This is a genomic window from Streptomyces sp. NPDC006208 (assembly GCF_040613775.1).
Lineage (GTDB): Bacteria > Actinomycetota > Actinomycetes > Streptomycetales > Streptomycetaceae > Streptomyces.
On the sequence record NZ_JBEXSW010000001.1, the window covers coordinates 1 to 57,671 of the forward strand.

Here is a 57,671-nt window from a genome sequence, read left to right on the forward strand (position 1 = left end):
TGAGCGCTGTACAACCGTTCTGACAAACTCTGTAGGGTCGAAACAGCAGGTCAACGCAATGATTGGGGAAACGCCGTGCGGCCGGTAGGCAGCAAGTACCTGCTCGAGGAGCCGCTCGGGCGCGGCGCCACGGGCACCGTCTGGCGTGCCCGCCAGAACCAGACCGCGGGCGCCGAGGCGGCCGTGGCGGGCCAGCCCGGCGAGACCGTCGCGATCAAGGTCCTCAAGGAGGAGCTCGCGAACGACGCGGATGTGGTCATGCGCTTCCTGCGGGAGCGCTCCGTCCTGCTCCGCCTCACCCACCCGAACATCGTGCGCACGCGCGACCTCGTGGTCGAGGGCGATCTCCTCGCCCTCGTCATGGACCTGGTCGACGGCCCCGATCTTCACCACTATCTGCGGGACAACGGTCCGCTCACCCCGGTCGCCGCCTCGCTGATGACCGCGCAGATCGCGGACGCGCTCGCGGCCAGCCACGCCGACGGCGTGGTCCACCGCGATCTGAAGCCCGCGAACGTCCTGCTCAAGACGGACGCCGACGGTCAGATGCACCCGATGCTGACCGACTTCGGCATCGCCCGCCTCGCGGACTCCCCGGGCCTGACCCGGACGCACGAGTTCGTCGGAACCCCGGCATATGTTGCGCCCGAGTCCGCCGAGGGCCGCCCGCAGACCTCCGCGGTGGACATCTACGGCGCGGGCATCCTGCTGTACGAGCTGGTCACCGGGCGGCCCCCGTTCGCGGGCGGCACGGCGCTCGAAGTGCTGCACCGGCACCTGAGCGAGGAGCCCCGCAGGCCCACCACCGTCCCCGAGCCGCTGTGGACGGTCATAGAGCGCTGTCTGCGCAAGGAGCCCTCCGAGCGGCCCAGCGCCGAGAACCTCGCCCGTGGCCTGCGCACGGTCGCGGCGGGCATCGGCGTGCACTCCTCCAGCGCGCAGGTCGAGGCGGCTCTCGGGGTCGCCGCCCTGCTCGCCCCCGACCCCTCGCCGGCCGCGGTCCCCCAGGCCCCCGGCGCTGCGGATGCCACTCAGGTCCTGCCCAGCAACGCGGGCGCGTACGACCCGGCCGCCGCGACCAGCGTGCTGCCGCAGACCGGCCGGCCAGGTGGCGGTGCCGACCCGACCGCGATGATGCCGCCCGTACCGCCCGGTCAGCCGCGCCCCGAGGACCCGCACCCCTGGCAGTCGCAGCTGCAGGCGGCGCGCGACCGCAACGAGCAGACGCAGGTGCAGTACCTGGACCCGAACCAGGACCCGCTGCGCCGTCGCCCGCAGCGCCAGGCGCAGCGCCCGCCGCAGTCGCCGCAGCAGCGGCCTCCGCAGCGTCCGCAGCCGCAGCCGTACGCGCCCGCTCCGGCGCCGCAGCCCCGGTACCAGCAGCCGCAGCGCCCGCAGCCTCAGGCGTACGCGCCGCCGCAGCAACAGCAGTACGCGCCCCCGCAGCCGCCGCCCCAGCAGCCGGCGCCGCGCCAGCCCCGTCAGCGCAGCGCCAACCCGGTGCGCATCCCCGGGCTGGGCTGCCTCAAGGGCTGTCTGGTCATGGTGGTGCTGTTCTTCGTCGCGGGCTGGCTCATCTGGGAGCTCACCCCGCTCCAGGGCTGGATCGCCGAGGGCAAGAGCTACTGGGAGGCGATCGGTGACGGCATCGAGAAGGTCTCCGATTGGATCTCCAAGCTCGGTGAGGCCGAGAAGACCGCTGATGAAATCGGCAACGGCAAGCCGTAACCCGGAGTAACTCTGTTGATTTGTCGACTTCTGCAGGGTGAATCACCCTGCGGAAGTGAAGGTTGGCGCCATCCGGGGCACACAGCTCCCCGATGCCCGCGTACGTTATGGGGGGCAACGCCAGCCTGAGGGAGCAGTCTTGGCACGGAACATCGGCAGCCGTTACACGGCTCATCAGATCCTGGGGCGGGGCAGCGCCGGCACGGTGTGGCTCGGTGAGGGGCCCGAAGGGCCTGTCGCCATCAAGCTGTTGCGCGAGGACCTGGCGTCCGACCAGGAGCTCGTCGGGCGCTTCGTCCAGGAGCGCACCGCCCTGCTCGGGCTCGACCACCCCCGTGTCGTCGGCGTCCGCGACCTCGTCGTCGACGGCAACGACCTGGCCCTGGTCATGGATCTCGTACGCGGCACCGACCTGCGCACCCGCCTCGACCGCGAGCGCCGGCTCGCCCCCGAGGCGGCCGTCGCGATCATCGCGGATGTCGCCGACGGTCTCGCGGCCGCCCACGCGGCCGGGGTCGTCCACCGGGACGTCAAGCCGGAGAACATCCTGTTGGACATGGAGGGCCCGCTCGGTCCCGCCGGGTCCCACCCCGCGCTGCTCACCGACTTCGGCGTCGCCAAGCTGATCGACACCCCGCGCCGCACCAAGGCGCTGCGCCCCGCTTCGGGCGCGGCGCCCGGCCCTTCGGGGATCATCGGCACGCCCGACTACATCGCGCCCGAGATCGTCGAAGGCCTGCCGCCGCGTGCGGCCGTCGACATCTATGCGCTGGCCACGGTCCTGTACGAACTCCTGGCCGGCTTCACGCCCTTCGGCGGCGGCCACCCCGGCGCGGTGCTGCGCCGCCATGTGACCGAGACCGTCGTCCCGCTGCCGGGCATCCCCGACGAGCTGTGGCAGCTGATCGTCCAGTGCCTGGCGAAGGCCCCCGCGTCCCGGCTGCGCGCCTCGGAGCTGGCGGCCCGGCTGCACGACGTGCTGCCGCTGCTTGCGGGCATGCCGCCGCTGGACGTCGACGAGCCCGACGCCGAGGCGCCGGCCGAGCCGTACGAGGACATCGCCCCGGCCGCTCCCGGTGGCGGGCCGCGCCGCCGCGGTGTGGTCCCGCTGGTCCCCGGCTCGGCCCCGGCGGACTCCAACAGGGACACCCACACCTCCATGCGCGTCCCGGCGCCGGACGAGCTCGCGGGCGGCGCCCACGGCACGGCCCGCGCGCCTCGCACCCCCGGCCAGCGCCGCCCCGGCTCGGCCCGCCACCGCGCGGATGCTCTGCGCAAGCGGCGCATCACGCTGGGTGTCGCGGCGGTCGCGGTGGCGGCGGTGGTCGGCGTGGGCGGCTGGCTGGCCACGGGCGGTGACGACACCGAGACGCCTCCCCGTGACTCCAAGCAGTCGGCTCCTTCCGAGCCGTAGCCGTACGGTCGCCGGAACAGGACCAGCACGGTCTTCCCCACTCAGCCGTTACGCTGGACCCGTGGCAGTCGTCGATGTATCCGAAGAGCTGAAGTCCCTCTCCTCGACCATGGGGTCGATCGAGGCCGTCCTGGACCTCGAGAGGCTGAGGGCAGACATTGCCGTGCTCGAGGAGCAGGCCGCGGCACCGTCCCTGTGGGACGACCCGGAGGCGGCGCAGAAGATCACCAGCAAGCTTTCGCACCTGCAGGCCGAGGTCCGCAAGGCGGAGGCGCTGCGCGGCCGTATCGACGACCTCGAAGTGCTCTTCGAGCTCGCCGAGGCCGAGGACGACCTGGACACCCGTGCCGAGGCCGAGGCCGAGCTCGTGTCGGTGAAGAAGGCGCTGGACGAGATGGAAGTCCGCACGCTTCTTTCCGGCGAGTACGACGAGCGCGAGGCGCTGGTCAACATCCGTGCCGAGGCCGGCGGCGTCGACGCGGCCGACTTCGCCGAGCAGTTGCAGCGCATGTATCTGCGCTGGGCCGAGCGGCACAACTACGGCACCGAGATCTACGAGACCTCGTACGCGGAAGAGGCCGGCATCAAGTCGACCACCTTCGTCGTCAAGGCTCCTTACGCCTACGGCACCCTCTCCGTCGAGCAGGGTACGCACCGTCTGGTGCGTATCTCGCCCTTCGACAACCAGGGCCGCCGCCAGACCTCCTTCGCCGGCGTCGAGGTGCTCCCGGTCGTCGAGCAGTCCGACCACGTCGAGATCGACGAGACCGAGCTGCGCGTCGACGTGTACCGCGCCTCCGGCCCCGGCGGCCAGGGCGTCAACACCACCGACTCCGCGGTGCGCATCACGCACATCCCGACCGGCATCGTCGTCTCCTGCCAGAACGAGCGCTCCCAGATCCAGAACAAGGCGAGCGCGATGAACGTCCTGCAGGCGAAGCTGCTCGAGCGCCGCCGTCAGGAGGAGCAGGCCAAGATGGACGCCCTCAAGGGCGACGGCGGCAACTCCTGGGGCAACCAGATGCGTTCGTACGTTCTGCACCCGTACCAGATGGTCAAGGACCTGCGTACGGAGTTCGAAGTGGGTAACCCCCAGGCGGTACTTGACGGCGAGATCGACGGCTTCCTGGAGGCCGGGATTCGCTGGCGCAAGCAGCAGGAGAAGTAACGGGTCGCCTTGTCGACAAGGGAACTGCCGCCTGTAGGGCGGCAGTTCCCTTTTCTGTCACAGTTGCATCCCCGCAGGTCAGGCAACTGGCGCCATATCGGACATCGCAGACGCAACGAGCTTGACGCTTATCCGTCAACCCGGAAAGCTGGCGCCCGGCATGCGTATTGCTGGGGCGCGTGTGTACAGAGGCGCGGTGAATGGACCTCTGGGACCGCTGCTCCGGACGCTGCTCCAATGACGAGATCAGCTACTGGGGGTAGCAGCCAGATGACAAAGAAGACGCGGGTCCGTGTCGCGCGAATAGCCGCCGGCGCAGTGATCGCCGCAGGCGCGTCGCTGACCGCCGCGGGTGCCGCGAGTGCCGTGGGCATCGGGGTCAACGTGGGCCCGCTCGAGGCCAAGGCGAACGCCAACAACAAGGGCATCGACGTCGGCCTCGGTATCAACGAGGACCCGACCGTGGAGCCGACCGTGGACCCCACGGTGATTCCGGACCCGACTCCGACCGTGGACCCGACCCCGACGGTCGACCCGGACCCGACTCCGACCGTGGACCCGACTCCGACCCAGGACCCGGACCCGACCGAGGACCCGGACCCGACCGAGGACCCGGACCCCACCGATGAGCCGGGCAACGGCAACGGCGGCGGTAACGGTAACGGCGGCGGCAACGGCAACGGCAACGGCGGCGGTAACGACAACGACGCCGATGGCGGCGCCGGCTGCACCGTCGACGCCGACGGCGCCGAGTGCGCCGACAACACCGACACCGACAACGCCGGCTCCCAGCCGGTCGAGCAGGGCGAGGCCAAGGAGGAGCTGGCTGAGACCGGCGCCGCCGAGACCACGTTCCTGCTCATCGGCGCCGCGACGATGATCGCCGGTGGCATCGGCTTCCGTATGCTGCCGCGTCTCGTCGGCGGTGGGCGCACCGTCGCCTGATCGTCACAGCGCGTGACAAAAGGCCCGGAGTGCCAGGCACTCCGGGCCTTTGCCGCACTCTCGTGCGGTGTACGTGCTACGCGGTCTGGTGCGCCGCCACCAGGGCCAGCGCCGCTATCAGCAGCACCAGCAGGGTCAGCAGCGCCACGGGGCTCAGCCCGCCGAACGGACCCTCCTGCTGCAGCCGCTCACGATTCGCCCGGCAGACCGGGCAGCGACCTTCGGCGACGGGTGCCGCGCAGTTGGCGCATACCAATCGGTCATAGGTCATGCGCTCTCCTCTCCCGCGCGCCGGAGCCGCAGGCGCGGACCGTAGGCGCATTTCTCCCCGGGCAACGCCCGGGGAAACGCGACTGTTCCCCTACCACTGTGCCAGCTCGCGCGCTTTTCGGCGCGCCCCGTCGGATTACCCCCGTTTCCGAAACGGACAAATGACGCAACACAGGACGCCGCCTGCACGCGCGAGCCGGGTTCGCGTAAGGTCACGCACACCTACTCCCGGCCGACCGTGGTGCACCCGTGATCCGATTCGACAACGTCTCCAAGACCTATCCCAGGCAGAACCGACCTGCCCTGCGTGACGTCTCCCTCGACATCGAGAAGGGCGAGTTCGTCTTCCTCGTGGGCTCGTCCGGTTCCGGCAAGTCGACCTTCCTGCGTCTGGTGCTGCGCGAGGAGCGCGCCAGCCAGGGCATGGTCCATGTCCTCGGCAAGGACCTGGCCAGGCTGTCCAACTGGAAGGTGCCGCACATGCGCCGCCAGTTGGGCACGGTCTTCCAGGACTTCCGCCTGCTGCCCAACAAGACCGTCGCCGAGAATGTGGCCTTCGCCCAGGAGGTCATCGGCAAGCCGCGCGGCGAGATCCGCAAGGCCGTGCCCCAGGTCCTCGACCTCGTCGGTCTCGGCGGCAAGGAGGACCGGATGCCCGGTGAGCTCTCCGGTGGTGAGCAGCAGCGCGTCGCGATCGCACGGGCCTTCGTCAACCGCCCCATGCTGCTGATCGCCGACGAGCCGACCGGAAACCTCGACCCCCAGACGTCCGTCGGCATCATGAAGCTGCTCGACCGGATCAACCGCACCGGTACGACCGTGATCATGGCGACCCACGACCAGAACATCGTCGACCAGATGCGCAAGCGCGTCATCGAGCTCGAGAAGGGCCGTCTCGTCCGCGACCAGGCCCGCGGCGTCTACGGCTACCAGCACTGAGCCCGGACAGACTGAAAGGCTGACAGCACGCCATGCGCGCCCAGTTCGTGATGTCGGAGATCGGTGTCGGTCTCCGTCGCAATCTCACGATGACCTTCGCGGTGATCGTCTCCGTAGCCCTCTCGCTCGCCCTGTTCGGCGGTGCGCTGCTCATGCGTGAGCAGGTCAGCACGATGAAGGACTTCTGGTACGACAAGGTCAACGTCTCGATCTTCCTGTGCAACAAGAACGACGCGGCGACCTCCCCCCAGTGCGCCAAGGGGGCCGTCACCACGGAGCAGAAGGAACAGATCGAAGCCGATCTCGAGAAGATGGACATCGTCGACACGGTCCATCACGAGTCGGCCGAACAGGCCTACAAGCACTACCGGGAGCAGTACGGCGACACTCCGATCGCCTCCACCATCACCCCGGACCAGATGCAGGAGTCGTACCGGGTCAAGCTCGACGACCCGGAGAAGTACAAGGTGGTGGCGACCGCCTTCGCCGGGCGGGACGGCGTCCAGTCGGTCCAGGATCAGCGCAACATCCTGGAGAACCTCTTCGAGCTCATGAACGGCATGAACGTCGCCGCGATCTTCGTGATGGCCCTGATGCTGATCATTGCGCTGATGCTGATCGTCAACACCGTGCGTGTCTCGGCGTTCAGCCGTCGGCGTGAGACCGGCATCATGCGGCTGGTCGGCGCGTCCAGCTTCTACATCCAGATGCCGTTCATCATGGAGGCCGCCTTCGCGGGGCTGCTGGGCGGCGCGGTCGCCTGCGTGATGCTGTTGCTCGGCCGGTACTTCCTGATCGACGGCGGTCTGGCGCTTTCCGAGAAGATGCAGTTGGTCAACTTCATCGGCTGGGACGCCGTGATCACCAAGTTGCCTCTGGTGCTGGCGATCGGGCTTCTGATGCCCGCTGTGGCCGCATTCATCGCATTGCGCAAGTATCTCAAGGTGTGACAAGCGCCCTGGGGGCCGTACGGCCAACGACCGTACGGCGCCCTTTGCTTGTCCTAGACTCGGCGCCATGCCGGACCCCGAGTTCAGTACCGGGTCCCGCGGCATTCGCCGCGGGGCGGTCCTGACGTTGGTCTTCGCGACCGTGCTCGCCACAGCGGCGGCGACCGACTGTCTGCCGCGCGACGACGGTGAATCGCACCGCCGCATCGACGCCCGCGCCGCAGGCGCGACCGTCGCCCGCGAGGATGTGGAGCGCGCGGCCGCCGAGGCGATGGCCGACGGCAAGTCGCCGTCGGAAGCCGCCGAGGAGGTCGTCAGCCGCAGCGGTGACCGCTGGAGCGCGGTGTACGACAAGGGCGAGTACGAAGAGTTCGAGAAGGCCCTCGACGGTCAGTACACGGGCGTCGGCCTGGGGGCCAGACGCGCCGGCGGCGGCCTGGTGGAGGTGGCCAAGGTCCAGCCCGGCGGCCCGGCCGACCGGGCCGGGATCCGCGTCGGGGACCGGCTCCGTACGATCGACGGCCGTGAGGTGGCCAGACGCCCGGTGACCGAGGTCGTGGCACTGCTGCGCGGGGGCGAGCGCACCACCGTGGAGCTGGGTCTGGAACGCGACGGGCGCGAGTGGACCGAGCGGCTGACCCGCACCCGGCTGAGCACCGAGACCGTCACGGTCCGGCGGCTCAGGGACGGGGCGGTCATGATCAAGGTCGCCTCGTTCACCAAGGGCTCGGGCGCCCGGGTACGCGACGCGGTGCGCGGGGCCCCGTCCGGCGCCGGCGTCCTGCTCGACCTGCGGGGCAACGCCGGAGGGCTGGTCTCGGAGGCCGTCATCGCCGCCTCCGCGTTCCTGGACGGCGGACTGGTCGCCACCTATGACGTACGCGGCGAGCAGCAGGCGCTGTACGCGGACCCCGGCGGTGACACCGACAGACCCGTCGTCGCCCTCGTCGACGCGGGGACCATGAGCGCGGCCGAGCTGGTCACCGGGGCCCTCAAGGACCGGGGCAGGGCCGTCACCGTCGGCTCGCGCACCTTCGGCAAGGGCTCGGTCCAGATGCCCAGCCCGCTGCCCGACGGTTCGGTCGCGGAACTGACCGTGGGTCACTACCGCACTCCGGCGGGTCACAGCGTCGACGGCCGGGGCATCACACCTGACCTGGTCGCGAGCGAAGGCGCCGAACAGAGGGCACAGACGGTATTGAGCGGCCTCGGGGGCACGTCTTAAAGAAGTTGCGCCACAGTGCGAAAATGACGGCACTATGGCAAAGGAAACAGGGCGCAAGCTGATCGCGCAGAACAAGAAGGCGCGGCACGACTACCACATCATCGACACCTACGAGTGCGGTCTCGTGCTGATGGGTACCGAGGTGAAGTCCCTGCGCCAGGGGCGGGCCTCACTGGCGGACGGGTTCGTCCAGATCGACGGCCACGAGGCGTGGCTGCACAACGTGCACGTGCCGGAGTACAGCCAGGGCACGTGGACCAACCACAGCGCGCGGCGCAAGCGGAAGCTGCTGCTGCACCGCGAGGAGATCGACAAGCTCGAGTCGAAGTCCCAGGAGACGGGTCACACGATCGTGCCCCTGGCCCTGTACTTCAAGGACGGCCGGGCAAAGGTCGAGATCGCCCTGGCGAAGGGCAAGAAGGAGTACGACAAGCGCCAGACGCTGCGCGAGAAGCAGGACCGGCGCGAGGCGGACCGGGCGATGTCGGCGGTCCGGCGGAAGCAGCGGGCCTGACGCCCGGGAATACGGTGGCATCCGCGTGCCTTGGTCACGTACGATGGCACCCGCCCCTCCCGGGGGGCACGGCTTGAAAACTCAACATGGGGATGATCGGTTTCGACAGCGGATGTCGAAGCAGGGGAAGCGTGTCGAGGAAGCGGCAATGATCTCGTTAACCATATGTCGCAACCAATAATCGCCAATTCCAAGCGCGATAACTCCGAAGCCTTCGCCCTCGCTGCCTGATAAGCAGTAGAGACGAACCTTCACTCATGGAGCGTCAGCCCGGGGCTGTTCCCGACCCGGTTCCTGGCGTCAACTAGGGAACTAAACCTCTAGACCCGGTCACGGGGTCCGGAGGGAAATCAAACAGTGACTGAGCCCGTCGGAGACTTGTCCGCGTGATCTCCGGGGCTGAGAAAAGCGCAGCGGACTGCACACGGAGAAGCCCTGTTTCTGCACCGTTGGACGCGGGTTCGATTCCCGCCATCTCCACTCATCCCATGTGGACCTGGGCCCGGCTGTCACGACAGCCGGGCCTTTGTCGTCCCTGCCAGTACCAGCGCGAGGGCGGCGGCGCAGACCGGAACCGCGTAGCCGGCGGCGGGGCTCACATGCTCGACAGTCCAGCCGCCTGCCGCCGAGCCCGCCGCGATCCCGCCGAGCAGTGCGGTGACGGCCAGGGTCATGCCCTCGTTCAGCTGACTCGGCGGGGTCCGGCGCTGGACCAGGGTCATCCCGGTCACCATCGTCGGAGCCGTCGCCATGCCGGCGAGCAGCAGGCCCACCGCGACGGCGGCGAGCGAGCCGGTGCCGGCGGCGGCCAGCAGGGGCAGCGACATCAGGGCGGTCATCGCGGCGAGGCAGGTGACAAGACCGGCCGCGCGGCGGGTCCGGCCGTACACCAGTCCGGCGGCGCACGAACCGGCCGCCTGGAGGGCGAGCACCGCGCCCGCCGCCGGTCCGTCGGCGAAGGCGATCGTCACGACCTCCATCGATCCGAAGACCGCGCCGGTGGCCAGGAAGACGATGAGCAGGGCCGGCATGCCCGGTGCACGCAGTGGCGAGCCGGCGACGGTACGGGGTGCGACGGGCGGCTCGGTCGAGCGCTGGGCGGCGAAGATCAGCACGCCCGTGAACAGAAGGATCGCGCCGGTCAGGGTGCCGGCCTCCGGGAAGAGCGCCGAGCACAGGAACGCGGCGAGCACCGGGCCGAGCATGAAGCACAGCTCGTCGGCGGCCTGCTCGAAGGAGTTCGCGGTGTGCAGGGCGGCCGGGTCGCCCTGGTGGAGATGAGCCCAGCGGGCCCGGGACATACCGCCGCTGTTGGGGGTGGTGGCGGTCGCGGCGTAGGCGGCGAACAGGGTCCAGTCGGGTGCGCCGACACGTATGCACAGCAGCAGTGCGAGGGAGCCGAGGACGGCGAGAGCGGTGGCGGGCACGGCGACACGCGCCTGCCCGTACCGGTCGACGAGCCGCGCGGTCCACGGCGCGACCAGCGCGGTGGCGCCGAGCCCGGTCGCGGTGACCGCTCCGGCGAGGGCGTACGACCCACGGGACCCGGCGATCATGATCACGGCGCTGACGCTGAACATCCCCATGGGAAGCCGGGCGATGAGATTGCCGAGGGTGAAGGCCCGTGCCCCCGGCGCGGCGAACAGCCGCCGGTAGGGGCCGAGCGCCGTGTCGCTGCGGACCCGAGTGGCGGGCCTGCGACCCGAGTTGCCGCTGGGTGTCCCGGCGCTCGGCCGCTCGGGCCCTGGCGCGGGCGGTACGGCGCCGGGTGCACCGGCTGCTCCCGTTTCCGGCGCAGTCCCTTCCTTCCCGCCGTGGTCGGTGCTTTCGAGGCGTGAACCGGGTCGGGGTGCCGCAGGGGCGTCGGTGGGCAGGGCTGTCTGGCAGGTCCCCTCGGACCCGGGCGAATGCGGCATGGACCAAGCCTCACCGCCCGGCCGGGCGCTCGTCCAACACCCGATCAGTGGCCATTCACGCACCTGTGTTGTTAAATGCCCCGTGCCCCACGACCTCGACCCCAGGCTGCTCCGATCCTTCACCGCTGTCGCCGACGATCTGCACTTCACCCGGGCCGCCGCCCGTCTCTACGTCGCCCAGCAGGCCCTCAGCCGTGACATCCGGCGCCTCGAGCGGGAGCTCGGCGTCGACTTGTTCGTACGGACGACCCGGCAGGTGATCCTCACCGCCGACGGCGAGCGGCTGCTGCCGTACGCGCGGCGGGTGCTCACGGCCCAGGACGAGCTGTTCGCCGCCGCTTCCGGGGCCGCGCGGCCGCTGCTGGTCGACCTCAACACCGCGGGAATGACGTCGGGTCGGGTGCTGGCACGGGCCCGTGAACTCGCTCCCGAGTGCGAGCTGATGGCCCGGTACGAGAGCGGACTGACCTTCGCCGCGGCCGAGATCGTGGCCGGCCGGCTCGACGTGTCCTTCGGACGGTTCGCCGGTCTCGAGCCCTCGGTGCAGGCGCTCCTGTCCCAGCAGCCCGTACGGCTCGAGCCGATGGCCGTCCTGCTGCCCGCCGGCCATCCGCTCGCCGGACTGGAGCGCGTCCCGTTGAACGCGCTCGCGGGCGGGACCGTATATGCAGGGGCAGGCAATCCGCGGACGGTGGAGTGGACCGAGCTGGCACGGCTGCTCTTCGCCGGGCGCGGGATCACGATCGCACCACCCGCCCCCCTGGCCATCGGAATCGAGGAGTTCCAGCGTGTGATGGCCAAGGACCGCACCCCCGTCCTCGCGGTGGTGGACTTTCCGGAAATACCCGGCATCGAGCTCCGGCCGCTCGTCGACCCGGTGCCGCTGTCGCCGGTCTCCCTGGTCTGGCGCAAGGGGCTGCGGCACCCCGGCCTGGACGCCCTGCGCCGTGCCGCCGCCGAACTCGCAGCACATGAACGCTGGCTGAAAAGGGATCCGGCCGGATGGTTGCCGGAACGTGATATGTCCCTGATGTGTGACAAGGAGTGAGACAGCGGCTCACCGCCCACTGGGGTGCGCTACATTCATCACCCGGGTGAGTGAATGAGGTAGAGGTTCTGTGGAGGCTGGGTGGGGGCCCGGTGTGCAGAACCGGTCCGTCGTGGGGCGTACCCAGACCGGGCCTATGGGGGGATGTGCGAGCAGTCCGTGGAGAAATGGCAAGAAGACGCCGGTACCGGTGTCACACATGAGCGGCACGAGGTCACTGTTCAGCTGAGCGGACTCGGCCTGCGGCCCAACAGCCGGCAGCCCGGGGCCGTGCAGGACGGCTCGGACGGTCCGGTCTTCGTCGACGAGAGCGGCCGCCGCAGCAAGAAGTTCCGGCGTATCGGCTGGCTGCTGGTCGCCGCCTGCGCCTGCTACGCGATCACGCTCGTCGCCGCCCTGATGAGCGGCAACTCCGCTGCCCCCTTCCTGCCCGGCCTCGGCCGGGCGGAGGACAAGCAGGCCGAACAGGTCGAGATCCAGCCCGCCCCCACCGACCGTGCGTCCGGTGCGGCCACGCCCGGCAGCACCCCCGGCGCTCCCACTCCCAGCGACTCCAGCGGTGCCGCCCTGCCGCAGCCCTCCGGCAGCGCGTCCGGCTCCAGTTCGCTGCCCGCGGTGCCTGTTCCCGGCGCCTCGGGCTCCGCGCCGGCCAAGCCCACCGGCGGACCCAAGCCGCCACGCCCGGCCGCCAGTTCGCCCGCCCCCGGCAGCAGTGACCCCGGCCCGGAGTCCAGCGCGCCCGACCCGTCCCCGTCCGATGCCCCGAGCGGCGACCCGACCGATCCACCCGTGCAAGAAGGCGCACCGTAGATGACCCCTCCCGCTTCCAGGGCTCCGCACCGGCGGAAGCCCAGGCGCGTCGTGCGCCGCAGACTGCCCATGCGCTACCTGCTGCCGTGCTTCACCCTCGTCGCGCTGCTCGCCATGCTGATGCTGCGCGGCTACGTGCACAGCGAGATCCTCGCCGACCACCGGGTACGGCCGCCCGCCGCCTCCGACCGGGTTCCCCAGGAGGTCCTGGAGGGCGGGCCGGTCATCGACGCCCGGGACCCCCATGCGCCCAAGGCGCTGAGCGTCCCCGACCGCCGCCTCGTGCTCACCTTCGACGACGGGCCGGACCCGAAGTGGACGCCGAAGGTCCTCGACAAGCTGAAGGAGTACGACGCACACGCCGTCTTCTTCGTCACCGGCACCATGACCTCGCGCCACCCCGAGCTGGTGGAACGGATGGTCCGGGAGGGCCACGAGGTCGGGCTGCACACGTTCAACCACCCCGATCTCTCCTACCAGTCCACCGACCGCATCGACTGGGAGCTGTCGCAGAACCAGCTGGCGATCGCCGGCGCGGCGGGGATCCGCACGTCCCTGTTCCGCCCGCCGTACTCCTCGTTCTCCGACGCCGTGGACAACGAGTCCTGGCCGGTCACCCAGTACATCGGCAGCCGCGGCTACATCACCGCCTTCAACAACACCGACTCCGAGGACTGGAAGCGCCCCGGCGCCGACGCGATCATCAAACGCGCGACCCCCAAGGGCACCAAGGGCTCGATCGTGCTGATGCACGACTCCGGCGGCGACCGCTCGCAGACCGTCGCGGCCCTCGACCGACTCCTGCCCCAGATGAAGGAGCGCGGGTACACCTTCACCAATCTGACCGAGGCGCTCGGCGCACCCACCGCCCACACCCAGGTCGAAGGATTCGAGCTGTGGAAGGGCAAGGCGTTCGTCGCCGCCGTCGCCGTCTCCGAGAGCACCACGGAGATCCTGGTCGTCGGCCTCGCCCTGATCGGTGTGCTCGTCTTCGTCCGCTTCGGCCTGATGCTGGTGCTCTCCTTCGCGCACGCCCGCAAGGTGCGCAGGAGGGAATTCAGCTGGGGCCCCCGGGTGACCCGCCCGGTGACCGTGCTGGTCCCCGCGTACAACGAGCGCGAATGCATCGCCAACACGGTGAACTCGCTGATGGCGAGCGAGCATCCCATCGAGGTCATCGTCATCGACGACGGCTCGTCCGACGGGACCGCCGACATCGTCGAGGAGATGTGGCTGCCCAATGTCCGCGTCGTGCGGCAGCCCAACGGCGGCAAGCCCGCGGCGCTCAACAACGGCATCCGCCACGCCCGTCACGACATCGTCGTGATGATGGACGGCGACACCGTCTTCGAGCCGGCGACCGTCGGCGAACTCGTCCAGCCCTTCGCCGACCCGCGTGTGGGCGCGGTCGCGGGCAACGCCAAGGTCGGCAACCGCGACAGCCTGATCGGCGCATGGCAGCACATCGAGTACGTCATGGGATTCAATCTCGACCGGCGCATGTACGACGTACTGAACTGCATGCCGACCATCCCCGGTGCGGTCGGCGCCTTCCGCCGCCAGGCGCTGGAGCGCGTCGGCGGCATGAGCGAGGACACCCTCGCCGAGGACACCGACATCACCATGGCCATCCACCGCGACGGCTGGCGGGTGGTGTACGCGGAGCGGGCCCGAGCCTGGACCGAGGCCCCCGAGTCCGTCCAGCAGCTGTGGTCGCAGCGCTATCGCTGGAGCTACGGCACCATGCAGGCGATCTGGAAGCACCGCGGTGCTCTGCTCGATCGCGGTCCCTCGGGGCGCTTCGGCCGGGTCGGACTGCCGATGGTCTCGCTGTTCATGGTGCTCTTCCCGCTGCTCGCCCCCTTGATCGACGTCTTCCTGCTGTACGGCCTGGTCTTCGGACCCACCGGGAACACGATCCTTGCCTGGCTCGGCGTTCTCGCCATCCAGGCCGTCTGCGCCGCGTACGCCTTCCGGCTCGACGGCGAACGCATGACACACCTGATCACGCTGCCACTTCAGCAGCTCCTCTACCGGCAGCTCATGTACGTGGTGCTGCTGCAGTCCTGGATCACCGCGCTCACCGGAGGCCGGCTGCGCTGGCAGAAGCTGCGCCGCACGGGTGTGGTGGAGGCGCCCGGCGGCGTGCCGAGCCAGCGGCAGCGCGGTGACGAGCGGAGGCCTGTCGCATGACCACGCATTCGATCGCCGGCGGCGGCGAGCCCGGGGCGGCGGTACACACCGCGGCACAGAAGGGGACCGCGGCCGCGGCCAGGCGCCCGGGGCGGGACCGCTATCTCGATCTGCTGCGCTCCATCGCGCTGGTGCGGGTCGTCGTCTACCACATATTCGGCTGGGCCTGGCTGACGATCGTCTTCCCTTCCATGGGCGTGATGTTCGCGCTGGCGGGCTCGCTGATGGCGCGTTCGCTGTCGCGACCCGCGTGGGGTGTCATCCGGGGGCGTGTCCGCCGCCTGCTGCCGCCGACGTGGGCTTTCGCCGCGCTGGTCGTGCCAGTGATCTTCTACTTCGGCTGGAAGCCGTTGAAGGAAGAAGGCATCTGGTGGTTCATCAAGCTCGCCTGGTACATCGTCCCGGTCGGTGCGCCGCCCTACCCCTGGCACAGCGGTGACAAGTCCGGGCTGCTGGAGGACACCTGGGCCGTCCAGGCAGTGGGTCCGCTGTGGTACATCCGCGCGTATCTGTGGTTCGTGATCGCCTCGCCGCTGCTGCTGTGGGCGTTCAAGAAGGTGCCGTGGATGACGCTGCTCGCGCCGCTCGGCCTCACCGCGATCGTCGGTTCGGGGCTCTTCACGATCCCCGGCGAGACCGGCAACGCGATCACCGACTTCGCCTGCTACGGCTCCTGCTGGGTGCTGGGCTTCGCCCACCAGCAAGGCCTGCTGGCCACGATTCCCCGCTATGTCTCGATCTCCGTGTCAGCGCTGATCATGGCGTTCGGTCTGTGGTGGGCGTCGGGGCATCTGACGGCCGACGGCTGGGACCTCAACGACATCCCGCTGGCCCAGGCGACCTGGTCGTTCGGCTTCTGCGTGATCCTGCTGACGTACTCCCCGTCCTGGCAGCAACTGCCCGGCCGGCTCGCGCGCTTCGACAAGCTGGTCACCCTCGCCAACAACCGCGCGGTGACCATCTACCTGTGGCACAACCTGCTGATCATGGCGACGATACCGATCATCGACCTGCTCTGGCGGATACCGGGCGTCTGGCCGACGTACTCGGGCTTCCTGGAGAGCATCTACCCGATCCTGATGCTGATCGTCGTCTGGCCGCTGATAGGGCTGATGATCGTCGCCGTGGGCTGGCTGGAGGACGTGGCCGCCAAGCGCAGCCCGCGGCTGTGGCCGAACGGGGCCTCCCGGGGACGCAGGCGCTCACAGCGGAGCTGAGCGCCGGGTGAGAGCAAGGTTTCGCACCGGTCACCTCCCGCCACCGCGTTGAAACGAGCCGTCCATATCGTCTCTTCCACGACCGGACAAAGGTGGAGGCGCGTCATGGCAGGCCGATGGATCGAAGAGTGGGACCCCGAGAACGAGACGTTCTGGAAGGAGAAGGGGGAGCGGATCGCCAGGCGCAATCTTGCCTTCTCCGTGCTCAGTGAGCACATCGGCTTCTCGATCTGGACCCTGTTTTCCGTGATGGTCCTGTTCATGGGACCCGAGTACGGCATCGACCCGGCCGGGAAGTTCTTCCTGATCGCGACCGCGACGCTGGTCGGCGCATTGATCCGGGTCCCGTACACCTTCGCCGTCGCGAAGTTCGGCGGCCGGAACTGGACCATTTTCAGCGCGCTGCTCCTGCTGCTGCCGGCCGGCGCGGCATACGCGGTGATGGAGCCCGGCACCTCGTACAACACGTTCCTGGCGGTGGCCGCCCTCGCCGGCGTCGGCGGCGGAAACTTCGCGTCGTCCATGACGAACATCAACGCCTTCTTCCCGCTGCGCAAGAAGGGCTGGGCCCTCGGGCTCAACGCGGGCGGCGGCAACATCGGCGTCCCGGTCATCCAGCTGGTGTCCCTGCTGGTCATCGGCACCGCCGGTGCCGCCCAGCCGCGGCTCGTGCTGGCTGTCTACATCCCGCTGATCGTGATCGCCGCTCTGTGCGCCGCACTGTTCATGGACAACCTCGCGCCGGTCAAGAACGACACCGGTGCCGCGAAGGAGGCCGTGAAGGACGCCCACACGTGGATCATGGCCTTCCTCTACATCGGCACCTTCGGCTCGTTCATCGGCTACAGCTTCGCCTTCGGCCTGGTGCTGCAGACCCAGTTCGGCCGCACCCCGCTGCAGGCCGCCTCGCTCACTTTCATCGGCCCGCTGCTCGGCTCGCTGATCCGGCCTGTCGGCGGATCGCTCGCCGACCGCTTCGGCGGCGCCCGCATCACCCTGTGGAACTTCATCGCCATGGCCGGTGCGACGAGTGTCGTCATCGCCGCCTCGGTCCAGAAGTCCCTGCCGGTCTTCCTCGTCGGCTTCATCTCCCTGTTCGTGCTCACCGGCCTCGGCAACGGCTCCACGTACAAGATGATCCCCGGCATCTTCCAGAACAAGGCGCTCGCCAAGGGCATGACCGGTGAAGAGGCCGACGCCTACGGCCGCCGGCTGTCGGGCGCCTCGATGGGCCTGATCGGAGCCGTCGGCGCGATCGGCGGTCTCGCCATCAACCTCGCCTTCCGTCAGTCCTTCCTGACGGCGGGCACCGGCACCGCCGCCTTCGTCTCCTTCCTGGCCTTCTACGCAGTGTGCACGGTCGTGACCTGGGCGGTATACCTTCGCCGGCCGGTCGTGGTGCCCGTCCGCACGGCGGAGACCGAGACGGAGCCGCAGCTCGGGCTCGCCCGGGTGTGACCGGGCGGAGTACGTAACGACAGGGAAATATGAGCGATCCGGGCCTGTCACGCACCTTTGACAGGCTCGGTCGCCCATTGGCATCCAGGTGGGGACGACGACATGCACGACCACGGCCATCCGCACGGCCCTCTCACCGGCTTCACCGTCGGCGTCACCGCCGCCCGTCGCGCCGACGAGCTCGGCGCACTGCTGCGGCGGCGTGGTGCGGCTGTGCTGCACGCGCCCGCACTGCGTATCGTCCCGCTCGCCGACGATGCCGAACTCCTCGCCGCCACCAAGGAGTTGATCGACCACGCCCCTGATGTGGTGGTCGCCACCACTGCCATCGGCTTTCGCGGCTGGGTCGAGGCCGCCGACGGATGGGGCTTCGGCGAGGAGCTGCTGAGCCGGCTGCGCGGTGTGGAGCTGCTGGCCCGAGGCCCGAAGGTGAAGGGGGCGATCCGCGCCGCAGGGCTCACCGAGGAGTGGTCCCCGGCATCGGAGTCCATGGCCGAGGTGCTGGACCGGCTGCTCGGGCAGGGCGTGGCCGGCCGGCGTATCGCGCTCCAGCTGCACGGCGAGCCGCTGCCCGGATTCGTGGAGGCGCTGCGGGCCGGGGGCGCCGATGTCGTCCTCGTACCCGTCTACCGCTGGATGGCGCCGCAGGACATCGCCCCGCTGGACCGGATGCTGGACGCGGTCGTGTCCCGGAGCCTGGACGCCATCACCTTCACCAGTGCACCGGCCGCCGTCTCGCTGCTCTCGCGCGCCGCAGACCGCGGACTGCTGCCGCTGCTGCTCGACGCACTCGGGCACCATGTGCTCGCGGCCTGCGTGGGGCCGGTCACCGCCGTGCCGCTCCAGGCGGCCGGGGTCACCACCGTCCAGCCGGAGCGATTCCGGCTCGGCCCGCTCGTCCAGCTGATCGGCATCGAGCTGCCGGCCCGCGCCCGTACGCTTCCGGTCGCCGGTCACCGGATCGAGATCCGAGGTCATGCCGTCCTGATCGACGACGACCTGCGAACCGTCCCGCCCGCCGGAATGGCCCTGCTGCGTGCCCTGTCCGAGCGGCCCGGCTGGGTCGTCTCCCGCCCCGACCTGCTGCGCGCGCTGCCCGGCGCCGGCAGGGACGAGCACGCCGTCGAGACCGCGATGGCCCGGCTGCGTACGGCACTCGGAGCGCCGAAGCTGATCCAGACCGTGGTCAAGCGGGGGTACCGCCTGGCGCTCGACCCGGCGGCCGACACCAAGTACGCCGACGCCTGAGCGGTTTCCTCGCCGCTGGAGCGCCCGCAGCAGCGCGCGGGGCCACGAGGACACAGCGCAGGCGTCACCACCCGCCGCCCAGCCGTCGTTCGACCGGCAGGACGGCCGGTAAAGACAGGGTGTGGCCCGAGGAGGGGTTCCGGCCGCACCCGCCGACGGGCACTCTGGTGGGGGACAGCGGCGGTGACCCACAAGGCGGTGACAGGCGCATGACAGCGGGCTCGGGTGTGGGGATCCCCCCAGTGCAGCGAGGGGGAGAGTGGCGGTTCGGCTCCGGGCGGATCTGCCTGGATCTCGTGGCGACCTCACCGGAGTTCCCCCGGCCGCCCGCCGCCGCACAGGAACCACTCGCGGACACCGGGCGGTTGGAGCACTGGCTGATCGGGGCCGGACTGGTCCCGGAGGGCACCCGGCTCGGCTGTGTCGACGGAGTCTGGGTGAGCCGCTTCGTCGAACTGCGCGACTGCGTGGCCCAGCTGGTGCGCGCCGAACTCGACGGCCGGAGCGCGGAGTCCGCGCTGGAGCGGGTCAACACCATCGCGGCCGGGCCGCCGCCCCGCATCAGAGCCGTACGGGACCAGCACGGCGCGCTGGTCAGGGCCCTGTGCACGGCGCCCGATTGCGGTGCACTGCTCGCCGCTGTCGCGCGGGACGCCGTGGAGCTGCTGACCGATCCGGCGGACCGTTCACGGCTGCGGCAGTGCGAAGGAGACAACTGCCGCCGTGTGTATTTGGACACATCCCGTGGGCGCAGGCGCCGTTGGTGCTCGAGTGAGGTATGCGGCAATCGGGAACGCGTGGCCCGGCACCGACGGCGAACTGCCGCCGCAGCAGGGGCCTGAGGCCTCGAAAAAGATCTTGAAACTTTTTTGGCCGGCGTTGAGTGAACCCTTCGCGGCCCCCGTAGTGAAGGGGGACAAGCAGCCAGCCGAAAAACAAGGTCTCGACCGGGAGGTTCAGGTGCGCAAGGATGCCGCCGTGGCCGATGACCGTCCGCAACGGGCCCGCCATCGCAACGACAAGGCACGCGACACCTCCATGCCCGACGAGGAGTTGATGCGTGCCCTCTATCGCGAACATGCCGGACCGTTGCTCGCCTATGTACTGCGTCTTGTTGCCGGCGATCGCCAGCGCGCGGAAGACGTCGTACAGGAGACGCTCATCCGTGCCTGGAAGAATGCCGGCCAGCTCAACCGTGCGACCGGCTCTGTCCGACCCTGGCTGGTGACGGTCGCCCGGCGCATCGTCATCGACGGTCACCGCAGCCGGCAGGCCCGGCCGCAGGAGGTCGATCCGTCGCCGCTTGAGGTCATGCCCGCGGAGGACGAGATCGACAAGGCGTTGTGGCTGATGACGCTATCGGATGCGCTCGATGATTTGACGCCCGCCCACAGGGAAGTCCTTGTCGAGACGTACTTCAAGGGGCGCACGGTCAATGAGGCGGCCGAGACACTCGGCATACCCAGCGGGACCGTGCGGTCCCGGGTGTTTTATGCGCTCCGTTCCATGAAGCTCGCTCTGGAGGAAAGGGGGGTCTCGGCATGACCATGTATGAGCAGGAGTCCGTGCACGACGCCGTCGGCGCATATGTGCTCGGCGTGCTCGACGAAGCGGACGCCTCCGCCTTCGAGGCGCATCTGGCGGGCTGCGACATCTGCGCCGCCCACCTCGAGGAGTTCTCCGGAATCGAGCCGATGCTGGCGATGCTGGCCGAGGCACCCGCCCCCGCGCCGCCGCAGAGCAATGTCTACAACCTCCCCGGCATGCGCTCGGCACCGCCACCGACACGGCCTGTGCCCGTGGTTCCCTCCCCGCCCAGCCCCAAGCTGCTCGGCGGGCTCCTGAACGAGGTGGCCGCGAAGCGTGCGCAGAAGCGCCGGCGCGGGATGTACCTGGTCGCGGCGGCGGCCGCACTGATCATCGGCGGCCCGACCGCCGCGGTCATGGCCACGGGGAACGACGCGGGCAGCAACCAGGCGGCCCCCGACCCGCACCCCACCAGCCCCGCCGAGGACGCCTTCTTCAACCACATGGAGGAGAAGGTGCAGGCCACGGACGCGACGACCAAGGTCAATGCGGTCGTCGGCATGGAGAGGAAGCCGTATGGCACCCACGCGGTCCTGCAGCTGAAGGGCGTCAAGGGTCCTCTGAAGTGCAACCTCATCGCCGTCTCCAACACCGGCGAGGAGGAGGTTGTCACCTCCTGGTCGGTACCCAAGTGGGGATACGGCATCCCGGACAGCCCTGAAGAGGCCGGGAGAAAGCCGCTGTACGTGCACGGCGGAGCCGCGATGGACCGCGACGACATCGATCACTTCGAGATTCGGACCTTCGACGGCGAGCGACTGGTGGAGGTCGACGCCTGACAGACCGGCCCCCTTCGCGTACGGTTGACGGCTGCCCAGTGCACGTCAGAAGGGGGCCTCGGTGGCCGCGCAGGATGCCGCTGTGAATTCCGTGATCGGTTCGACCGCCGACACGGTGCGAGACCGCGAGATCGGTGTCGAACAGGAACATCTCGACAGGGTGTACCGCCGCCTCGAGGAGAAGATCCACGAGGCGGAATTCCTGATGCACGACGCCGCCCAGCGCGGTCAGGTCGGCACTCCCGGCGCGCTCGCCGAGCGGGACGCCCAGGTCTTCCGCGCGGGTATCCACCTCAACCGTCTCAACAGCGAGTTCGAGGACTTCCTCTTCGGCCGTATCGACCTGCTGTACGGCAAGGACGGCAAGAAGGGCCCCGACGGCGCGTACACCTCCGTCGAGCCCGCCGACGACGCCGTACGGCCGGACAACACCGCCGAGATCGGCGAGACCCTGCACATCGGCCGGATCGGCGTCCTCGACTCCGACTACGCGCCCATGGTCATCGACTGGCGCGCCCCCGCCGCTGCCCCCTTCTACCGCTCGACCCCGGTCGACCCCGGACGGGTGGTGCGCCGCCGGGTCATCCGCTCCAAGGGGCGCAAGGTCCTCGGTGTCGAGGACGACCTGATGCGTCCGGAGCTGACCGCCACGCTGGACGGCGCCGAGCTCCCGGTCATCGGCGACGGTGCCCTGATGGCGGCGCTCGGCCAGGCCCGCAGCCACACCATGCGTGACATCGTCGCCTCCATCCAGGCGGAGCAGGACCTGGTGATCCGCGCCCCCGCCGCGTCGGTCGCCCAGGTCGAGGGCGGCCCCGGTACGGGCAAGACGGCGGTCGCCCTGCACCGTGCGGCCTATCTGCTCTACCAGGACCGCCGGCGCTACGCGGGCGGCATCCTCATCGTCTCCCCGACCCCGCTGCTCGTCGCCTACACCGAGGGCGTGCTGCCGTCGCTCGGCGAGGAGGGCCAGGTCGCCATCCGCGCGCTCGGCTCGCTGGTCGACGGGGTGGAGGCCACGACGTACGACGATCCCGCGGTCGCCCGCGTCAAGGGGTCGTCGCGCATGCTCAAGGTGCTGCGCAAGGCCGCACGGGGCGCGCTGGAGCTTCCGGGCGGGGGCGCCACGGGTGCGGCTGCCGCCGGGCGCGGCGGGCAGCTCGCGCTCGGCGAGGACGACGTGGCCCAGGCCGTACCCGCCGAGTCGCCCACCCGGCTGCGGGTCGTCGCCTTCGGGCGGCGGCTCGAGCTGGAGGCCGACGAGCTGCAGCGCATCCGGCACAACGTTCTCGGCGGGACGGCGCCGGTCAATCTGCTGCGCCCGCGCGCCCGGCGCCTGCTGCTGGACGCCCTGTACGCCAAGTCCGGCGCGACCGGCCGTGCTGCGTCCTCCTCCTACACGGACCCCGAGCTCGCCGCCGAGCTGCGCTCGTCCTTCGACGAGGACGTCACGAGCGAGGACAGTTTCATCGAGTTCCTCGACGCGTGGTGGCCGGAGCTCACCCCGCGCGCGGTGCTCTCCGCGATGGCCGACGAGCGGCGTCTCGGCCGCTGGGCGCGCCGGGTGCTCAACCCGGGCGAGGTGCGCAGACTCGCCCGGTCGCTGCGCCGTGACGCCCTGTCCGTGCACGATGTGGCGCTGCTCGACGAACTGCAGGCGCAGCTCGGCACCCCGGCCCGCCCCCGCAAGAAGCGCGAGCTCGACCCGCTGGACCAGCTCACCGGTCTGGAGGAGCTCATGCCGCAGCGCGAGGAGACCCAGCGTGAGCGGCAGGAGCGGCTGGCGGCCGAGCGCACCGAGTACGCGCATGTCATCGTCGACGAGGCGCAGGATCTGACGCCGATGCAGTGGCGGATGGTCGGCCGCCGGGGCAGGCACGCCACCTGGACGGTCGTCGGGGACCCCGCCCAGTCGTCCTGGCCGTCCCCGGACGAGGCGGCCGAGGCCCGTGACGAGGCGCTCGGCACCCGGCCCCGGCGCCGCTTCGAGCTGACCGTCAACTACCGCAACCCGGCCGAGATCGCCGCACTCTCGGCCAAGGTGCTCAAGCTCGCGATGCCCGGGATGCGCGCCCCGTCCGCGGTCCGCTCCACGGGCGTACTGCCGCGCTTCGCCGCCGTACCGGAGGGCAGCGACCTGGCCAGGACCGTGCGGGCCGAGGTACAGCGGCTGCTGGACGAGGTCGAGGGCACCGTCGGTGTCGTCGTCGCCATGAACCGGCGCGAGCAGGCGGCACGTTGGCTGGCGGGGCTCGGCGAGCGCGTGGTGGTGCTGGGGTCGCTGGAGGCCAAGGGCCTCGAGTACGACGCCACGGTGGTCGCCTCGCCGGCGGAGATCGCGGACGAGTCGTCTGCGGGGCTGCGGGTGCTCTACGTGGCGCTGACCCGGGCGACGCAGCAGCTCACGGTGGTCTCGGGCCCGCGCGACAAGCCGGACGAGAACGGGATCCCGGACCTGCTGCGGGACTGAAGCGGACCACGTGGGGCCACTGACGCGGAGTCAACCTGCGATGTCGGAATCACTTGCCGGGGTGGTTTGTTAGCCTTGGTGTGGCACCGGCCCGATCCAAGCCCCCGGGCCCAACCTTCGTCCCTCAGAGGGACCACTTGCCGCGAGGCGAGCATGGCGGGTCGGTGCCACCTGATCCGGACATTCCGTCCACACGGGAGAGGCCCGCGTCACCCATCGGTGACGCGGGCCTCTTCTGCTTGACCTGCGCATCTCGTATGGTGGAAAAGAACTTCCGAAAACTAAATGACCGCATTACCTGCTACTGGCAGGTAGGTGTCACCATCGGAAGGCGCTGCCGGGCACCGGCCACGGCGCCGCACAGCAACGAAGCTAGGGAAAGCAGAGGAACCCGGCCATGGCAACGGCGCCCAGCGTCTCGTACTCGATGACGGTCCGGCTGGAGGTGCCCGCGAGCGGAACCGCGGTCTCCCAGCTCACCACGGCGGTGGAGTCCAACGGCGGCTCCGTGACCGGCCTCGACGTGACGGCATCCGGCCACGAGAAGCTGCGGATAGATGTCACGATCGCCGCCTCCTCCACCGCGCACGCCGACGAGATCGTCGAGGAGCTGCGCAAGATCGAGGGCGTCGTCCTCGGCAAGGTCTCCGACCGTACGTTCCTCATGCACCTCGGCGGCAAGATCGAGATGCAGTCCAAGCACCCCATCCGCAACCGTGACGATCTCTCGATGATCTACACCCCGGGTGTGGCCCGCGTCTGCATGGCCATCGCCGAGAATCCCGAGGACGCCCGCCGCCTCACCATCAAGCGCAATTCCGTTGCAGTGGTGACCGACGGGTCCGCCGTACTCGGCCTCGGCAACATCGGCCCCAAAGCCGCCCTGCCCGTCATGGAGGGCAAGGCGGCCCTCTTCAAGCGCTTCGCCGGCATCGACGCCTGGCCGCTGTGTCTGGACACCCAGGACACCGACGCCATCGTCGAGATCGTCAAGGCGATCGCCCCCGGCTTCGCCGGCATCAATCTCGAGGACATCTCCGCGCCCCGCTGCTTCGAGATCGAGGCGCGGCTGCGTGAGGCCCTGGACATCCCCGTCTTCCACGACGACCAGCACGGCACCGCGATCGTCGTGCTCGCCGCGCTGACCAACGCATTGCGCGTGGTGAGCAAGGCGATCGAGGACGTGCGGGTGGTCATGTCCGGTGCGGGTGCGGCCGGTACGGCCATCCTCAAGCTGCTGATCGCCGCGGGCGTCAAGCACGCGGTCGTCGCCGACATCCACGGTGTCGTGCACGCGGGCCGTGCGGACCTGGTGGACGCCGCGCCCGGGACGCCGCTGCGCTGGATCGCCGACAACACCAACCCCGAGGGCGTCACCGGCACGCTCAAGGAAGCGGTCGCCGGCGCGGACGTGTTCATCGGCGTCTCGGCCCCGAACGTGCTCGGCGCGGACGACGTCGCGGCGATGGCGGAGGGCGCCATCGTGTTCGCGCTCGCGAACCCCGACCCCGAGATCGACCCGGCAATCGCCCGCCAGACGGCGGCAGTTGTGGCCACCGGCCGCTCGGACTTCCCCAACCAGATCAACAACGTGCTGGTCTTCCCGGGCGTCTTCCGCGGCCTGCTGGACGCTCAGTCCCGCACCGTCAACACCGAGATGATGCTCGCGGCCGCGACCGCGCTCGCGAACGTCGTGTCCGAGGACGAACTCAACCCGAACTACATCGTTCCGTCCGTCTTCAACGACAAGGTGGCGGGAGCGGTCGCGGGCGCGGTGCGCGAGGCGGCCAGGGCGGCAGGGGCGGCTGTGACAGGCCCCACGTCCGCCTGACATACGGCGCGTCGCGGGTCGCGGGGCCGCAAACCCCCCCTTAGGGTGGCGGACCATGAGCCGGCGGCCCCCGGTCCGCCCCGCCCGTCGCTCCGATGAGTTCCGGGGGAGTAGACGGAACGTCACCACGACGAGGCAGTGGCGCTTTTCGTGTGACTCCGGAGGGTGCCGGATTGGCTTTCCCGCCGCTGGTGGGGGCAGGATGCGTATTCGGGCGCGAGGGTCTGACAGCAGACCCGGGTCCGGGGACTGTCCAAGGGCCCTGGCAGCATCGGCTTCGATCTCACGCCTCACAGGCAAGAAGAACACGGGAGTAAGAACATGAACCGCAGTGAGCTGGTGGCCGCGCTGGCCGACCGCGCCGAGGTGACCCGCAAGGACGCCGACGCCGTGCTGGCCGCTCTCGCCGAGACCGTCGGCGAGGTCGTCGCCAAGGGCGACGAGAAGGTCACCATCCCCGGCTTCCTGACCTTCGAGCGCACCCACCGTGCCGCTCGCACCGCTCGTAACCCGCAGACCGGCGACCCGATCCAGATCCCGGCCGGCTACAGCGTGAAGGTCTCCGCGGGCTCGAAGCTCAAGGAAGCCGCCAAGGGCAACTGAGCCTCCGGCAGCACCAAGGGCGGCCACCTGTGCGGGTGGCCGCCCTTTCGCGCGCCTACGCCCCGCTGAAGCCCCTTCCCGGGGCGCCGGCCCGGGCCCCCGGCGTCCTGCGTGCCGCAAGGGCTGCCCGTGCCGGGCGCTCGGCCGGGGCCCCGGGAAGCGTCCTCGACGCCGCTGCGGCGGCGGAGGCCGAGTGAACAGCGCCCCCCGGCCCGGCCGCGGTCGGCTGCGTGCGGCCCGGCCGGAACGTGACCCCTTCGACCGGTGGCACGGCGTCTTCCTCGGCGCGGACGTCGTCGCCGAGGAGGCCGCCGCCGAGGGCAAGGTCGGCGAGCTGCGCCGCGACCCCTTCACATGCGGCCGGTCCCTCCGGTACGGGTCCGGGGAGAGGGCGCCTCTACGGCCCGGGCCGCGGAGGGTGCCTCCTACGGCCCCGGGCCCTAGGAGAGGGCCGGGGGAAGGGCGGCCTCCCGCCCCGCAGATACGCGACGGCCCCCGCGGGACACCCGCGAGGGCCGTCGGAGCGTCGTGCCGGTCAGACGATCGGGCCGCCCGGCAGCTCCACCTTCGCGCCGAGCTTCTCGAGCTTCTCCATGAAGTTCTCGTAGCCGCGGTTGATCAGGTCGATACCGTGCACACGCGACGTCCCCTGCGCCGCCAGCGCCGCGATCAGGTACGAGAACCCGCCGCGCAGGTCCGGGATGACCAGGTCCGCGCCCTGGAGCTTCGTCGGGCCCGACACGACTGCCGAGTGCAGGAAGTTGCGCTGGCCGAAGCGGCAGTGGGAGCCGCCCAGGCACTCGCGGTACAGCTGGATGTGTGCACCCATCTGGTTCAGTGCCGAGGTGAAGCCGAGCCGCGACTCGTACACCGTCTCGTGGACGATGGACAGGCCCGTCGCCTGCGTCAGTGCCACCACCAGGGGCTGCTGCCAGTCGGTCTGGAAGCCGGGGTGCACGTCCGTCTCGAGCGCGATCGACTTCAGGTGGCCGCCCGGGTGCCAGAAGCGGATGCCCTCGTCGTCGATCTCGAAGGCGCCGCCGACCTTCCGGTACGTGTTCAGGAAGGTCATCATCGAGCGCTGCTGCGCGCCGCGCACGTAGATGTTGCCCTCGGTCGCCAGTGCCGCCGACGCCCAGGAGGCAGCCTCCAGCCGGTCCGGGAGCGCGCGGTGCGTGTATCCGCCGAGCTTGTCGACACCGGTGATCCGGATCGTCCGGTCGGTGTCCACGGAGATGATCGCGCCCATTTTCTGCAGGACGCAGATCAGGTCCTCGATCTCCGGCTCCACCGCCGCGTTGGTCAGCTCGGTGACGCCCTCGGCCAGCACCGCCGTCAGCAGCACCTGCTCGGTCGAGCCGACGGACGGGTACGGCAGCCGGATCTTGGTGCCGCGCAGCCGCTGCGGGGCCTCCAGGTACTGGCCGTCCGCCCGCTTCTCGATCGTCGCGCCGAACTGGCGCAGCACGTCGAAGTGGAAGTCGATCGGCCGGCCGCCGATGTCGCAGCCGCCCAGGCCCGGGATGAAGGCGTGGCCGAGACGGTGCAGCAGCGGCCCGCAGAACAGGATCGGGATGCGCGACGAGCCCGCGTGGGCATCGATGTCGGCGACGTTCGCGCTCTCCACGTGCGTCGGGTCGAGGACCAGCTCACCGGGCTCCTCGCCCGGGCGGACGGTCACACCGTGCAGCTGGAGCAGCCCGCGGACGACACGCACATCACGGATGTCGGGCACATTGCGCAGCCGGCTCGGCTCGCTGCCGAGCAGGGCGGCGACCATCGCCTTGGGCACGAGGTTCTTCGCGCCGCGGACGCGGATCTCGCCCTCCAGCGGGGTGCCGCCGTGGACAAGCAGTACATCGTCGGTGCCGGTCATGAATCTCGCGTTCCGGAGTCGTCGGGCAGGGGGCCAGAGAAAAGGGTAAGGGTCGTGTGCCCCTGCGCCGTAGGGCTGGGACAGACCGCAGGCGTAATGAATTCGGTACAACACGGTCCGTATCCCCTTGCTCGCGCAAGGTCACCGCCGGGCCTCCCGGCCGGGCTCGCGCCCGGCGCCCTCTGAGCTGCGCTCACTCACACTCTGCCGCTCACCCCCCGCAGAGGGCGAAGATGCGGGATCATGTCTCGCATGACCGAGGTGTCCTCGCTCACAGGACGGCTGCTCGTCGCCACACCCGCCCTCGCGGACCCGAACTTCGACCGCGCGGTGGTGCTGCTGCTCGACCACGACGACGAGGGCTCCCTCGGCGTGGTTCTGAACAGGCCCACCCCGGTGGGCGTGGGCGACATCCTGGAGCCGTGGGCCGGGCTGGCCGGTGAGCCGGGTGTGGTCTTCCAGGGGGGCCCGGTCTCCCTCGATTCGGCGCTCGGCGTCGCGGTCATCCCCGGCGACGAGGGGCCGCTCGGCTGGCGGCGGGTGTACGGCGCGATCGGCCTGGTGGACCTGGAGGCGCCGCCGGAGCTGCTCGGGGCGGCCCTCGGCTCCCTGCGCATCTTCGCCGGGTACGCGGGCTGGGGCCCGGGGCAGCTGGAGGACGAGCTGACCGACGGCGCCTGGTACGTCGTCGAGTCGGAGCCCGGCGATGTCTCGTCACCGAACCCGGAGAGCCTGTGGCGTGCGGTGCTGCGGCGCCAGCGCAGTGAACTGGCCATGTTCGCGACGTATCCGGACGACCCGAGTCTGAACTGACGGGCCCGCCGGCGGCGCAGCCCGCCCCGCGGGGTCCTCCTCCCGTACCGCCCCGGGCGTGGGTACCCTTGGAGCTCATGAGCACTCTTGAGCCCGAGCGCGGGACAGGCACCGGGATCCTCGTAGAACCGACGCCGCAGGTGTCGCACGGCGACGGCGACCACGAGCGCTTCGCCCATTACGTCCAGAAGGACAAGATCATGGCGAGTGCCCTCGACGGCACTCCCGTGGTGGCCCTGTGCGGGAAGGTCTGGGTTCCCGGACGCGACCCCAAGAAGTACCCGGTCTGCCCGATGTGCAAGGAGATCTACGACTCCATGGGCTCCGGCGGCGACAAGGGTGACAAGGGCGGCAAGGACAAGAAGTAGCCCGGGCTTCACGGCAACGCCCGACGGCTCACGGCCCCCGGGGCACGCATGCAGCGTGCCCCGGGGGCCGTTTTCCGTGTCCAGCGGGCCGTTCGCGTTGCGCGGGGTGCGGCCACCGGCCACAGAGTGGTTGAGACCTCTTGTACGGCCCGCGGGTGCGGCTCTAGCCTCCTGCGTGTTGTGCAGTGCGAAACACTCGTTGCATATGTTGCAACGCCGATTCGTAGGGGACCCAGCATGAAGCTCATCGCCCGAATTGCCTCCCCCGTCGCGGCCCTTGCGCTGGCGGCCCTCACCGGGGTGGCCTGCGCCCCTCAGACCTCCGACACCGGCGCCAAGCAGGACGACAAGAGCGGCACGCTGCGGGTCTGGCTCTTCCAGGAGGTCAGCAACCAGCCGAAGGAACAGGTCGTCGACGCCGCCGTGACCGCCTTCGAGAAGGCGCACAAGGGCGCGAAGGCGGAGGTCGAGTACATCCCCGTCGAAACCCGCGCCCAGCGGATCAAGGCCGCCTTCAACGACCCGAAGAGCGCCCCGGATCTGATCGAGTACGGCAACACCGACACCGCCGGGTACGTCAAGGACGGCGGACTCGCGGACATCAGCGCCGAGTTCGACGCCTGGGACGAGGCCGAGGACACCGACCCGACCGCCCGGCAGTCGGTCACCGTCGGCACCAAGGTCTACGGCGCGCCGCTGTTCGTCGGCGTCCGCGCCCTCTACTACCGCACCGACGTCTTCAAGGACCTGGGGATCGAGCCGCCCAGGACCCAGGCCGAACTGATCACCACCGCAAAGAGGATCCACAGGGCGAAGCCCGGAATGTACGGGCTCGCGGTCGGCGGCGCGTACACCTACGGCGCGATGCCCTTCATCTGGGCCAACGGCGGCGAACTGGCCGAGGAGAGCGGCGGCTCCTACGCCGCGGCCATCGACAGTCCGGCCGCGCAGAAGGGCATCGCGTCGTACGCCTCCCTCTTCGGTGACGACAACTGCCCGGCGGCCAAGTGCGCCTCCATGGGCGGCAACGCCACCGTCACCGCCTTCGCCTCCGGCAAGGCCGCCATGGCGATCGGCGGCGACTTCAGCCACCAGGCGGTCGAGGCCGGCGCGGTCAAGGGCACGTACGCCGTCGTGCCGCTGCCGGGCCTGAAGGCGGGCGAGATCGCCCCGGCCTTCGCCGGCGGCAACAACCTCGGTGTCCTCAAGAGCAGTTCGCACCGGACGCTGGCCGTCGACCTGATGAAGCGGCTCGCGGGCAAGGAGACCCAGGCCGAGCTGTTCGACGCGATGGGGTTCCTGCCCACGTACACCGACGTACGGGCCGAGGCGGCGCAGAAGGAGCCGTTCGTGAAGCCCTTCATCGAGACGCTGGGCGCGGGCGCCAAGTTCGTTCCGGCCTCCCCGGCCTGGGGGCAGATCGACGCCTCGCTCGTCCTGCCGACCATGTTCCAGGAGGTCGTCAGCGGCAAGAAGGACGTGGCGAGGGCCTCCGCCGACGCCGCGAAGAAGATGGACGCCGCATTCGCGGACGCGGGCTGAGCGGCCCGGGCAGGCGAAGCGCGATGACGCACAACGCCACCGCGGCCGAGCCGGCCGCGGTCCCCGCCAGGTCCGCGGCGGCCCGCACGTCCCACGCCCCGCGGCCGTGGCGCTCCGGCGCCTGGACGCCCTGGCTGTATCTCGCGCCCGCGCTGGTGGTGCTCGCCGGACTGCTCGTCTACCCGATCTACCAGCTCGGCCTGATCTCCGTCCTGGAGTACACCCAGGCCCAGGTCAGCGGCGGCGAACCCACCACCTTCCAGGGCCTCGGCAACTACCGGACCCTCCTTGCGGACGGCCAGTTCCGGCAGGTGCTGCCGGCGACCGTGCTCTTCGCGGCCGCCTGCGTCCTCGCCACCCTCGCGGTCGGCTGCGCACTGGCCGTCCTGCTCACACGGATACGGGCCGTGCCGCGCCTCGCGCTGATGCTGGCCGCGCTCGGCGCCTGGGCGACCCCGGCCATCACCGGCTCCACCGTCTGGGTGTTCCTCTTCGACCCCGACTTCGGCCCGGTGAACCGGGTGCTGGGACTGGGCGACTTCTCCTGGACGTACGGGCGCTACAGCGCCTTCGCCCTTGTCCTCTTCGAGGTCGTCTGGTGCTCGTTCCCCTTTGTGATGGTGACCGTGTACGCGGGCATCAGGGCGATCCCCGGGGAGGTGCTGGAGGCGGCGTCCCTGGACGGTGCCTCGCAGTGGCGCATCTGGCGCTCCGTCATGGCGCCGATGCTCCGCCCCATTCTGGTCGTCGTCACCATTCAGTCGGTCATCTGGGACTTCAAGGTCTTCACGCAGATCTATGTGATGACGAACGGCGGAGGAATCGCCGGACAGAATCTCGTGCTCAATGTCTACGCCTACCAAAAGGCCTTCGCGTCCTCGCAGTACAGCCTGGGGGCGGCCATCGGCGTCGTCATGCTGCTGATCCTGCTGGTGGTCACCTTGGTCCATCTACGGCTGCTTCGCCGCCAAGGGGAGGAATGGTGAGCGCGTTCTCCGCTCGTGTCCGCGTGCGCCGGCCGTGGCGTCTCGCCGCGGAGGCGACCGCCCTGCTCATCGCGGCCGCCGTCGCCTTCCCGCTCTACTGGATGGTGCTTTCCGCCTTCAAACCGGCGGGCGAGATCCAGTCCACCGCGCCCCGGCCATGGACGCTTTCACCGTCCCTCGACTCGTTCCGCCGCGTCTTCGAGCAGCAGGAATTCGGCCGCTACTTCCTCAACAGCCTCTTCGTGGCCGGGGCGGTCGTCATCGCCTCCGCCCTGATCGCGTTTCTCGCGGCGACGGCCGTGACCCGCTTCCGTTTCCGGTTCCGTACCACGCTTCTGATCATGTTCCTGGTCGCGCAGATGGTGCCGCTCGAGGCGCTGACCATCCCACTCTTCTTCCTGATGCGGGACTTCGGACAGCTCAACACCCTCGGCGCGCTGATCCTTCCGCACATCGCCTTCTCGCTGCCGTTCGCGATCTGGATGCTGCGCGGCTTCGTCAGGGCGGTCCCTGACGCGCTGGAGGAGGCCGCTTGCATGGACGGCGCGAGCCGTACGCGCTTCCTCTGGCAGATTCTGTTTCCGCTGGTCTTCCCGGGGCTGGTGGCGACGAGCGTCTTCTCGTTCATCTCCACGTGGAACGACTTCCTGTTCGCGAAGTCCTTCATCATCAGCGACACCTCCCAGTCCACGCTTCCGATGGCGCTGCTGGTCTTCTTCAAGCCGGACGAGAACGACTGGGGTGGCATCATGGCGGCGTCGACCGTGATGACTGTTCCTGTGCTCGTCTTCTTCGTACTCGTACAGCGACGTCTGGTCTCGGGGCTGGGCGGATCGGTGAAGGACTGACGGTATGAGCAACCATCACCCTGCCCCCACACCGGCGGTGGGACTTGTTCCGGCTCCGGTGCGGCTGTCCGACTCGCTGCCCGGCGGCGGCACGGGATACGTCATCGACGCGGAGACCGAGATCCAGGCGGGCCCCGGCACCGAGCGGGTCGCGCAGTGGCTGCGCGCCACCGTCGGTGCGGCCACCGGGTACCCGCTTCCGCCGCACACGGACAACTGGAACCGCATCCTGCTGCGGATCATCCCCTCGCTCGCCGACGAGCTCGGCGGCCCGGAGGCGTACCGCTTCACCGCCGACGGCTACGTCGTCGCCATCGACGGGGCGAGCGAGGCGGGTGTGTTCTGGGGTGCCCAGACCTTCCGTCAGTTGCTCGGTCCGGACGCCTACCGCCGGGCTCCCGTCGTCAGGAAGGAGGAGTGGGAAGTCCCCGCCGTCACCATCCATGACGCCCCCCGCTTCGCCTGGCGCGGCCTCATGCTCGACGTGTCACGGCATTTCATGCCCAAGGACGATGTCCTGCGCCATCTCGATCTGATGGCCGCCCACAAGCTCAACGTCCTCCATCTCCATCTCACCGACGACCAGGGCTGGCGCATCGAGATCAAGCGCTACCCGAGGCTCACCGAGGTCGGCGCCTGGCGGGCCCGCACCAAGTACGGGCACCGGGCGTCGCCGCTGTGGGACGAGAAGCCGCACGGCGGTCACTACACCCAGGACGACATCCGCGAGATCGTCGCGTACGCCGCCGAGCGGCATATCACCGTCGTCCCCGAGATCGACATCCCCGGCCACTCGCAGGCGGCCATCGCCGCATATCCGGAACTGGGCAACACGGACGTCATCGACACAACCTCCCTGACGGTCTGGGACACCTGGGGCGTCAGCAAGAACGTACTCGCCCCCACCGACACCACCCTGCGCTTCTACGAGGGAGTGCTGGAGGAGGTCCTCGACCTGTTCCCGTCCGTCTTTGTGCACATCGGCGGCGACGAGTGCGCCAAGGACCAGTGGAAGGCGTCACCGGCCGTCCAGGCCCGGATCAACGAGCTCGGGCTGGCGGACGAGGACGAGCTGCAGTCGTGGTTCGTCCGGCACTTCGACCGCTGGCTGACCGGTCGCGGCCGGCGGCTCATCGGCTGGGACGAGATCCTTCAGGGCGGTCTCGCGCCCGGCGCCGCCGTCTCCTCCTGGCGCGGCTACCGGGGCGGCATCGATGCGGCCACCGCCGGCCATGACGTCGTCATGTGCCCCGAGCAGCACGTGTACTTGGACTACCGCCAGGCCGCCGGGGACGACGAGCCCATGCCCATCGCCTATGTCCGCACCCTCGAGGACGTCTACCGCTTCGAGCCGGTACCCCCGTTCCTCGCGCCCGAGGCGGCCGCGCATGTGCTCGGCACGCAGGCCAATGTCTGGACCGAGGTGATGCAGGACCGCTCCCGCGTCGACTACCAGGTCTTCCCGCGCCTGGCCGCCTTCGCGGAGGTCGCCTGGTCCCGGCTGCCCGCACCCGCGGAACGCGACTTCGCGGACTTCGAGCGGCGAATGACCGTCCATTACGCCCGCCTTGACGCGCTCGGTGTCGACTACCGTCCGCCCGGCGGCCCGTTGCCGTGGCAGCGGCGCCCTGCCCCCGAAGGAATGACGGGGAGCCTCGGACGCCCGATCGAGGGCGCGCCCCCGATCGTGTGAGCCCGGTGCAAGGAGGGATGTGACGCAACAGGGTCTTTGCGACTGTGGGGGTCGTAGGCGAAAGTCGTACAAGGGGCGCTGAAGGGTGGCAATCCGGCTGTGGTGCTGACGGTGCGAGAAACCGGACTTTTGGTACGTGAGGGGACTTGAGGGGCGAATATGCCCTTCGTGGACCCTCTCGTCGGTCAGTTCGGAAGATGTGCCAGAGTTGCCACGTCCGCCCTGTGAGCACGTACGGTACGGCAACACACGCGCGACAGCCGGGACACCGGGAAGGGGCAGCTGGGTGACCACGCACGCACCGCAGACGGCACAGTCGGTGACGCTGCCGGCCTCGCTCGACGAGGCAGTGGCGGCGCTCACCGCCATGCCCGCAGCCGTCCCGGTCGCCGGCGGTACCGACCTCATGGCAGCGGTCAACAAGGGCCGGCTCCGTCCCGCCGGCCTCGTCGGCCTCGGCCGCATCAGCGAGATCCGCGGCTGGCGCTACCAGGACGGACACGCCCTGCTCGGTGCGGGCCTCACCCACGCCCGCATGGGCCGTCCGGACTTCGCCGCCCTCATCCCGGCGCTCGCCGCGTCCGCCAGGGCGGCCGGCCCGCCCCAGATCCGCAACGCGGGCACTCTCGGCGGCAACATCGCCGGAGCCGCGCCCACCGGTGACACCCTGCCCGTCCTGGCCGCCCTCGAGGCGGACCTGGTGATCGCGGGCCCGGGCGGCGAACGCCGTGAGATCCCGGTTTCCCACCTGCTGGCCGGCCGGGAGCTGCTCGGCCCGGCCGAGCTCATCGGCTTCGTACGCGTACCTCTGCTGCACGCCCCGCAGGTCTTCCTGAAGGCCACCGGCCGGACCGGCCCCGGCCGCGCCAGCGCATCCGTCGCCGTCGTGCTCGACCCGGCGCGGCGCGGTGTGCGCTGTGCCGTGGGTGCCATCGCGCCGATGCCGCTGCGGCCGCTGGAGGCCGAGCGCTGGATCGCGTCGCTGATCGACTGGGACGGCGAGCGCGGGCTGGCGGGCGAGGCGCTGGCGGCGTTCGGCGAGTACGTCGCCGCCGCGTGCATCCCCGACCCGGCGCCGGCCGCGCCGGGGGAGGAGCCGGAGGTGCTGCCGCCGGCCGTACTGCATCTGCGGCGCACCGTCGCCGCGCTGGCCCGACGGGCACTGGGGAGGGCGCTGTCGTGAGCAACGACGACAACACGCGGGAGTTCCCGGAGGGCTTCTCCGACGGGTTCCAGTACGAGCAGGGCGGCTGGCAGCCGACCCCGCAGGGCGGCGAGTACGACAGCGAGGCCACGGCCTTCCTCCAGCTGCCGCCCGACGCCGCGTTCGACGCCGCACCGCTCGAGGCGCCGGGCCACGGCTACGTGCCGCCCATGATCATGCCGCTGACCCCGGCCGCCGGGACCGACCCGGGCACGACCGGCAACTGGACGACCCAGTGGCCGGAGCCGGAGGCCGGCGACCCGCAGGCCACCGGTCAGTGGAACTTCCCCGAGGAGCGGGCCCCGGAGCACGCTGCCGCGGACGCGACCGGTCAGTGGAGCTTCCCGTCGGCGGACGCCGACGTAGCGGCACCGGCGGCCGAGCAGGACGACCGGTACGGCACACCCGCACCCGCGCCGGGCCCCGGCGGAGCGCCGGCCTCGTGGACGACCCTCCCGGGTGGTGCGACGGCGCCGTGGGCGCAGCAGGAGCAGCCCGAGCCGGCGGCGGCCGAAGAGCCGGCCGGATCGCCCGACGCCCCGGCCGGATCGCCCGACGCCGCGGCGTCCGCCGACGACGCCGGGCACGCGCCCGACGCGGGCGACTCGACTTCCGTCGAACCCACGGCCGAAGCCGCGCCCGTTGCGCCCGTCACGTCCTCCGCCGGGAGCGACGAGCACCCCTCCACCTCCTACGTCCTGCGGGTCAACGGCACCGACCGGCCCGTCTCCGACGCCTGGATCGGCGAGTCCCTGCTCTACGTGCTGCGCGAGCGCCTCGGCCTCGCCGGCGCCAAGGACGGCTGCTCGCAGGGCGAGTGCGGGGCCTGCAACGTCCAGGTCGACGGCAGGCTCGTCGCGTCCTGCCTGGTCCCCGCGGCGACCGCGGCCGGCTCCGAGGTGCGTACGGTCGAGGGCCTCGCCACCGACGGTGAACCGTCCGACGTCCAGCGCGCCCTCGCCGCCTGCGGCGCGGTCCAGTGCGGCTTCTGCATCCCGGGCATGGCCATGACCGTCCACGACCTCCTGGAGGGCAACCACGCCCCCACCGAGCTCGAGACCCGTCAGGCCCTGTGCGGAAACCTGTGCCGCTGCTCCGGCTACCGGGGCGTGCTCGACGCCGTGCGCGACGTGGTCGCCGAGCGCGCGGCCGCCGCCGCGGCCGCAGCGGAACCGGCCGAGGAAGCCCGCATCCCGCACCAGGCACCGCCCGGCGCCGGTAGTGTGCGGCCCCACCCGCACGACGGAGGCATGGCGTGAGCAACGACGCGGCCACCACTGCGCCCCCCGCGACGGTCGACGGCCAGGAGCCGGCCCCGCCCGTTCACGGCCTCGGCGCCTCCCTCCCCCCGGCCGACACCCGCGCCAAGACGGAGGGCACCTTTCCGTACGCCGCCGACCTGTGGGCGGAGGGCCTGCTGTGGGCGGCGCTGCTGCGCTCGCCGCACCCGCACGCCCGGATCCTCTCGATCGACACCTCCGCCGCCGAGGAGATGCCGGGCGTACGCGCGGTGATCACGCACGAGGACATCCCTGGGGACGGCGCCTACGGCAGGCGGATCGCCGACCGGCCCGTCTTCGCCTCGGACATCGTCCGCCACCACGGCGAGGCGATCGCCGCAGTCGCGGCCGACCACCCCGACACCGCACGTCTGGCCGCGGCGGCGATCGCGGTCGAGTACGAGGTCCTCGATCCGGTCACCGACCCGGAGAAGGCCTTCGAGGCCGAGCCGCTGCATCCCGACGGCAACCTCATCCGCCACATCCCGCTGCGCTACGGCGACGCGGAGGCGACCGGCGAGGTGATCGTCGACGGTCTGTACCGCATCGGCCGCCAGGACCCGGCGCCCATCGGCGCCGAGGCCGGGCTCGCCGTACCGCGCCCCGACGGCGGCGTCGAGCTGTACTGCGCGTCGACCGATCCGCACACCGACCGTGATCTGGCGGCGGCCTGCTTCGGCCTCGAGCCCGAGCGGGTCAAGGTCGTGGTCACGGGCGTGCCCGGCGCGACCGGCGACCGCGAGGACCCCGGCTTCCAGCTCCCGCTCGGACTGCTGGCGCTGAAGACCGGCTGCCCCGTCAAACTCACCGCTACGCGCGAGGAGTCGTTCCTCGGCCACGCCCACCGCCACCCGACGCTGCTGCGCTACCGCCACCACGCGGACGCGGAGGGCCGGCTGGTCAAGGTCGAGGCCCAGCTGCTGCTCGACGCGGGCGCGTACGCCGACGCCTCGTCCGAGTCGCTGGCCGCCGCGGTCGCCTTCGCCTGCGGCCCGTACGTGGTCCCGCATGCGGTCATCGAGGGCTGGGCGGTCCGCACGAACAACCCGCCCTCGGGCCATGTCCGTGGCGAGGGCGCGATGCAGGTCTGCGCGGCGTACGAGGCCCAGATGGACAAACTGGCCGCGAAACTGGGCGTGGACCCCACCGAGATCCGCCTGCGCAATGTGCTGGCCACCGGTGACATCCTGCCCACCGGCCAGACCGTGACGTGCCCGGCACCCGTTGCGGAACTCCTTCAGGCCGTACGTGACTTCCCCCTCCCCTCCCTCCCCAAGGACACCCCGGAGAACGACTGGCTCCTCCCGGGCGGCCCCGAAGGCGCGGGCGAGCCGGGCGCGGTGCGCCGCGGCGTCGGATACGCGCTGGGCATGGTCCACATGCTCGGGGCCGAAGGCACCGACGAGGTCTCCACGGCGACGGTCAAGGTGCAGGACGGCAGAGCGACCGTCATCTGCGCGGCGGTGGAGACCGGTTCGGGCTTCACCACCCTCGCCCGCCAGATCGTCCAGGAGACGCTCGGCATCGACGAGGTGCATGTCGCCTCGGTCGACACCGACCAGCCTCCGGCCGGCCCCGCCGCACACGGCCGTCACACCTGGGTCTCGGGCGGCGCGGTCGAGCGCGCGGCGAAGATGGTCCGCACACAGCTGCTGCAGCCCCTGGCCCACAAGTTCGGCATGTCCACCGAGCTGCTCCAGATCACGGACGGCAAGATCACGTCGTACGACGGCGTGCTGTCGACGACGGTCACGGAAGCGATGGACGGCAAGGAACTCTGGGCCACGGCCCAGTGCCGCCCCCACCCCACCGAGCCCCTCGACGAGTCGGGCCAGGGCGACGCGTTCGTGGGCCTGGCCTTCTGCGCGATCCGCGCGGTGGTCGACGTCGACATCGAACTGGGCTCGGTCCGTGTGGTCGAGATGGCCGTGGCCCAGGACGTGGGCCGTGTCCTCAACCCGGCCCAGCTGGCCACCCGTATCGAGGCGGGCATCACCCAGGGAGTCGGCGCGGCACTCACGGAGAACCTCCGCACGGCCCGCGGCCTGATCCGCCACCCGGACCTGACGGGCTACGCCCTCCCGACATCCCTGGACGCCCCGGACATCCGCATCGTGAAACTGATCGAGGAACGGGACGTGGTCGCCCCCTTCGGCGCCAAGCCGGCGAGCGCGGCACCGGTGGTGACCTCCCCGGCAGCGGTGGCTTCAGCGGTGCGTGCCGCGACGGGCCGCCCCATCAACCGGCTCCCGATAAGACCACAGACGGCGGTGGCCGCTCCCCACGCCTAGACCCTGTCCGGGCGTTCTTGTCGGGCAGGCTGAGGCCACGGGCCCACGGTGCCGGTCCGCCTCGGCCGGTTCGGCGCGCATGCGGCGCAGGTCCTGGCGGGTTGAGGTTCAGTGGCGTTCAGCCGCGTGCCCGGCGGCTCAATGGGCCGCGGGTGCCGTGTCGGTGCCGTTCATGAATCCCGGTGCCGGGCGACAATGATCGCCTGCACAGCCGAGTCCCACGCGCGCTGAGTGCTCTGCGCAGCTGCGTCTTCCTGGCGCTCTCGGTCAAGGGCCGGCCGGGCCGGGCGGATGAGCGGGAGCGTCATGAGTGGTGGTAGCGCCTGGACCGGAGCGGCGGTTGCGGCCGTCACAGCCGGCTATGCGCTGTTATCGCGACGACTGGCCACAACGGCGGTGTCGGCGCCGATGGTGTTCACCGGCTTAGGGGTGCTCATCGGGCCCGTGGGGCTGGACGTTCTCGACCTGCGCCACGATGCCGGCCCGGTGCTGACGCTGGTCGAGGCTGCTCTGGCCCTGGTGCTCTTCACCGATGCGATGACGGTGCGCCGCCGGGACCTGCGCACCGGCGGCTTCCTGCCTCTGCGTCTGCTGGCCGTCGGCCTCCCACTGAGCATCGGGGCGGGCTGGCTGCTGGCCTGGCCCTTGCTGCCGGGGCTGACGATGTGGGAGTTCGCGCTGCTCGGCGCGATTCTCGCTCCCACCGATGCGGCGCTCGGCAAGAGCGCCATCTCCAGCCCGCGTGTCCCGGCTGTCGTACGCAGGGGACTCCACGTCGAAAGCGGCCTCAACGACGGTCTGGTGCTGCCGTTCTTCCTCCTCTTCCTTGCCGCGATTCCCGGCACGGCGACGGCGGAGGAAGGAGTGAACGGAGTCTTCTGGCGGGCGCTGGTGCTCAGCACCGCGCTGGGGCTTGCGGGAGGGTGGCTCGGTGGACGGCTGCTGCGCCGGTCGCGCGCGAAGGGCTGGGTGACGCGCGAATGGCGCGAGGTCTTCGTCCTCGCCGTGGCCTTCGGCTCGTACAGCCTGGCGGTCGCCACGGACGGAAGCGGGTTCATCTCCGCATGGGTGGCGGGCTTCGCCTTCGGCGTCGGTCTGCGGAGCCAGGAACCGGTCACCGGGGAAGGGACGGACGAGCGGACTGCCGACCTGGCCGAGTACTTGGGCGGGCTGCTGGCCACGTTGAGCTTTCTCGTCTTCGGCGCGGTGCTGCTCGGCCCGGCGTTGGAGCACCTTGACTGGCGGATCGTCACATATGCCGTGCTCAGCCTGACGGTGGTCAGGATGATGCCGGTGGCCCTCTCGCTGGCCGGGAGCGGGTTCCGGCTGCCCACCGTGGCCTACATCGGCTGGTTCGGGCCCCGTGGCCTGGCGTCCATCACGTTCGGACTCCTGGTGGTGGAGGAGCACGTTCCCGGTATCGACCTGCTGGGCACGGTCATCTCGGTCACCGTCGGCCTCAGCATTCTGCTGCACGGCGTGTCGGCCGTCGTTCTCGCCGACCGCTACGGCGGGTGGTACGAGGGCGAGACCGCCGTGACACCCGACCTGCGTGAGGGGACAGGCGTGGCGGAGGCCGCCGAGAGCCGGCAGCCCGGCCACCGGCGCCTGCGGTGACAGCGAACGGCGGCTGCCGCCGCTACGCCGCCGGGTCCGCCCGGCGGCCGGAGCAGCCGCTCCGTCGGCCGGGGTCGCACTGCGCCGGCGTGTCAGTGGTCCGCAGACCGCTCGTCGGGGCGGGTGCCGACCGCCCTGTGGGCCGGCAGGTTCGGTCCCGGTGCCGCCGAGCTGCCTCCCCGCCTGGACGATTCCGCTCGACAGGCAATCCGCCCGGAAGGGCCTTACGGTCGAGCGGTAGGTGCTGTACCGGCGGCGGCCCTGCCGCCCCTGACCCGCGTTGCGACACCATCAGGAGACGACCCGACATGGCCACTGCATCTGAAACCCCCGTCCTGGACACCCTCGCTGCGATGACGATCGACTCGGTCGAGCGGTGCGGGCTGGCCCCGGACATGCTCATGCTCACCCGCATCGCGGCCCTCGCGGCCTCGGACGCTCCGCCGATTTCCTACGTCGCCCACATCGACCCCGCCCTCAAGGCCGGCATGAACGCCGAGCAACTGCAGGACGTCCTGGTCGCCATCGCCCCCATCGTGGGCACCGCCCGTGTCATGACGGCAGCCGGCAACATCGCCCGAGCACTCGGCATCGCCATCGCCGTTGCCGACGCCGAGGCGGAGGCCGAGGCCAGGGGCTGAGCGTGGACACGTTGCCCGGGGCGTAGAGCCACCGGCCGCGCCGGCAGCCGATGACCGGCGCGGCCGACGGACGAGCGGGCGGTCCCGATCGGGACCGCCCGCTGTCTTCGGGCAGCTTCGCGCCATCGGCTGCCGGAGACCGTGGCGGGATTCGAACCCACGTAACTCGCTTTGCAGGTTTGTCCGCGCTGGTCAGACCACGATCCGGGTGCGTCCACTGGCGTTCATACTCGTACGGACAGGCCGGATTGCCGGGGCAGGCGAATGGTCCTGGACGGCCTCGTACGGCGATGAATGAGACGGGAACTGAGACGGTGGGAGCTGGCCCCTTGACCAGACCTGCGGCCGCGCGAGGATGGGCGCATGGCACGCGACAGATTCCACAAGGACGACGGACGCCCCCGCTACCAGGGCCCTGCGACCGTCGTCTTCCCCGACGGCCGTGAAGTCGCTGTGCATGCCTGCCTCGTGCTCCGCCTGGACCCAGCCACCGTTCCCGACTTCAGTTATGACCGGCACAGCACGTGGGCGGGCAGTGTCACCCTGGCGGGGGACGACGACGTTGATCTCTTCGACGCAGCTCCCGGCATTCTGCGCCTTCCCGACGGGCGAGAGAGCGAGTTCATGGCCACCCGCGGTACACGGGAGAGCGGCTGCTCAGGACTCGGCCCCGCTCCTTTCGGCTAAAGCAGGGGTAGCCGTCCCTGCGGCATCGGGTCCGCGAGCGGCTTAATTCAGCGTGCCGCCAGTCCCGTTGGCTTGAAGCCGCGCGTACATCTTCACGCAACTCGTTCTCGCGAGGCTGGCCCCAACACGCTTTCCAACTGTCCGCATGACCGTACGGGGAGGTCCCCCGGGGTTCACGGAGCAGGTCGCACCGGGTACGCGTACGGCGGTGAATGAGACGGAACTGAAACGGCAGGCTGCGCTGACGTCCGGCACTACGAAGCTTCGCCGGTCGTCGGCTGGCCGTGGCGAACGAGCCACTGCTGGAGTTCTCGGTGGCGGAATTGGTAGGCGGTGCCGGAGATGCGCAGCAAACCGGCGGCGCTGGACCAGTCCAAGAATGCGGCCAGCCGAAAGGGCAACCGTCTGCGATACCAGAACAGGAAGACGAGATATCGGCGGCTTGCCCGACAGCAGCCTGCGAAACCGATCAAGGCACCCAGGGGGAGTGTTATGGGGAGTAGCACCGCGATTCCATTCAACATCATCTCGATGTATCCGTAGGATTGCCCCCCGATGAAACCATGGCGTCTGAGAAACTCCACCATGAGGCCAATAGGCGCGCCGAACAGCAAGGGACCCATCCCGCACAGAAATGCGATGGAAGCCCCGCATACTAAATCCTCGCGAATGGACTGGCGTGGCTTCAGTACCTGCTTTTCTCGCAGAATCTTGTCCGTCAATGAACCCGTAACCGCAATTACCGGACCCATTACCCCCGTGAGAGTCAAGGTGAGTGTGAATGATTGTCCCGGTGTTTGGTTAGGTAGGAAGGCATATCCCGTCAACTTCGCAAGCATCTCAATTGCCCAGAGGAACGCGGCGAACAAAAATCCACCGGCGAATCCAGCAGCTACATTCTTCGCGAGTAGACGGCCAGATCTGCCATCGGACAAGAAACGAAGATCAATGCGCATTGGATGCACTTCCTTCGTCAAGAATACGGCCACAGCGGCAAAAGCGATGGCGCATACCGGGAGAAAGGCATCGCCGGGAGTCCTAATTGCTGGGGCCGCGACGAGGAGCGCCAGAACCCCGGCCAGGCCGGTTATGAGCGCGTCGGTCACGCGGACTTTGAGGCGCCCAGCGAGAGGCCACAGCTCATGTAGAAGGAGGTCGCTACTGGGGCCGCCCGAGGCTCCCGGCGCGGAGCGTTCCAGGTGCGTGGCGAGACGCCAGAGCCAGAGGTGGACATTTTCCGGCTGGTACGTGCATGTGTCGCGGTGCAGTTGGGTGGCTGCCGGGATGTACCTGGCCAGAAGGAAATCATCGAGGTCATCCGAATGTGCCAGCAGCTCTGCAGGGTCGCCGTCCTTGAAGTAGACGGTTGAAGCCAGGCAAAGACGCCAGGGAGTCGACAGGTTCGCCGCGAACATCGGGTTGCTTTCCAGTTCGACGCGCACGGCTCCCCACCGAGGGCGGTACTGCTGGGCACGCTCATCCAAGTAGGAAGAGGCTTCCGCGGCAGGGACGGCGTCTATTTCAACGCGCACTGCCTCCCAAAGCCGTTCTCGTGCATTCAATAAGGCGTCATACTGCGCAGAACGGCAGGTGAGGACCACCGGCCAGTTCCAGAAACCGCTTCTGGAGTCGTTGAGGAGTTCCAGAGCGGCTACTGCGCGTTGCGGTCCTTGGGTGGGATCGAAATGAATATGAGTGGAGTCCATCTCATCCAACCCATCAAGTACGGGGAGGATGCGACCTTGCTCGACCAGAGTCCTTGCCGCCTTCTCATGCCAGTCGTAGGCATTTACCAGATGTTGGGTCAGGTACTCTCCCGGCGGTATATGGGTGTCCCAGTCAGGCATGGACAAGCGCACCGGTACGGGGTCGTCAGCATTCCGCTGCTCAAGCAGTCGAAGAATGAGTTCCACGATGAGCCCTGTTTTTCCGGAACCGGGTTCACCAGTCACTACGAGGCGACCTGAAGGGATTTTCTTGTAAAAGTCAACAATGTCCGGATCGGTCGCTGTGCCGTTGAATAGGCGTCCTCTTTCTGTCGGTGGACTAGCGCTCAGTTCGGGCAAGTTCCCGGACAGGATCGTGTAAGTGAGATTGATTTTCTTCGGCGCGATTTCGCCCAATAGCTGATTGAGGTAGCGTTGCTCCTGATCTTTCACAACAAGAGCCAAGTCGGCAGCCCATCCGCGGCCCAGGTCGACCAACGACTGAGGCGGCTTGCGCAGTGCCAGCGCACCAGCGACAAGGGCAGCGGCTGAGAGCGGCACAGCAAGCAACGACGCCTGGATCCCGTCCTGGTCTGACGCTCCACCGACCAGTCTTGCGATCGCGAAGGCCAGGCTTGCGCCTATGAGCAACGCACTGCCGACTGTGATCCACCACCGTACTCGCCTGCCGTGACTTCCCCTCGTGGGTGGCATCCACCGATGATGGCGCATCCGCAGCCGAGCCGCAGTACGTTCCTCGTGTGCTGGCACTCTTCGATCTGGACAACACTTTGATCGACCGACGCGGGGGCCTTGAAGACTGGGCTCGCGGCTTCGTGCGGTACCGACGATTGCCCGGGGGAGCGGAGTCCGTCGTCTGTGAGCGGCTCCGGGAACGGGCATATCCGGCGGACTTCGTCTACCTACGGGAGGTGCTCGGGCTCAGCGACGACCCAGGCGACCTCTGGCGTGAGTACGTCGACGGTGTCGCGCGGTCGGTGCGTTGCTTTCCTGGGGTGCGGGAGGGGCTCGAAGCGCTGCGCGGCGCGGGGTGGGCGCTCGGTATTGCGACGAACGGCGCGGGGGATATCCAACGGGCCAAGCTCGCCGCGACCGGGCTTGTGTCGTTCTTCGACGGGATCGCGGTCTCGGAGGAGATCGGAGCCAGGAAGCCTGCGTACGAGCACTTCGAGGCTGCTGCCATGCTGTGCGGTGTCCGGCTCGGCACGGGCGGGTGGATGGTCGGGGACGGGCCTGAGACGGATATGGAAGGGGGCCGCGCGGCGGGACTTCGCACGGCATGGGTGGCCAATGGCCGTGCATGGAGCGATGGCCCCCGCGAGCCCGACCTCGTAGTTCAGGGCATCGCAGAGGCTATCGAGATGATGCGAGCGTTGGCGGTCTAGCCGGGCTCGCTATCCGGAGAATCATGCAGACGTTCCAGTGCTTCGGGAGTGCTCAAGGATGCGCCCTTGAGGTCATCCCATCGGCTCATGACCGCGGCTGCCGCATCTGCCAAGTCGGTAGGAAGCCCAGCTTCCCGTAGGGCGTCGGCCACCTCGGCCATTTCAGGACTCCAGCGCCATGACCGCGCGGCCACCTTCGGGATGTAGTCCGTCTCCGTGAGGTAGCTGGTGGTGCGGCCCTGCGCGATGTCGAGGAGCTCCGCCTCCACTCCGTAGTCCTTGGCGAGGGCATACGAGACCGCGGCAAGGACGCGGCTCGCCTTCTGGTAGCTGCTGTACGAAAGTTTCAAGGCGGAGGCGCGACCGATGCCGCCGGACAGCGGATGCGCCTGCACGGCCGTGCCGGCGAAGAGCGATGCCACGGGGGGCAGCGCGTCCGCCGGGCCTGACAGGTAGAGGCGAGCGGACTTCAACGCGGAAGGGGGCGAGCCGATGATGGAGCCATCGACGACGGTCGCCTGCGTGCGGCTCATCACCGCGGCGACGCGCGCCATGCTGGCCGGAGAGATGGCGTTGCCATCCACGTAGATCCCTGTGAACGAGTGGGCGGAGACCTCGACTGCGACGTCTTCCGCGTACGCCGGGGGGCAGACACTGAGGATGACGTCGGCTCGCTCCGTCAGTTCGCCAACGTCGCTTGCTGCGGTGAGTCCGTGTCTCCGGGCCCGTTCCTCGGTCGCGGAGCTGCGGCCAGTCGGGCACCAAAGAACCTCGGCTCCGCCGAGTCGGGCTTGGGCCGCCACCGCGGCGCCCATGCTGCCCGGGTGTAGAACTCCGACGACGGTCATCCGACCAGCCCACGAATATCGCGAACCTCGGCAGGTGCGCCGGCCAACCGTGCTTCGTCGATGGCCTGCGCTGCCTGAGCGGCGCTGACCTGGTCGGTTCTGATGACGAGCGACCAGGGCTCCAGCGCGTGGTCCACGAGATCCTGCGAGGTCTCGTGCCAGACCTTGAGCCGAGCGCCCAAGTCCCTATCTCCGCGCCTCTGGCAGCGCTGACGCGTCACGTCTTCGGGGCACCACAGGAGCACCCGCACCCAATTGATGGGGTAGGTCGCAACCGCGCGGGCACCGGCTACCTGGCCCATGTGGACGACCGGGATCCGTCCGGAATCGACAAGTGCGGAAACCTCGCGGCGGTCGATGGCGTACTCCGCGTCGTATCGGCTGTTGCGGTACAGAACCTCTCCGGCCTGTGCCAGTTGCTCGATGCGCTCAGCTGTCGTGAGCCGATACCCCGTGGCCCGTCCGGGCCCCGCCTTAAGCCGCTGGAATAGCGCGAACTCCGAACGCAGGTTGGAAAGTTCGGCTGTAATCGTGTCCTTGCCTGACCCTGGAGGACCGTAGAGGATGACGCCCGAAGGGTTCACAGGCCACCTCCACTCAGTACGTCTCGGGCTTCATCCACCAGGGCCACGGCCGCGCCAAGCCGGTTGTCGACGACGAAGTGTGGGCCCTGCGGGCGCATTTTTAGGTCAAGCCCTGAGACGTAATCGTCCCACGCATCCATCTTCCACGTGTCGCGTGCTGCCCCTCGGAACTCGATGTACTCGCGCATCGACTCCGGGTCGCACTCCACCCATATGGTTGCGACGGAGACGCGCTTCGATCGGCAACGGTTTTGGAAGCGCTGCATCCATTCAGCTTGGGAGAATTCAGAGATGAATGGAGCATCGAGGATCGTGGAAGTCCCGCAATCCACGTTGTCCCAAGCGGCTTCCATCAGGCATCGGTATTCGAGGGGGCGGACCTTTTCTCGGTAGAGTGTTGAACTCCTGTCGTGCGCCTCTCCGCCCATTGAGACCAAAAGCTGGTCTACCAACGGACGCGTCAGCGAGTCCTTGTCCAGGATGGGCCAGCCGGTGAGACCGCCGAGGAACTTCGCGAACTCCGACTTCCCCGACCCTGCGTACCCTCCGACGAGGATGACGGTGGGGCCGTCGACGCCTCCCCCTGCGGTGTGGCGGCGCCATGCGTCGACCACGCGATTGCGCAGAGCATCGCTGTCCACATCATCCGTGCCTTCGCGGATACTGCTGAGCGCTTGACGTACTGCGTCCGGTTGGTTGGGGAGCTTTCGTTCAGTGCAAGCGGGCGCCGGTACGGATTGCACAGGGGCATCCTCTCCGGGCAGGGCCTTGCGGAAGCCGAGTTGAGCTTCGTTGCGACGATAGAGACGGCAGTACGCCCGACGGTAATGCGGACCGGGATATACCGAACCCTTCTCGTGGCCCCAGATGGTTTGGAAGTTCGCGGCAATGTTGAATCCGTGACGCTCCGCGATTTCGCGGAGCTTCTCTCCCGTGTCTTCCAGCGTGAGCCCAATTTCCTCGCGATGCATTCGCAGGAGGTCCGGCTTCCAATCTGGGTGCTTCCGTGCCATCTGCCCCTCCTAGATAGCTGGTCGGAGCCGCGAGTGTAGCGACTCGACTAGGCCTATGGAAATTCGTGATAGCGCCTGTGTAAGCGGATGTATAAAACCGCTCTGACTTTCTCAGGTAGCGGGACGTGATACCGGATCTCGTGCCGCAGCGGTGAACTTATACCCACACCGAACGAGGAGGTTCAGATGCCGCCCGGCACGACGGCTCAGGCTCCACCCCGGCTTGCTGGAAGGTCAGTTCTCTTCCAAGGTCGCGACGCGTTGGCGCAGCTCCCCAACCTCGCTCCGCAGTTGCTCGACTTCCTTGCGCAGCTCGGCCACGGTCCCGATCGGATCGGCGAGTTGTGCGACACGGCCGGCGTCCGACGTCAGGAAGGCGCCCTTGCCCTGGTGGCTCACAGCGAGGCCATCCGTCGTCAACTGCCTGATGGCAGCGCGGGCGACGGTCACAGTCACCTCGTACCGCTTCTGGAGCTGTGCGAGCGAGGGGAGCTGTCCGGTGTCGGCGAACTCGCCTTCCGCGATACGTCGTCGCAGGTCATCGGCTACCTGCTGGTAGGCGAACTTGCCGGTCCACTCGACCATCTGCACCCCAAGTCTCGTCTCGGTCTCTGCCTCATAGTGCCTAAGCCGCAGAGGTAGAACCAGCGTCCCATGCGGCTTGTTCCGTGGAGGGACTTGACGCACTCTGCCTCACAGTGCACTCTGAGGCAGAGTTGTGAATGTGGCTCGCCTCGACAGGGGCGGAGCGCTTGAACGACCTGTTGGACCTGCACCAACAGCGCCCGGATGCATGGCCCGGAGAGAGCGCTGCGGAGAACTCAACAGAGTGTTTGTGATCTTGATGGGGCTTTGCCCTGTCCCCGTGACGGCCGGGTGACGACCGTCGGCCCCGGTATTCAGCCGTGAGGGCGTGGGATCAGATTCCGCCCGGGGTCACTGGGTCCGCCGCGACGTGTGGTGCGGGCCCTCACTTCCGGACGCGGCGGCACTCCCGGACAGGACAGCCCGTCGCGCCGGTCCCGACGTATCAAGGAGAAATCCATCATGCGTATGCGCACCTTCGTCGCCGGCCAGGAAGCGCACGGCGACATCGAGTTCGCGGAACTGGCGCTCGGTATCGACATCGACCTGTTCCGGGGCCCGCTGGAATCCGAGACGGACGGCGAGCATGCCGCCCGTGAGGACGCGGCCCGCGATGTCCTCGCCGACCTGTGGGCAGAGGCGGAGGCAGGTGACGAGATCGCCGGATGGGACGCGCTGTACGCCAACGCGCTCACCCGCACCGTGCCGTTCCTGCGCTCCGTTCGCGACTTCCGGTCCGAGTCGGGGGAAGCCGCATGAACGAGACCCGCAAGCCTCTCACCAAGGTTCAGGTCGGTGTCCTGGCGGCCGCGTTCGTGCCGATGCTGGCCACGGGCGTGGTCGGCGGTATCGGCACCTACAGCAACATCGGGCACGCCTACGGCAGGGGGACCGCGCTCGGTGCCCTCGGTGCCGGCGAGGGCGCAACGGCCGTTCTCGCCCTGGTGCTGCTGGGTCTGACCATGCTGGGCCAGTCCTCCCCGCGTGTGGTCCGGATCGGGCTGTGGGCCCTGCCGGCCGCCGCCGCCGTCATGGGCGCGATGGCCGCACCGGATCTCGGGCGGACCGTGATCTACGCGCTGACCCCGATGGGCATGTCGGTATCGGCGGAGGGCATGGCGTTCCTCGCCCGCCGGATCGTCGTCCACACCGACGGCCGCGACGCGGAGAGCGAGCGGCACACCGCCGACATCGTTCAGGCCCTCGCCTACCACCGCGCCCGTGCCGCCCACCACCCCAGCGACCGGGTCAGGAAGCGGTCGGATCGGGCGTCGTGGCGTCTGGCCCGCAAGGTCGGGGTCGGGGACGCGGCGCTCGGATCGAGGCTGCTGGATGTGCAGCGAGACCGGATCACCGACGGCGCGAACGCCGCGCTCCTGTCGATGTTCGGCGGCACCGACCCGGACCCCACCCCAGTTACGAATGCGAAGGAATCTACCGAGACCATGAGGAATCGGTCTACGGTTGACCTGCGGGAATCGAGTCCGGCGCCGTCGGTGGTGCTGACTCGATTCCCGGTGACCGATCCGGTGGTGGTCGACTTCGTGAAGCCGACGCTTCCCGTCAAGCCGGTCCCGGCGATTGCCGCGCCGGCCGGATCGACCGGGCGGCGGGCGGTGGCGGTCGACTCCCCCCGATCCCGTCGGGCGACCGGCCGGGTTCCCGACGTGGCCCGGTCGCCCCGGCCGAAGCGCACGGCGGATCAGTTGCTCGCTGAGGCCCGCACCGCGACCGCCGATTGGCCGGACAGCCGGATCACGGCGGAGGGTATCCGCCGCGAGATTCACACCTCGCCGGCGAACGCGCGGACGCTGCGGGACACGATCCTCGCCGAACGTGCCGCCGACGGCGCTAACGCCGCGTGAAGCGGCTGACCCTCGCCGACTGCTTCGACCCGGACGGCGAGCGCTTCGGTATCCCCACCTACCCGTGGCGATACGCCCCCGACGACTTGGCGACTCGCCGCCAACTCCGCATCCGTGGACTGCGGCCGGGTGGTCAGGACGTCGCTGCACAGATCCTCAGGCCGCGTCGCCGGCGCGAACCGCTGACCGCGTACCTGTACCGCGTCGACCGCGCCAAGCCGGTACGGCCGATGACCCCGGCGAGGTGGGCCGCGCTCGCCAAGGCCAATGCCGCCCGCCGCCGTTGCCCCGAGTGCGGCCGGGACGCCGGATACGTCATCCCCACCTCCCTCGGAACCTGCGTGACCTGCGCGTATCCCGAGGAACAGCGCGCTGCCTGAACCACCCGAAACCCGGGTCCGGCCGCCCGACCTTCCACAGCAAGCCGGCCGGACCCTTCGACTCCCGCGAAGGAGCAGATACATCGTGACCGAGAACCCCGTGTTCCCACCCCCCGGCGAGCCGGAGGGCAGCGACGAGCGGACGGCCGACGTGCTGCCGTTCCCGCTGAAGAAAGACACCACCCCGGGCGTCGTGCCCGGCGATGGCGAGGCCAAGCCGGGGGAGTGGGAGGCCGAACTCCCCGACACCGACGACCTCGAGGCCGACGAGCTGACCGAGGGCGCCCCGGTCGACCCGCCCCACGAGGTCTACCCGCCCTCGGTAGCGGAGTGGATGGAGGCCAAGGACAAGGCCCGTCTTCCGGTGCTGCCGGACTGGGTCAAGCTTCCTGACCAGCGCAAGGCCGTGCGCAAGTGGGCCGTCCGTCACTACTCGGCCGTGGTCGGCTACCACGCCGTGCGTCTGCCGCTCGTCTACAGCCCGAAGGTGCTCGCGTATTCGCCGCGCGGGGCGTGGCGCTGGTCGGCCGCGATCGGTCGGTGGGTGTTCGACGCGGAAGGCAAGGGGCTGCGCCTCGCCGCCGTGGCAGCCGAGGACGCTGCCGAGTACCTGAAGCTCTCGCGGCAGCGCAACGACCGAGTCCGCTTGCGAGGCATCGTCGCCGCCATCGCCGGGTTGGTCGGCCTCGCCGCCGCCCTGACCCTGTACGTCATGGCGCCGTCCTGGCTGTTGTTGCTGGCCATGGCCACGCTGACGACGACGCTCGGTGTGGTGGGGGCGCCGGCGGATCGGCCGCTGATCGACATGGCCAAGGTGACGTTCCGCAAGCGCAAGTTGTCCTCGGACATCGTCATCCGCGCCCACGAGGCGGCCAGACTGACCGCCAAGGATCAGTCCATCGCGTTCCCGCGGCCGATCGGCCGGGACGGGGACGGGTGGCGCGTCGTGGTTGACCTGCCGTACGGCAAGACCTTCGAGGATGCCCTCAACGCCCACGCCCGGCTTGCCTCCGGCATGGACATCGCGCCGACTCAGCTCTTCCTGGACAAGGACGAGACGAGCGGCCGGCGGGTGTCGTACTGGATCGCCGACCGTGACCCGCTCGCCGTTCCGTCCGGCAAGTCCCCGCTGTTGGGGGCGACGCGGGTGGACTTCTGGAAGCCGTTCCCGTGGGGCGTGGACGAGCGGGGCAACCCGGTCATGGCCACCATGCTGTGGCTGTCTCTGCTGGTCGGCGCCGTTCCGCGGCAGGGCAAGACGTTCTCCGCCCGGACGATCGCGCTCGCTGCCGCGCTGGACCCGTACGTCAGGCTGTACGTGTTCGACGGGAAGGCGTCGCCGGACTGGCGCAAGTTCGCCCTGGTCGCGCACCGCATCGCGTTCGGCATCGTGCCCAAGAACGGGTTCGACCCGGTGGTGCACCTGCTGACCTCACTGCGCGAGTTGAAGGCGGACGTGGAGGACCGGTACCACCGGCTCTCCGAACTGCCGCTGCACATCTGCCCGGAGGGCAAGCTCACCCCGGAGATCAGCCGGGACAAGAAGCTGAACATGCCCCTCACGCTCTTCGTGGTCGATGAGGTGCAGGAGTACTTGCAGCACCCCGAGCACGGCAAGGAGATCCTGTCCCTGCTGGTCTACCTCGCCCGGGTCGCCCCGGCGGTCGGCGTCTCGGTCATGACCTCGACGCAGAAGCCGGACGACAAGGCGTGCCCCTCGGAGCTGCGTGACCAGCACCAGGCCCGGTTCGCCCTGCGGGTCGGCGCCTACCAGGTCTCCGACACCATCCTCGGTGCCGGGTCCTACAGCGAGGGTCTGGACGCGTCCAAGCTGCTCAAGTCCCACAAGGGAGTTGGGCTGCTCAAGGGCATGTCGGACGATGCCGGCATCGTCCGCACCTACCTGGCCGACGGCCGGGACGCCGAACGCATCCTCACCAGGGCTTCGGCGCTGCGGGAGGCCGAGGGCACCCTGACCGGGGACGCGGCCGGCGAGGCCCCGGCCCCGGAGGTGTCCGCCACGATCCTGGACGACGTCGCGGCCGTGCTCGGCAAGGGCGAGGCCAAGATCTGGTCCGAGACCATCGTCGACCGCCTCGCCGACCTGCGCCCCGAGACCTACGGGTCGTGGGCCGAGTTGGAGGCCAAGCCCAAGGCCGAGGCGCTCACCGCAGCGCTCAAGCCGTTCGGCGTGGCCACCGACCAGATCAGTCGCCGCATCGACGGACGGCAGGTCAACAAGCGCGGCATCAAGCGCGACGACATCGCCACTGCGATTACGGAGCGCAACAAGAAACGGGACGCCGGATAGCTCTCACAGCCTGCTACCGGTAGCGGCAACTGCCGCTACCGGTAGCAACCCTGCTAGCGACCCAAACGGCACCTGATCAGGTCGCTAGCGGCTAGCGGCCCACCTGCGGAAACGCCGAAATCCCGTCCGAGAGGCCCCTCATGAGCCTTCCCGTCCTCGCTGTCGCCTGCCTACTCATAGTCACGTTCGGTTATGGCGCCAAGTGCTGGCTGAGTCCGTTCGGCGACTGCCGCAAGTGCGCCGGTATGGGCCACGCCCTCAAGACCGACCGCAAGGGACACCTCAAGCGCGGCAAGGACTGCCGCCGCTGCCACGCCACCGGCAAGCGCATACGCGTCGGCCGCTGGATCTACAACCGCGCCGCGCGCACCTACCGCGCCGGCACCCGCTGACCCCAGCCCGGAGGACGCATGGTCATCACCATCCCGCTCGTACTGCTGCTCGCCGTCGTGGCCGCGCTGCTCCTGCGCTTCAAGGCCGTCGGCGCCGGGGCAGCCGTCGCCCTCGCGCTCTTTGGCTTCTACCTCGCCGGGACCGGCGCCAGCGACGCCGTCAACCAGCTCGTCACCGCCGTGACCGGCGCCCTCGCCGACATCGGCCGCTAGAAGGGAGATCAGCACGTGAACGATCCCACCGCCTACCGCCGGTCCGAGAACGAGACGGCGGTTGTGGAAGTCCACCACCCCACCCTGATGGTCCCGGCCCACAGTGTGCCGCTCGTGCCCGTACGGTCGGGCACCATCCCGACCGTGGCGAGCATCGTGCTGCCGGACGGCCGAGTCGTCACCGGCTACGCCATCGAACCCGCCAAGCCCGAACCGGCCGCGACCAAGCCGGCCGTCTCGCGCACGGCGGTGAACATCGCCCTCGGGGGCATCGGGTTCGGAGCCGTATGCGGCGGACTCGTGCTACTGACCACGTTCATTGCCGCGCTCGCCGCGCTCATCCACCAGCTCATCATCCTCGCCACCGTCATCTTCGGCGGCTGGATCGCCGTGCAGATCTTCGGCCACAACTCCGACGCCGGCAGGACGACGGTCAACATCCGCAAGGCCGTCATCAAGCGCAACCACTTCCACGGCTAGCTACGCCCGAGGGCGGCGGCACTCCCGGACAAGGACAGCCCGCCGCCCCCGGTCTCCCTATCCCGACGTAGCAGAACAGGAGACCTACAGCATGACCCAACCCGCGCACATCCGGCGAATGCCCGCCGAGGTTCGACCCTTCCGGGTCCTGGACGGCTGCTGCTGCATCGGCGGCGGCACCGAGGGCTACCGGCGCGCGTTCGGACCCTCCTGCCACATCACCGGCGTGGACATCGAGCCCCAACCCGACTACCGGGGCGACGACTTCCACCAGGGCGATGCCATCGAGTTCATCCGCACCCACGGTCATGAGTTCGACTTCATCCACATCTCCCCGCCTTGCCAGGGTGAGGGCGCCCCGACGAAGGGCACCAACGCGGCACGGAACGCGGCGATCGGCCGCACCTACCCCCGACTCATCGGCCCTGCCCGTGCCGCACTGGAGACCACGGGCCGGCCGTACGTGATCGAGAACGTGCCCGGCTCCGAGGTCCGCAAGGACATCCGCCTGTGCGGCGAACAGTTCGGCCTCGGTGTGCTCATGCACCGCTACTTCGAACTCGGAGGCTGGCACGCCGTAAAACCGGCCCACCCTGCGCATCGGGGCAGGGTGCGCGGATGGCGCCACGGAAAGTGGCACGACGGCCCGTACGTCGCCGCGTACGGCAAGGGCGGTGGCAAGGCCACCGTGGACGAGATCCGCGCCGCGAAGTGCATCGACTGGTCCACCGACCACCTTCGCCTGCGTGAGGCATTGCCGCCCGCCTACACCGAGTGGATCGGCCGCGCCTATATCGCGTTCGCGCAGCCTGTGGGAGCGGCGGCATGAGCGCGATCCCCGAGCCCCTGCGCACCGCGCTCGACCTCGCATCGGCCGGAGTCCCGTCGCTACCCCTGCGGCGGGGAAAGGTTCCCTTCGGCAACTGCCGTTCCTGCAAGGACGGCGCGTGCGGCGGACGACCTGTCATGAAGTCGGCCGGCCCCTGCCGGTGCACCGCGCCTTGCCACGCATGGGCCGCCGCCACCACAGACCCTCAAATCCTTGCCTCGCCCGTCTGGGCGCCGGTGTGGCGTGAGGCGGTGGCGGTCGCCTACCACCCCGGCGGGGCCGGTCTGACGGTGGTCGACCTGGACAACGCGGCGGCCGTCGCATGGGCCTGTGAGACGCTGCCCACCACCCGGACCGTGCGGACCATGCGCGGTGAGCACTGGATCTACCGGGGCGCCATGCGGTCGTCCAACGCGGTCCGGCCGGGCGTGGACATCAAGTCGCTCATGTCCTACACCCGGTGGCTCGGACCCGGCATCGGCCGCATGGCCAACCTGCCGGCGGCCGTGTGCGCCCTGGTCGTGAAGGAAGAGACCACCCCCGGGCCGGGGGAGGTGGTCTCTTCTGTCCCCGAGCGCGTCACCTGGGAGCGCTCGGTTGCGGCCGGGTGCCGCCACACCGAGCGCTATGTCCGCACCGGTCTCGAACGCGGCCTCGCCCTCGTACGAGCACGCACCGAATCCGGCGCCGGCTCACAGGCGTTCGGGGTCGCCCGGTTCCTCGCCGCCCAGCACACCGCGTGCCCCGGACCGTGCGGACTCGCGGCGATTGGTGAGGAGATCGTGGCCGCCGCCGTCTTCGTGGGGGTCCCGGAGACCTACGCCCGCCGCGCAGTCGCCAACGGCCTTGAGGCGGCTGTGGAGCGTGCGGCATGAACAAAGCATCCCGAACCCCCTCGAACGGCCCTCGGGGCGCCGTACAGGGCCCGCCACGGCCGACCGTGGGCGAACCGAAGGTCGCCGCCCGCAAGGGCGTCCTTTCTGCTGTTGGTTCTGACCTGCAGACGGTCACCGTCACCGGCAGCACGCCGGGGCTTCAGATCCACTGCGAGGGCATCCCCGTCGCGGACTGGCTCTGTGCCTGGGGGCATCACGAACGTGCCCGGGGCCGTGTCGCCGTCATCAGACTGACAGCCCGCGTGAGCGTCGGCATCTGCCCCCACATCATCGCTGCCGTAGGGAGGGCGGCCTCATGACTCCACAGCCTGTGGACAGCCCCGATCTGTGGGCCGGACTGCCCACCCTGGAAGACCCGCCCGGCGAGGACGCCGCGACACCGGACGTGTGGGAGGACCCCATTCCCCTCACCGGCCGCCGTGAGCGTCCGCCGTTCCCCGCCCACGTCCTCCCCGCCTGGTTGGGGGAGTTCGTGGCGGCCGTCGCGGAGGAGACGCAGACTCCCGTGGACCTCGCCGGATCGATCGCCCTCGCCGTGCTCGCCACGGCGGCCGGCGGCCGGTCGGTGGTCCACGTGCGCGGGAACTGGCGTGAGCCGACCAACCTCTACACGGTGGTGGCGCTTCCGCCTGCCAACCGCAAGTCGGCCGTCTTCGCGTTGCTGACCAACCCCCTCTATGAGGCGGAGAAGCAGCTCAAGACGGCGATGAAGCCCGTGATCGTGGAAGCGGAGCTGACCGCGCGGTTGGCGAAGGAAGCGGCGGACAAGGCCGCCGCCAAGGCCGCGTCCGCCGACGGCGACAAGCGGGATGACATGGTGGCGACCGCCGTCGGTCTCGCGCAGACGGCCGACACGCTCACCGTCCCCGCCGAACCGGTCCTGTTGGCGGACGACTCCACACCCGAGACGGTCACCTCGCTCATGGCCGAACAGGGCGGCCGGTTGTCGGTGATGAGCGCCGAGGGCGGCATCTTCGACATCATCGCCGGCCGCTACTCCGGAGCCCCCAACATGGAAGTCTTCCTGAAGGGGCATGCGGGGGACCGGTTGCGGGTGAACCGGCAGACCCGCCGCGAGTACATCGACGCCCCTGCGCTGACCATCGGCCTCGCCGTACAGCCGGACGTGCTGCGAGACATCGGCAAGGTGAAGGGGTTCGAGGGACGCGGACTGCTGGCCCGCTTTCTGTACTCCCTGCCGGTCTCCACGGTCGGTGACCGCGAGATCATCACCGACCCGGTACCGGAGGAGACGGCCGCCACCTACACCGCCCGGGTCATCGACCTCACCTTGTCCCTGGCGGAGTGGACTGACCCGGCCGTCATCCAACTCACCCCCGAAGCGGACGCGGGCCTGATCGCCTATCAGAAGCGCATCGAACCGCAGCTCAAGGCTCGCGGAGGCAAGCTGGGCCACATCTCCAACTGGGCCGGAAAACTCGCCGGGGCCACCGCCCGCATGGCCGCGCTGCTGCATCTCGCCGAACACGGCGGCAACGGCTACGCCCACCCCGTCACCCAAGACACCATGCGCGCGGCCATCGAACTGGGTGAGTACTACACCGCCCATGCCCTCGCCGTGTTCGACGTCATGGGCGCCGACCCGGTCCTGTCCCGCGCCCGCAGCGTGCTGGAAGCGCTGAGGGACAACGGATGGGAGGACGTCAGCCGGCGGGACGTCTTCAGCGTTCTGTCCCGCAGCGAGGTCCCCACGGTCGCCGACCTCGAACCGGCCCTCGCGCTGTTGGAGGACCACGGATACCTGCGGTCTTACCAGCCCGAGCGCACCGGCAAGCGGGGCAGGCCCCCCGCGCCCCGCCTACTCGCCCACCCCGGCCTGCGGGACGGCGGCGGGTGACCACCGGCCGCGCCCTCAGCCCCTCCCGCACAAACCGCAAAATCCGCAGAAAAGCCCGGACCCTCCGCTGACCTGCGGCGGGATCCTTGCGCCACACCGGCGAGGGGCCCGCCGCACAATCCCGCAATATTCCGCAAAAAAGCCGA

Annotated in this window: 51 protein-coding genes and 1 other RNA gene; 44 read left to right on the plus strand and 8 right to left on the minus strand. The window is 69.6% G+C overall.

Annotated features, from left to right (window positions below; genetic code table 11):
• Nucleotides 1–75: 75 nt before the first annotated feature.
• From ABZ208_RS00005 to ABZ208_RS00020, 4 genes are all read left to right on the plus strand, one after another.
• Complete coding sequence (locus tag ABZ208_RS00005) at nt 76–1,728, plus strand: serine/threonine-protein kinase (RefSeq protein ID WP_356907281.1); 1,653 nt, start codon at nt 76–78, stop codon at nt 1,726–1,728.
• Between the two features lie 139 nt (nt 1,729–1,867).
• The gene (locus ABZ208_RS00010; RefSeq protein ID WP_356907282.1) at nt 1,868–3,142 is read left to right on the plus strand and encodes a serine/threonine-protein kinase; all 1,275 of its coding nucleotides are present in this window, start codon (nt 1,868–1,870) and stop codon (nt 3,140–3,142) included.
• A 61-nt stretch (nt 3,143–3,203) separates the two neighbouring features.
• Nucleotides 3,204–4,310, plus strand: coding sequence for a peptide chain release factor 2 (gene prfB / locus ABZ208_RS00015; RefSeq protein WP_356907283.1), 1,107 nt, complete (start codon nt 3,204–3,206; stop codon nt 4,308–4,310).
• Nucleotides 4,311–4,580: 270 nt separating this feature from the next.
• Nucleotides 4,581–5,255: a hypothetical protein gene (locus tag ABZ208_RS00020; protein ID WP_356907284.1), complete on the plus strand. Its 675-nt coding sequence runs from the start codon at nt 4,581–4,583 to the stop codon at nt 5,253–5,255.
• 76 nt (nt 5,256–5,331) lie between these two features.
• Here the strand turns inward: ABZ208_RS00020 and ABZ208_RS00025 are convergent, their stop codons facing one another.
• Nucleotides 5,332–5,526 (minus strand): hypothetical protein, encoded by a 195-nt coding sequence (locus ABZ208_RS00025; protein WP_328400027.1) that lies wholly within the window; start codon nt 5,524–5,526, stop codon nt 5,332–5,334.
• Between the two features lie 248 nt (nt 5,527–5,774).
• Here ABZ208_RS00025 and ftsE point away from each other — a divergent pair, with 248 nt between their 5' ends.
• The 5 genes from ftsE (at nt 5,775) to ssrA (ending at nt 9,636) form a co-directional block, all read left to right on the plus strand.
• Nucleotides 5,775–6,464: a cell division ATP-binding protein FtsE gene (ftsE, locus tag ABZ208_RS00030; RefSeq protein ID WP_328400029.1), complete on the plus strand. Its 690-nt coding sequence runs from the start codon at nt 5,775–5,777 to the stop codon at nt 6,462–6,464.
• A gap of 32 nt (nt 6,465–6,496) precedes the next feature.
• The gene (ftsX, locus tag ABZ208_RS00035; protein ID WP_356907285.1) at nt 6,497–7,414 is read left to right on the plus strand and encodes a permease-like cell division protein FtsX; all 918 of its coding nucleotides are present in this window, start codon (nt 6,497–6,499) and stop codon (nt 7,412–7,414) included.
• Between the two features lie 67 nt (nt 7,415–7,481).
• Nucleotides 7,482–8,639 (plus strand): S41 family peptidase, encoded by a 1,158-nt coding sequence (locus ABZ208_RS00040; protein ID WP_356907286.1) that lies wholly within the window; start codon nt 7,482–7,484, stop codon nt 8,637–8,639.
• Nucleotides 8,640–8,673: 34 nt separating this feature from the next.
• Nucleotides 8,674–9,153: an SsrA-binding protein SmpB gene (smpB, locus tag ABZ208_RS00045; protein ID WP_328400035.1), complete on the plus strand. Its 480-nt coding sequence runs from the start codon at nt 8,674–8,676 to the stop codon at nt 9,151–9,153.
• 88 nt (nt 9,154–9,241) lie between these two features.
• Nucleotides 9,242–9,636: a transfer-messenger RNA gene (gene ssrA / locus ABZ208_RS00050) on the plus strand.
• A 26-nt stretch (nt 9,637–9,662) separates the two neighbouring features.
• Here the strand turns inward: ssrA and ABZ208_RS00055 are convergent.
• Nucleotides 9,663–11,069, minus strand: a complete 1,407-nt coding sequence (locus ABZ208_RS00055) for an MFS transporter (RefSeq protein WP_356907287.1) — start codon at nt 11,067–11,069, stop codon at nt 9,663–9,665.
• Between the two features lie 82 nt (nt 11,070–11,151).
• Between ABZ208_RS00055 and ABZ208_RS00060 the strand changes: the two genes are divergently transcribed.
• The 12 genes from ABZ208_RS00060 (at nt 11,152) to ABZ208_RS00115 (ending at nt 26,313) form a co-directional block, all read left to right on the plus strand.
• Entirely contained in the window at nt 11,152–12,117 is a 966-nt protein-coding gene (locus tag ABZ208_RS00060) for a LysR family transcriptional regulator (protein WP_356907288.1), read from the plus strand.
• 144 nt (nt 12,118–12,261) lie between these two features.
• Complete coding sequence (locus tag ABZ208_RS00065; RefSeq protein ID WP_356907289.1) at nt 12,262–12,927, plus strand: hypothetical protein; 666 nt, start codon at nt 12,262–12,264, stop codon at nt 12,925–12,927.
• A gap of 69 nt (nt 12,928–12,996) precedes the next feature.
• Nucleotides 12,997–15,120, plus strand: a complete 2,124-nt coding sequence (locus ABZ208_RS00070) for a glycosyltransferase (RefSeq protein WP_356907500.1) — start codon at nt 12,997–12,999, stop codon at nt 15,118–15,120.
• On the plus strand, nt 15,117–16,337 hold the full coding sequence (locus ABZ208_RS00075; RefSeq protein WP_356907290.1) for an acyltransferase: 1,221 nt from the start codon (nt 15,117–15,119) through the stop codon (nt 16,335–16,337). Before ABZ208_RS00070 ends, ABZ208_RS00075 begins: the two co-directional genes overlap by 4 nt.
• A 105-nt stretch (nt 16,338–16,442) precedes the next feature.
• Nucleotides 16,443–17,795, plus strand: coding sequence for a nitrate/nitrite transporter (locus ABZ208_RS00080; protein WP_356907291.1), 1,353 nt, complete (start codon nt 16,443–16,445; stop codon nt 17,793–17,795).
• Between the two features lie 102 nt (nt 17,796–17,897).
• Entirely contained in the window at nt 17,898–19,043 is a 1,146-nt protein-coding gene (locus ABZ208_RS00085) for a uroporphyrinogen-III synthase (RefSeq protein ID WP_356907292.1), read from the plus strand.
• A 209-nt stretch (nt 19,044–19,252) separates the two neighbouring features.
• Nucleotides 19,253–19,885: a CGNR zinc finger domain-containing protein gene (locus ABZ208_RS00090; RefSeq protein ID WP_356907293.1), complete on the plus strand. Its 633-nt coding sequence runs from the start codon at nt 19,253–19,255 to the stop codon at nt 19,883–19,885.
• Between the two features lie 118 nt (nt 19,886–20,003).
• Nucleotides 20,004–20,588, plus strand: a complete 585-nt coding sequence (locus ABZ208_RS00095; protein WP_328405850.1) for a sigma-70 family RNA polymerase sigma factor — start codon at nt 20,004–20,006, stop codon at nt 20,586–20,588.
• A complete protein-coding gene (locus tag ABZ208_RS00100; protein ID WP_356907294.1) occupies nt 20,585–21,409 on the plus strand; it encodes a zf-HC2 domain-containing protein in 825 nt (274 codons plus the stop codon). Before ABZ208_RS00095 ends, ABZ208_RS00100 begins: the two co-directional genes overlap by 4 nt.
• Before the next feature lie 61 nt (nt 21,410–21,470).
• Complete coding sequence (locus ABZ208_RS00105; protein WP_356907295.1) at nt 21,471–23,879, plus strand: UvrD-helicase domain-containing protein; 2,409 nt, start codon at nt 21,471–21,473, stop codon at nt 23,877–23,879.
• Nucleotides 23,880–24,276: 397 nt separating this feature from the next.
• Nucleotides 24,277–25,710: an NAD-dependent malic enzyme gene (locus ABZ208_RS00110; protein ID WP_356907296.1), complete on the plus strand. Its 1,434-nt coding sequence runs from the start codon at nt 24,277–24,279 to the stop codon at nt 25,708–25,710.
• A gap of 321 nt (nt 25,711–26,031) precedes the next feature.
• On the plus strand, nt 26,032–26,313 hold the full coding sequence (locus ABZ208_RS00115; RefSeq protein ID WP_328400057.1) for an HU family DNA-binding protein: 282 nt from the start codon (nt 26,032–26,034) through the stop codon (nt 26,311–26,313).
• A 535-nt stretch (nt 26,314–26,848) separates the two neighbouring features.
• Here the strand turns inward: ABZ208_RS00115 and murA are convergent.
• Entirely contained in the window at nt 26,849–28,189 is a 1,341-nt protein-coding gene (gene murA / locus ABZ208_RS00120; RefSeq protein ID WP_356907297.1) for a UDP-N-acetylglucosamine 1-carboxyvinyltransferase, read from the minus strand.
• Nucleotides 28,190–28,441: 252 nt separating this feature from the next.
• Here murA and ABZ208_RS00125 point away from each other — a divergent pair, with 252 nt between their 5' ends.
• From ABZ208_RS00125 to ABZ208_RS00180, 12 genes are all read left to right on the plus strand, one after another.
• Complete coding sequence (locus ABZ208_RS00125) at nt 28,442–29,002, plus strand: YqgE/AlgH family protein (RefSeq protein ID WP_328400061.1); 561 nt, start codon at nt 28,442–28,444, stop codon at nt 29,000–29,002.
• Between the two features lie 77 nt (nt 29,003–29,079).
• Nucleotides 29,080–29,370 (plus strand): DUF3039 domain-containing protein, encoded by a 291-nt coding sequence (locus ABZ208_RS00130; protein WP_328400063.1) that lies wholly within the window; start codon nt 29,080–29,082, stop codon nt 29,368–29,370.
• A 237-nt stretch (nt 29,371–29,607) separates the two neighbouring features.
• A complete protein-coding gene (locus tag ABZ208_RS00135) occupies nt 29,608–30,912 on the plus strand; it encodes an extracellular solute-binding protein (RefSeq protein WP_356907298.1) in 1,305 nt (434 codons plus the stop codon).
• Nucleotides 30,913–30,935: 23 nt separating this feature from the next.
• Nucleotides 30,936–31,898, plus strand: coding sequence for a sugar ABC transporter permease (locus tag ABZ208_RS00140; RefSeq protein WP_356907299.1), 963 nt, complete (start codon nt 30,936–30,938; stop codon nt 31,896–31,898).
• On the plus strand, nt 31,895–32,746 hold the full coding sequence (locus tag ABZ208_RS00145) for a carbohydrate ABC transporter permease (protein ID WP_356907300.1): 852 nt from the start codon (nt 31,895–31,897) through the stop codon (nt 32,744–32,746). The genes ABZ208_RS00140 and ABZ208_RS00145 overlap by 4 nt, the downstream gene beginning before the upstream one ends.
• A 4-nt stretch (nt 32,747–32,750) precedes the next feature.
• The gene (locus ABZ208_RS00150) at nt 32,751–34,439 is read left to right on the plus strand and encodes a beta-N-acetylhexosaminidase (RefSeq protein ID WP_356907301.1); all 1,689 of its coding nucleotides are present in this window, start codon (nt 32,751–32,753) and stop codon (nt 34,437–34,439) included.
• Between the two features lie 286 nt (nt 34,440–34,725).
• Nucleotides 34,726–35,622 carry an FAD binding domain-containing protein gene (locus ABZ208_RS00155; protein WP_356907302.1) on the plus strand — a complete coding sequence of 299 codons (897 nt, stop codon included), beginning with the start codon at nt 34,726–34,728 and terminating at the stop codon, nt 35,620–35,622.
• Nucleotides 35,619–36,902, plus strand: a complete 1,284-nt coding sequence (locus ABZ208_RS00160) for a (2Fe-2S)-binding protein (protein ID WP_356907303.1) — start codon at nt 35,619–35,621, stop codon at nt 36,900–36,902. The genes ABZ208_RS00155 and ABZ208_RS00160 overlap by 4 nt, the downstream gene beginning before the upstream one ends.
• Nucleotides 36,899–39,214 (plus strand): xanthine dehydrogenase family protein molybdopterin-binding subunit, encoded by a 2,316-nt coding sequence (locus ABZ208_RS00165; protein WP_356907304.1) that lies wholly within the window; start codon nt 36,899–36,901, stop codon nt 39,212–39,214. Before ABZ208_RS00160 ends, ABZ208_RS00165 begins: the two co-directional genes overlap by 4 nt.
• A 306-nt stretch (nt 39,215–39,520) precedes the next feature.
• Entirely contained in the window at nt 39,521–40,831 is a 1,311-nt protein-coding gene (locus ABZ208_RS00170; protein WP_356907305.1) for a cation:proton antiporter, read from the plus strand.
• A 308-nt stretch (nt 40,832–41,139) separates the two neighbouring features.
• Nucleotides 41,140–41,472, plus strand: a complete 333-nt coding sequence (locus tag ABZ208_RS00175) for a carboxymuconolactone decarboxylase family protein (RefSeq protein ID WP_328400082.1) — start codon at nt 41,140–41,142, stop codon at nt 41,470–41,472.
• 363 nt (nt 41,473–41,835) lie between these two features.
• The gene (locus ABZ208_RS00180; protein ID WP_356907306.1) at nt 41,836–42,159 is read left to right on the plus strand and encodes a hypothetical protein; all 324 of its coding nucleotides are present in this window, start codon (nt 41,836–41,838) and stop codon (nt 42,157–42,159) included.
• Nucleotides 42,160–42,413: 254 nt separating this feature from the next.
• On the opposite strand, the gene ABZ208_RS00185 is transcribed toward ABZ208_RS00180, so the two are convergent.
• Nucleotides 42,414–44,516 carry an NACHT domain-containing protein gene (locus tag ABZ208_RS00185; protein WP_356907307.1) on the minus strand — a complete coding sequence of 701 codons (2,103 nt, stop codon included), beginning with the start codon at nt 44,514–44,516 and terminating at the stop codon, nt 42,414–42,416.
• A 110-nt stretch (nt 44,517–44,626) separates the two neighbouring features.
• Between ABZ208_RS00185 and ABZ208_RS00190 the strand changes: the two genes are divergently transcribed.
• On the plus strand, nt 44,627–45,271 hold the full coding sequence (locus tag ABZ208_RS00190; protein WP_356907308.1) for an HAD family hydrolase: 645 nt from the start codon (nt 44,627–44,629) through the stop codon (nt 45,269–45,271).
• Here ABZ208_RS00190 and ABZ208_RS00195 read toward each other — a convergent pair.
• The 4 genes from ABZ208_RS00195 to ABZ208_RS00210 form a co-directional block, all read right to left on the minus strand.
• A complete protein-coding gene (locus ABZ208_RS00195) occupies nt 45,268–46,119 on the minus strand; it encodes a DUF1932 domain-containing protein (protein ID WP_356907309.1) in 852 nt (283 codons plus the stop codon). The two genes, ABZ208_RS00190 and ABZ208_RS00195, sit on opposite strands and share 4 nt — an antisense overlap.
• Complete coding sequence (locus ABZ208_RS00200; RefSeq protein ID WP_356907310.1) at nt 46,116–46,703, minus strand: guanylate kinase; 588 nt, start codon at nt 46,701–46,703, stop codon at nt 46,116–46,118. Before ABZ208_RS00200 ends, ABZ208_RS00195 begins: the two co-directional genes overlap by 4 nt.
• Nucleotides 46,700–47,716 carry an AAA family ATPase gene (locus ABZ208_RS00205; protein ID WP_356907311.1) on the minus strand — a complete coding sequence of 339 codons (1,017 nt, stop codon included), beginning with the start codon at nt 47,714–47,716 and terminating at the stop codon, nt 46,700–46,702. Before ABZ208_RS00205 ends, ABZ208_RS00200 begins: the two co-directional genes overlap by 4 nt.
• A gap of 234 nt (nt 47,717–47,950) precedes the next feature.
• Nucleotides 47,951–48,301, minus strand: coding sequence for a winged helix-turn-helix domain-containing protein (locus tag ABZ208_RS00210; protein WP_356907312.1), 351 nt, complete (start codon nt 48,299–48,301; stop codon nt 47,951–47,953).
• Nucleotides 48,302–48,769: 468 nt separating this feature from the next.
• On the opposite strand from ABZ208_RS00210, the gene ABZ208_RS00215 reads away from it, so the two are divergent.
• The 10 genes from ABZ208_RS00215 to ABZ208_RS00260 all read left to right on the plus strand — a co-directional run bounded on the left by ABZ208_RS00215 (nt 48,770) and on the right by ABZ208_RS00260 (nt 57,525).
• The gene (locus ABZ208_RS00215; RefSeq protein ID WP_356907501.1) at nt 48,770–49,060 is read left to right on the plus strand and encodes a hypothetical protein; all 291 of its coding nucleotides are present in this window, start codon (nt 48,770–48,772) and stop codon (nt 49,058–49,060) included.
• Nucleotides 49,057–50,166 carry a conjugal transfer protein gene (locus ABZ208_RS00220; protein WP_356907313.1) on the plus strand — a complete coding sequence of 370 codons (1,110 nt, stop codon included), beginning with the start codon at nt 49,057–49,059 and terminating at the stop codon, nt 50,164–50,166. The genes ABZ208_RS00215 and ABZ208_RS00220 overlap by 4 nt, the downstream gene beginning before the upstream one ends.
• Nucleotides 50,163–50,546 carry an RRQRL motif-containing zinc-binding protein gene (locus tag ABZ208_RS00225; RefSeq protein ID WP_356907314.1) on the plus strand — a complete coding sequence of 128 codons (384 nt, stop codon included), beginning with the start codon at nt 50,163–50,165 and terminating at the stop codon, nt 50,544–50,546. Before ABZ208_RS00220 ends, ABZ208_RS00225 begins: the two co-directional genes overlap by 4 nt.
• Nucleotides 50,547–50,631: 85 nt before the next feature.
• Complete coding sequence (locus ABZ208_RS00230) at nt 50,632–52,857, plus strand: cell division protein FtsK (protein ID WP_356907315.1); 2,226 nt, start codon at nt 50,632–50,634, stop codon at nt 52,855–52,857.
• A 140-nt stretch (nt 52,858–52,997) separates the two neighbouring features.
• On the plus strand, nt 52,998–53,249 hold the full coding sequence (locus tag ABZ208_RS00235; RefSeq protein ID WP_356907316.1) for a hypothetical protein: 252 nt from the start codon (nt 52,998–53,000) through the stop codon (nt 53,247–53,249).
• 18 nt (nt 53,250–53,267) lie between these two features.
• Nucleotides 53,268–53,462 carry a hypothetical protein gene (locus ABZ208_RS00240; protein ID WP_356907317.1) on the plus strand — a complete coding sequence of 65 codons (195 nt, stop codon included), beginning with the start codon at nt 53,268–53,270 and terminating at the stop codon, nt 53,460–53,462.
• 15 nt (nt 53,463–53,477) lie between these two features.
• Nucleotides 53,478–53,942: a hypothetical protein gene (locus tag ABZ208_RS00245; protein WP_356907318.1), complete on the plus strand. Its 465-nt coding sequence runs from the start codon at nt 53,478–53,480 to the stop codon at nt 53,940–53,942.
• 91 nt (nt 53,943–54,033) lie between these two features.
• Entirely contained in the window at nt 54,034–54,771 is a 738-nt protein-coding gene (locus tag ABZ208_RS00250) for a DNA methylase (RefSeq protein WP_356907319.1), read from the plus strand.
• Nucleotides 54,768–55,646 carry a bifunctional DNA primase/polymerase gene (locus tag ABZ208_RS00255; RefSeq protein WP_356907320.1) on the plus strand — a complete coding sequence of 293 codons (879 nt, stop codon included), beginning with the start codon at nt 54,768–54,770 and terminating at the stop codon, nt 55,644–55,646. The genes ABZ208_RS00250 and ABZ208_RS00255 overlap by 4 nt, the downstream gene beginning before the upstream one ends.
• A 331-nt stretch (nt 55,647–55,977) precedes the next feature.
• Nucleotides 55,978–57,525, plus strand: a complete 1,548-nt coding sequence (locus tag ABZ208_RS00260; RefSeq protein WP_356907502.1) for a YfjI family protein — start codon at nt 55,978–55,980, stop codon at nt 57,523–57,525.
• Nucleotides 57,526–57,671: the final 146 nt, after the last annotated feature.

Coding starts and splice junctions, on each gene's coding strand:
- ABZ208_RS00020 (WP_356907284.1), top strand. CDS start 4,581: ATGACAAAGAAGACGCGGGTCCGTGTCGCGCGAATAGCCGCCGGCGCA.
- ABZ208_RS00025 (WP_328400027.1), bottom strand. CDS start 5,526: ATGACCTATGACCGATTGGTATGCGCCAACTGCGCGGCACCCGTCGCC.
- ftsX (WP_356907285.1), top strand. CDS start 6,497: ATGCGCGCCCAGTTCGTGATGTCGGAGATCGGTGTCGGTCTCCGTCGC.
- ABZ208_RS00040 (WP_356907286.1), top strand. CDS start 7,482: ATGCCGGACCCCGAGTTCAGTACCGGGTCCCGCGGCATTCGCCGCGGG.
- smpB (WP_328400035.1), top strand. CDS start 8,674: ATGGCAAAGGAAACAGGGCGCAAGCTGATCGCGCAGAACAAGAAGGCG.
- ABZ208_RS00055 (WP_356907287.1), bottom strand. CDS start 11,069: ATGCCGCATTCGCCCGGGTCCGAGGGGACCTGCCAGACAGCCCTGCCC.
- ABZ208_RS00065 (WP_356907289.1), top strand. CDS start 12,262: ATGTGCGAGCAGTCCGTGGAGAAATGGCAAGAAGACGCCGGTACCGGT.
- ABZ208_RS00070 (WP_356907500.1), top strand. CDS start 12,997: ATGCGCTACCTGCTGCCGTGCTTCACCCTCGTCGCGCTGCTCGCCATG.
- ABZ208_RS00075 (WP_356907290.1), top strand. CDS start 15,117: ATGACCACGCATTCGATCGCCGGCGGCGGCGAGCCCGGGGCGGCGGTA.
- ABZ208_RS00080 (WP_356907291.1), top strand. CDS start 16,443: ATGGCAGGCCGATGGATCGAAGAGTGGGACCCCGAGAACGAGACGTTC.
- ABZ208_RS00085 (WP_356907292.1), top strand. CDS start 17,898: ATGCACGACCACGGCCATCCGCACGGCCCTCTCACCGGCTTCACCGTC.
- ABZ208_RS00090 (WP_356907293.1), top strand. CDS start 19,253: ATGACAGCGGGCTCGGGTGTGGGGATCCCCCCAGTGCAGCGAGGGGGA.
- ABZ208_RS00100 (WP_356907294.1), top strand. CDS start 20,585: ATGACCATGTATGAGCAGGAGTCCGTGCACGACGCCGTCGGCGCATAT.
- ABZ208_RS00110 (WP_356907296.1), top strand. CDS start 24,277: ATGGCAACGGCGCCCAGCGTCTCGTACTCGATGACGGTCCGGCTGGAG.
- ABZ208_RS00115 (WP_328400057.1), top strand. CDS start 26,032: ATGAACCGCAGTGAGCTGGTGGCCGCGCTGGCCGACCGCGCCGAGGTG.
- murA (WP_356907297.1), bottom strand. CDS start 28,189: ATGACCGGCACCGACGATGTACTGCTTGTCCACGGCGGCACCCCGCTG.
- ABZ208_RS00125 (WP_328400061.1), top strand. CDS start 28,442: ATGACCGAGGTGTCCTCGCTCACAGGACGGCTGCTCGTCGCCACACCC.
- ABZ208_RS00130 (WP_328400063.1), top strand. CDS start 29,080: ATGAGCACTCTTGAGCCCGAGCGCGGGACAGGCACCGGGATCCTCGTA.
- ABZ208_RS00135 (WP_356907298.1), top strand. CDS start 29,608: ATGAAGCTCATCGCCCGAATTGCCTCCCCCGTCGCGGCCCTTGCGCTG.
- ABZ208_RS00140 (WP_356907299.1), top strand. CDS start 30,936: ATGACGCACAACGCCACCGCGGCCGAGCCGGCCGCGGTCCCCGCCAGG.
- ABZ208_RS00150 (WP_356907301.1), top strand. CDS start 32,751: ATGAGCAACCATCACCCTGCCCCCACACCGGCGGTGGGACTTGTTCCG.
- ABZ208_RS00170 (WP_356907305.1), top strand. CDS start 39,521: ATGAGTGGTGGTAGCGCCTGGACCGGAGCGGCGGTTGCGGCCGTCACA.
- ABZ208_RS00175 (WP_328400082.1), top strand. CDS start 41,140: ATGGCCACTGCATCTGAAACCCCCGTCCTGGACACCCTCGCTGCGATG.
- ABZ208_RS00180 (WP_356907306.1), top strand. CDS start 41,836: ATGGCACGCGACAGATTCCACAAGGACGACGGACGCCCCCGCTACCAG.
- ABZ208_RS00195 (WP_356907309.1), bottom strand. CDS start 46,119: ATGACCGTCGTCGGAGTTCTACACCCGGGCAGCATGGGCGCCGCGGTG.
- ABZ208_RS00205 (WP_356907311.1), bottom strand. CDS start 47,716: ATGGCACGGAAGCACCCAGATTGGAAGCCGGACCTCCTGCGAATGCAT.
- ABZ208_RS00210 (WP_356907312.1), bottom strand. CDS start 48,301: ATGGTCGAGTGGACCGGCAAGTTCGCCTACCAGCAGGTAGCCGATGAC.
- ABZ208_RS00215 (WP_356907501.1), top strand. CDS start 48,770: ATGCGCACCTTCGTCGCCGGCCAGGAAGCGCACGGCGACATCGAGTTC.
- ABZ208_RS00220 (WP_356907313.1), top strand. CDS start 49,057: ATGAACGAGACCCGCAAGCCTCTCACCAAGGTTCAGGTCGGTGTCCTG.
- ABZ208_RS00235 (WP_356907316.1), top strand. CDS start 52,998: ATGAGCCTTCCCGTCCTCGCTGTCGCCTGCCTACTCATAGTCACGTTC.
- ABZ208_RS00240 (WP_356907317.1), top strand. CDS start 53,268: ATGGTCATCACCATCCCGCTCGTACTGCTGCTCGCCGTCGTGGCCGCG.
- ABZ208_RS00250 (WP_356907319.1), top strand. CDS start 54,034: ATGACCCAACCCGCGCACATCCGGCGAATGCCCGCCGAGGTTCGACCC.
- ABZ208_RS00255 (WP_356907320.1), top strand. CDS start 54,768: ATGAGCGCGATCCCCGAGCCCCTGCGCACCGCGCTCGACCTCGCATCG.